Origin of the sequence: Acinetobacter sp. YH12069 (assembly GCF_013419675.1) — a bacterium.
Classification (GTDB): domain Bacteria; phylum Pseudomonadota; class Gammaproteobacteria; order Pseudomonadales; family Moraxellaceae; genus Acinetobacter; species Acinetobacter amyesii.
Genome location: NZ_VOZS01000006.1, coordinates 173,015 through 226,356, shown reverse-complemented (window position 1 = coordinate 226,356; position 53,342 = coordinate 173,015). Strand labels below are relative to the sequence as shown.

64 protein-coding genes, 4 tRNA genes and 1 rRNA gene (1 of these 69 cut by a window edge) are annotated in these 53,342 nt (G+C 41.8%); 20 read left to right on the top strand and 49 right to left on the bottom strand.

What is annotated here, in order from left to right:
- The 4 genes from FTU16_RS06185 to FTU16_RS06170 all read right to left on the bottom strand — a co-directional run.
- A 16S ribosomal RNA gene (locus tag FTU16_RS06185) occupies positions 1-125 on the bottom strand; the annotation flags it as partial.
- A gap of 441 nt (positions 126-566) precedes the next feature.
- Complete coding sequence (locus tag FTU16_RS06180; protein WP_180162903.1) at positions 567-1,643, bottom strand: DUF6670 family protein; 1,077 nt, start codon at positions 1,641-1,643, stop codon at positions 567-569.
- Positions 1,644-1,685: 42 nt separating this feature from the next.
- Positions 1,686-2,510: a CDP-diacylglycerol--serine O-phosphatidyltransferase gene (gene pssA / locus FTU16_RS06175; protein ID WP_078192422.1), complete on the bottom strand. Its 825-nt coding sequence runs from the start codon at positions 2,508-2,510 to the stop codon at positions 1,686-1,688.
- Positions 2,511-2,551: 41 nt separating this feature from the next.
- Positions 2,552-3,409: a 23S rRNA (adenine(2030)-N(6))-methyltransferase RlmJ gene (locus FTU16_RS06170; RefSeq protein ID WP_111885953.1), complete on the bottom strand. Its 858-nt coding sequence runs from the start codon at positions 3,407-3,409 to the stop codon at positions 2,552-2,554.
- 114 nt (positions 3,410-3,523) lie between these two features.
- On the opposite strand from FTU16_RS06170, the gene FTU16_RS06165 reads away from it, so the two are divergent.
- Complete coding sequence (locus FTU16_RS06165) at positions 3,524-4,126, top strand: 2OG-Fe(II) oxygenase (protein ID WP_180008392.1); 603 nt, start codon at positions 3,524-3,526, stop codon at positions 4,124-4,126.
- Positions 4,127-4,197: 71 nt separating this feature from the next.
- Positions 4,198-4,725, top strand: coding sequence for a hypothetical protein (locus tag FTU16_RS06160; protein WP_180162902.1), 528 nt, complete (start codon positions 4,198-4,200; stop codon positions 4,723-4,725).
- 49 nt (positions 4,726-4,774) lie between these two features.
- On the opposite strand, the gene FTU16_RS06155 is transcribed toward FTU16_RS06160, so the two are convergent.
- The 5 genes from FTU16_RS06155 to FTU16_RS06135 all read right to left on the bottom strand — a co-directional run bounded on the left by FTU16_RS06155 (position 4,775) and on the right by FTU16_RS06135 (position 9,428).
- A complete protein-coding gene (locus FTU16_RS06155) occupies positions 4,775-5,032 on the bottom strand; it encodes a DUF2789 family protein (protein ID WP_078189234.1) in 258 nt (85 codons plus the stop codon).
- A 105-nt stretch (positions 5,033-5,137) separates the two neighbouring features.
- Positions 5,138-5,398, bottom strand: coding sequence for a DUF2789 family protein (locus FTU16_RS06150; protein ID WP_180103030.1), 261 nt, complete (start codon positions 5,396-5,398; stop codon positions 5,138-5,140).
- A gap of 188 nt (positions 5,399-5,586) precedes the next feature.
- The gene (locus tag FTU16_RS06145) at positions 5,587-6,573 is read right to left on the bottom strand and encodes a malate dehydrogenase (RefSeq protein ID WP_180026038.1); all 987 of its coding nucleotides are present in this window, start codon (positions 6,571-6,573) and stop codon (positions 5,587-5,589) included.
- Between the two features lie 170 nt (positions 6,574-6,743).
- Positions 6,744-7,325, bottom strand: a complete 582-nt coding sequence (locus FTU16_RS06140; RefSeq protein ID WP_257220819.1) for a ribonuclease I — start codon at positions 7,323-7,325, stop codon at positions 6,744-6,746.
- Positions 7,326-7,451: 126 nt separating this feature from the next.
- Positions 7,452-9,428, bottom strand: a complete 1,977-nt coding sequence (locus FTU16_RS06135) for a lytic transglycosylase domain-containing protein (protein WP_180059185.1) — start codon at positions 9,426-9,428, stop codon at positions 7,452-7,454.
- Positions 9,429-9,735: 307 nt separating this feature from the next.
- Here FTU16_RS06135 and miaB point away from each other — a divergent pair, with 307 nt between their 5' ends.
- From miaB to FTU16_RS06115, 4 genes are all read left to right on the top strand, one after another.
- Positions 9,736-11,193 carry a tRNA (N6-isopentenyl adenosine(37)-C2)-methylthiotransferase MiaB gene (gene miaB, locus FTU16_RS06130; protein ID WP_180162901.1) on the top strand — a complete coding sequence of 486 codons (1,458 nt, stop codon included), beginning with the start codon at positions 9,736-9,738 and terminating at the stop codon, positions 11,191-11,193.
- Positions 11,194-11,231: 38 nt separating this feature from the next.
- Positions 11,232-12,323, top strand: coding sequence for a PhoH family protein (locus FTU16_RS06125; RefSeq protein ID WP_111885944.1), 1,092 nt, complete (start codon positions 11,232-11,234; stop codon positions 12,321-12,323).
- A gap of 9 nt (positions 12,324-12,332) precedes the next feature.
- Positions 12,333-12,815 carry an rRNA maturation RNase YbeY gene (ybeY, locus tag FTU16_RS06120; RefSeq protein ID WP_078192431.1) on the top strand — a complete coding sequence of 161 codons (483 nt, stop codon included), beginning with the start codon at positions 12,333-12,335 and terminating at the stop codon, positions 12,813-12,815.
- A gap of 62 nt (positions 12,816-12,877) precedes the next feature.
- Entirely contained in the window at positions 12,878-13,168 is a 291-nt protein-coding gene (locus tag FTU16_RS06115; RefSeq protein WP_078189242.1) for an antibiotic biosynthesis monooxygenase, read from the top strand.
- Here FTU16_RS06115 and FTU16_RS06110 read toward each other — a convergent pair whose 3' ends face one another.
- Entirely contained in the window at positions 13,169-14,026 is an 858-nt protein-coding gene (locus tag FTU16_RS06110) for an energy transducer TonB (RefSeq protein ID WP_218949928.1), read from the bottom strand. It lies immediately after the preceding gene.
- A 258-nt stretch (positions 14,027-14,284) separates the two neighbouring features.
- Between FTU16_RS06110 and FTU16_RS06105 the strand changes: the two genes are divergently transcribed.
- From FTU16_RS06105 to FTU16_RS06090, 4 genes are all read left to right on the top strand, one after another.
- Positions 14,285-14,968, top strand: coding sequence for a hypothetical protein (locus FTU16_RS06105; protein ID WP_111885941.1), 684 nt, complete (start codon positions 14,285-14,287; stop codon positions 14,966-14,968).
- A 158-nt stretch (positions 14,969-15,126) separates the two neighbouring features.
- Positions 15,127-15,840, top strand: coding sequence for a DUF3108 domain-containing protein (locus FTU16_RS06100; protein ID WP_180010540.1), 714 nt, complete (start codon positions 15,127-15,129; stop codon positions 15,838-15,840).
- Between the two features lie 90 nt (positions 15,841-15,930).
- On the top strand, positions 15,931-16,506 hold the full coding sequence (locus tag FTU16_RS06095; RefSeq protein WP_078189246.1) for a xanthine phosphoribosyltransferase: 576 nt from the start codon (positions 15,931-15,933) through the stop codon (positions 16,504-16,506).
- A gap of 268 nt (positions 16,507-16,774) precedes the next feature.
- The gene (locus FTU16_RS06090) at positions 16,775-17,173 is read left to right on the top strand and encodes a hypothetical protein (protein WP_180021684.1); all 399 of its coding nucleotides are present in this window, start codon (positions 16,775-16,777) and stop codon (positions 17,171-17,173) included.
- Between the two features lie 624 nt (positions 17,174-17,797).
- Here the strand turns inward: FTU16_RS06090 and wrbA are convergent.
- Positions 17,798-18,391, bottom strand: a complete 594-nt coding sequence (gene wrbA, locus FTU16_RS06085) for an NAD(P)H:quinone oxidoreductase (RefSeq protein ID WP_180010538.1) — start codon at positions 18,389-18,391, stop codon at positions 17,798-17,800.
- A 112-nt stretch (positions 18,392-18,503) separates the two neighbouring features.
- Between wrbA and FTU16_RS06080 the strand changes: the two genes are divergently transcribed.
- Positions 18,504-19,751 (top strand): YihY family inner membrane protein, encoded by a 1,248-nt coding sequence (locus tag FTU16_RS06080; RefSeq protein ID WP_180162900.1) that lies wholly within the window; start codon positions 18,504-18,506, stop codon positions 19,749-19,751.
- A 56-nt stretch (positions 19,752-19,807) separates the two neighbouring features.
- Here FTU16_RS06080 and FTU16_RS06075 read toward each other — a convergent pair whose 3' ends face one another.
- Positions 19,808-20,737 carry a DMT family transporter gene (locus FTU16_RS06075; protein ID WP_180162899.1) on the bottom strand — a complete coding sequence of 310 codons (930 nt, stop codon included), beginning with the start codon at positions 20,735-20,737 and terminating at the stop codon, positions 19,808-19,810.
- A gap of 103 nt (positions 20,738-20,840) precedes the next feature.
- Here FTU16_RS06075 and FTU16_RS06070 point away from each other — a divergent pair, with 103 nt between their 5' ends.
- Positions 20,841-21,656: a helix-turn-helix domain-containing protein gene (locus FTU16_RS06070; protein ID WP_180162898.1), complete on the top strand. Its 816-nt coding sequence runs from the start codon at positions 20,841-20,843 to the stop codon at positions 21,654-21,656.
- A 96-nt stretch (positions 21,657-21,752) separates the two neighbouring features.
- Positions 21,753-22,526: a tetratricopeptide repeat protein gene (locus tag FTU16_RS06065; protein ID WP_180110375.1), complete on the top strand. Its 774-nt coding sequence runs from the start codon at positions 21,753-21,755 to the stop codon at positions 22,524-22,526.
- 52 nt (positions 22,527-22,578) lie between these two features.
- Here the strand turns inward: FTU16_RS06065 and FTU16_RS06060 are convergent, their stop codons facing one another.
- Positions 22,579-23,220 carry a fumarylacetoacetate hydrolase family protein gene (locus tag FTU16_RS06060; RefSeq protein WP_180110376.1) on the bottom strand — a complete coding sequence of 214 codons (642 nt, stop codon included), beginning with the start codon at positions 23,218-23,220 and terminating at the stop codon, positions 22,579-22,581.
- Between the two features lie 32 nt (positions 23,221-23,252).
- The gene (locus tag FTU16_RS06055) at positions 23,253-23,750 is read right to left on the bottom strand and encodes a YcxB family protein (RefSeq protein ID WP_180008423.1); all 498 of its coding nucleotides are present in this window, start codon (positions 23,748-23,750) and stop codon (positions 23,253-23,255) included.
- 256 nt (positions 23,751-24,006) lie between these two features.
- Between FTU16_RS06055 and FTU16_RS06050 the strand changes: the two genes are divergently transcribed.
- Positions 24,007-25,218, top strand: a complete 1,212-nt coding sequence (locus FTU16_RS06050; protein ID WP_373683892.1) for an SRPBCC family protein — start codon at positions 24,007-24,009, stop codon at positions 25,216-25,218.
- Positions 25,219-25,311: 93 nt separating this feature from the next.
- Here the strand turns inward: FTU16_RS06050 and FTU16_RS06045 are convergent.
- The 4 genes from FTU16_RS06045 to FTU16_RS06030 all read right to left on the bottom strand — a co-directional run bounded on the left by FTU16_RS06045 (position 25,312) and on the right by FTU16_RS06030 (position 26,148).
- Positions 25,312-25,388 (bottom strand) — tRNA-Arg (locus FTU16_RS06045).
- A gap of 456 nt (positions 25,389-25,844) precedes the next feature.
- Positions 25,845-25,921, bottom strand: a tRNA-Arg gene (locus FTU16_RS06040).
- A gap of 45 nt (positions 25,922-25,966) precedes the next feature.
- Positions 25,967-26,043 (bottom strand) — tRNA-Arg (locus FTU16_RS06035).
- A gap of 15 nt (positions 26,044-26,058) precedes the next feature.
- Positions 26,059-26,148, bottom strand: a tRNA-Ser gene (locus FTU16_RS06030).
- Positions 26,149-26,416: 268 nt separating this feature from the next.
- Between FTU16_RS06030 and rnr the strand changes: the two genes are divergently transcribed.
- The 5 genes from rnr (at position 26,417) to FTU16_RS06005 (ending at position 32,684) form a co-directional block, all read left to right on the top strand.
- Entirely contained in the window at positions 26,417-28,834 is a 2,418-nt protein-coding gene (gene rnr, locus FTU16_RS06025) for a ribonuclease R (protein WP_180162897.1), read from the top strand.
- Positions 28,835-28,995: 161 nt separating this feature from the next.
- The gene (locus tag FTU16_RS06020) at positions 28,996-31,035 is read left to right on the top strand and encodes a M3 family metallopeptidase (protein WP_180162896.1); all 2,040 of its coding nucleotides are present in this window, start codon (positions 28,996-28,998) and stop codon (positions 31,033-31,035) included.
- A 40-nt stretch (positions 31,036-31,075) separates the two neighbouring features.
- Complete coding sequence (locus FTU16_RS06015) at positions 31,076-31,285, top strand: YheV family putative zinc ribbon protein (RefSeq protein ID WP_180162911.1); 210 nt, start codon at positions 31,076-31,078, stop codon at positions 31,283-31,285.
- 16 nt (positions 31,286-31,301) lie between these two features.
- Positions 31,302-31,739 carry a hypothetical protein gene (locus FTU16_RS06010; protein WP_180162895.1) on the top strand — a complete coding sequence of 146 codons (438 nt, stop codon included), beginning with the start codon at positions 31,302-31,304 and terminating at the stop codon, positions 31,737-31,739.
- Between the two features lie 66 nt (positions 31,740-31,805).
- Entirely contained in the window at positions 31,806-32,684 is an 879-nt protein-coding gene (locus FTU16_RS06005; protein ID WP_180055989.1) for a DMT family transporter, read from the top strand.
- An 88-nt stretch (positions 32,685-32,772) separates the two neighbouring features.
- Here FTU16_RS06005 and FTU16_RS06000 read toward each other — a convergent pair whose 3' ends face one another.
- The 5 genes from FTU16_RS06000 to FTU16_RS05980 form a co-directional block, all read right to left on the bottom strand.
- Complete coding sequence (locus tag FTU16_RS06000; protein WP_180162894.1) at positions 32,773-34,974, bottom strand: TRAP transporter large permease subunit; 2,202 nt, start codon at positions 34,972-34,974, stop codon at positions 32,773-32,775.
- 190 nt (positions 34,975-35,164) lie between these two features.
- On the bottom strand, positions 35,165-35,737 hold the full coding sequence (gene rrtA / locus FTU16_RS05995) for a rhombosortase (RefSeq protein WP_168379122.1): 573 nt from the start codon (positions 35,735-35,737) through the stop codon (positions 35,165-35,167).
- A gap of 43 nt (positions 35,738-35,780) precedes the next feature.
- Positions 35,781-36,845, bottom strand: a complete 1,065-nt coding sequence (locus FTU16_RS05990; protein ID WP_180162893.1) for a hypothetical protein — start codon at positions 36,843-36,845, stop codon at positions 35,781-35,783.
- Positions 36,846-37,365: 520 nt separating this feature from the next.
- Complete coding sequence (locus FTU16_RS05985; protein ID WP_078189263.1) at positions 37,366-37,752, bottom strand: hypothetical protein; 387 nt, start codon at positions 37,750-37,752, stop codon at positions 37,366-37,368.
- Complete coding sequence (locus FTU16_RS05980; RefSeq protein WP_078189264.1) at positions 37,745-38,002, bottom strand: succinate dehydrogenase assembly factor 2; 258 nt, start codon at positions 38,000-38,002, stop codon at positions 37,745-37,747. Before FTU16_RS05980 ends, FTU16_RS05985 begins: the two co-directional genes overlap by 8 nt.
- A 181-nt stretch (positions 38,003-38,183) precedes the next feature.
- Here FTU16_RS05980 and FTU16_RS05975 point away from each other — a divergent pair, with 181 nt between their 5' ends.
- Positions 38,184-39,356, top strand: a complete 1,173-nt coding sequence (locus FTU16_RS05975; RefSeq protein ID WP_180092978.1) for an acyl-CoA dehydrogenase family protein — start codon at positions 38,184-38,186, stop codon at positions 39,354-39,356.
- Between the two features lie 44 nt (positions 39,357-39,400).
- Here FTU16_RS05975 and FTU16_RS05970 read toward each other — a convergent pair whose 3' ends face one another.
- From FTU16_RS05970 to rplB, 26 genes are all read right to left on the bottom strand, one after another.
- The gene (locus FTU16_RS05970; protein ID WP_373683890.1) at positions 39,401-40,198 is read right to left on the bottom strand and encodes an alpha/beta fold hydrolase; all 798 of its coding nucleotides are present in this window, start codon (positions 40,196-40,198) and stop codon (positions 39,401-39,403) included.
- A 133-nt stretch (positions 40,199-40,331) separates the two neighbouring features.
- On the bottom strand, positions 40,332-41,822 hold the full coding sequence (locus FTU16_RS05965; RefSeq protein WP_180162892.1) for an NAD(P)/FAD-dependent oxidoreductase: 1,491 nt from the start codon (positions 41,820-41,822) through the stop codon (positions 40,332-40,334).
- A gap of 216 nt (positions 41,823-42,038) precedes the next feature.
- Complete coding sequence (gene rplQ / locus FTU16_RS05960) at positions 42,039-42,404, bottom strand: 50S ribosomal protein L17 (protein WP_005012953.1); 366 nt, start codon at positions 42,402-42,404, stop codon at positions 42,039-42,041.
- Positions 42,405-42,422: 18 nt separating this feature from the next.
- Positions 42,423-43,430, bottom strand: coding sequence for a DNA-directed RNA polymerase subunit alpha (locus tag FTU16_RS05955; RefSeq protein WP_004650465.1), 1,008 nt, complete (start codon positions 43,428-43,430; stop codon positions 42,423-42,425).
- A 17-nt stretch (positions 43,431-43,447) separates the two neighbouring features.
- Entirely contained in the window at positions 43,448-44,074 is a 627-nt protein-coding gene (rpsD, locus tag FTU16_RS05950) for a 30S ribosomal protein S4 (RefSeq protein WP_078189268.1), read from the bottom strand.
- 12 nt (positions 44,075-44,086) lie between these two features.
- Complete coding sequence (gene rpsK, locus FTU16_RS05945; RefSeq protein ID WP_001040166.1) at positions 44,087-44,473, bottom strand: 30S ribosomal protein S11; 387 nt, start codon at positions 44,471-44,473, stop codon at positions 44,087-44,089.
- A 19-nt stretch (positions 44,474-44,492) separates the two neighbouring features.
- The gene (gene rpsM / locus FTU16_RS05940; protein ID WP_078189269.1) at positions 44,493-44,849 is read right to left on the bottom strand and encodes a 30S ribosomal protein S13; all 357 of its coding nucleotides are present in this window, start codon (positions 44,847-44,849) and stop codon (positions 44,493-44,495) included.
- Positions 44,850-44,956: 107 nt separating this feature from the next.
- Entirely contained in the window at positions 44,957-45,073 is a 117-nt protein-coding gene (rpmJ, locus tag FTU16_RS05935; protein WP_000867907.1) for a 50S ribosomal protein L36, read from the bottom strand.
- A 20-nt stretch (positions 45,074-45,093) separates the two neighbouring features.
- Positions 45,094-46,413: a preprotein translocase subunit SecY gene (gene secY / locus FTU16_RS05930; protein WP_171263746.1), complete on the bottom strand. Its 1,320-nt coding sequence runs from the start codon at positions 46,411-46,413 to the stop codon at positions 45,094-45,096.
- 45 nt (positions 46,414-46,458) lie between these two features.
- A complete protein-coding gene (gene rplO / locus FTU16_RS05925) occupies positions 46,459-46,899 on the bottom strand; it encodes a 50S ribosomal protein L15 (RefSeq protein ID WP_078189271.1) in 441 nt (146 codons plus the stop codon).
- A gap of 3 nt (positions 46,900-46,902) precedes the next feature.
- Positions 46,903-47,079: a 50S ribosomal protein L30 gene (gene rpmD, locus FTU16_RS05920; RefSeq protein WP_005012961.1), complete on the bottom strand. Its 177-nt coding sequence runs from the start codon at positions 47,077-47,079 to the stop codon at positions 46,903-46,905.
- Between the two features lie 6 nt (positions 47,080-47,085).
- Positions 47,086-47,583: a 30S ribosomal protein S5 gene (gene rpsE / locus FTU16_RS05915; protein WP_067762902.1), complete on the bottom strand. Its 498-nt coding sequence runs from the start codon at positions 47,581-47,583 to the stop codon at positions 47,086-47,088.
- Positions 47,584-47,585: 2 nt separating this feature from the next.
- On the bottom strand, positions 47,586-47,936 hold the full coding sequence (rplR, locus tag FTU16_RS05910; RefSeq protein WP_067762903.1) for a 50S ribosomal protein L18: 351 nt from the start codon (positions 47,934-47,936) through the stop codon (positions 47,586-47,588).
- A gap of 14 nt (positions 47,937-47,950) precedes the next feature.
- Positions 47,951-48,484 (bottom strand): 50S ribosomal protein L6, encoded by a 534-nt coding sequence (gene rplF / locus FTU16_RS05905; protein ID WP_078189272.1) that lies wholly within the window; start codon positions 48,482-48,484, stop codon positions 47,951-47,953.
- Positions 48,485-48,497: 13 nt separating this feature from the next.
- Positions 48,498-48,893, bottom strand: a complete 396-nt coding sequence (gene rpsH / locus FTU16_RS05900) for a 30S ribosomal protein S8 (RefSeq protein ID WP_078189273.1) — start codon at positions 48,891-48,893, stop codon at positions 48,498-48,500.
- 12 nt (positions 48,894-48,905) lie between these two features.
- Positions 48,906-49,211 carry a 30S ribosomal protein S14 gene (rpsN, locus tag FTU16_RS05895; protein WP_067762906.1) on the bottom strand — a complete coding sequence of 102 codons (306 nt, stop codon included), beginning with the start codon at positions 49,209-49,211 and terminating at the stop codon, positions 48,906-48,908.
- 9 nt (positions 49,212-49,220) lie between these two features.
- A complete protein-coding gene (gene rplE / locus FTU16_RS05890; protein ID WP_067762907.1) occupies positions 49,221-49,757 on the bottom strand; it encodes a 50S ribosomal protein L5 in 537 nt (178 codons plus the stop codon).
- 15 nt (positions 49,758-49,772) lie between these two features.
- On the bottom strand, positions 49,773-50,090 hold the full coding sequence (gene rplX / locus FTU16_RS05885; RefSeq protein ID WP_078189274.1) for a 50S ribosomal protein L24: 318 nt from the start codon (positions 50,088-50,090) through the stop codon (positions 49,773-49,775).
- 9 nt (positions 50,091-50,099) lie between these two features.
- Positions 50,100-50,468 (bottom strand): 50S ribosomal protein L14, encoded by a 369-nt coding sequence (gene rplN / locus FTU16_RS05880; RefSeq protein WP_005012978.1) that lies wholly within the window; start codon positions 50,466-50,468, stop codon positions 50,100-50,102.
- Between the two features lie 89 nt (positions 50,469-50,557).
- Positions 50,558-50,815: a 30S ribosomal protein S17 gene (rpsQ, locus tag FTU16_RS05875; protein WP_078189275.1), complete on the bottom strand. Its 258-nt coding sequence runs from the start codon at positions 50,813-50,815 to the stop codon at positions 50,558-50,560.
- On the bottom strand, positions 50,812-51,009 hold the full coding sequence (rpmC, locus tag FTU16_RS05870; protein ID WP_005012982.1) for a 50S ribosomal protein L29: 198 nt from the start codon (positions 51,007-51,009) through the stop codon (positions 50,812-50,814). The genes rpsQ and rpmC overlap by 4 nt, the downstream gene beginning before the upstream one ends.
- A complete protein-coding gene (rplP, locus tag FTU16_RS05865) occupies positions 51,009-51,422 on the bottom strand; it encodes a 50S ribosomal protein L16 (RefSeq protein ID WP_068909575.1) in 414 nt (137 codons plus the stop codon). Before rplP ends, rpmC begins: the two co-directional genes overlap by 1 nt.
- A 3-nt stretch (positions 51,423-51,425) precedes the next feature.
- Positions 51,426-52,178 carry a 30S ribosomal protein S3 gene (rpsC, locus tag FTU16_RS05860; protein ID WP_078189277.1) on the bottom strand — a complete coding sequence of 251 codons (753 nt, stop codon included), beginning with the start codon at positions 52,176-52,178 and terminating at the stop codon, positions 51,426-51,428.
- 1 nt (position 52,179) lies between these two features.
- On the bottom strand, positions 52,180-52,509 hold the full coding sequence (gene rplV, locus FTU16_RS05855) for a 50S ribosomal protein L22 (RefSeq protein WP_035265103.1): 330 nt from the start codon (positions 52,507-52,509) through the stop codon (positions 52,180-52,182).
- A gap of 11 nt (positions 52,510-52,520) precedes the next feature.
- Complete coding sequence (gene rpsS, locus FTU16_RS05850; protein ID WP_004281508.1) at positions 52,521-52,796, bottom strand: 30S ribosomal protein S19; 276 nt, start codon at positions 52,794-52,796, stop codon at positions 52,521-52,523.
- 19 nt (positions 52,797-52,815) lie between these two features.
- Positions 52,816-53,342 carry the 3' portion of a 50S ribosomal protein L2 gene (rplB, locus tag FTU16_RS05845; protein ID WP_078189278.1) on the bottom strand. It continues 298 nt past the right edge of the window, so 527 of the gene's 825 nt are visible here — the last part of the coding sequence; its start codon lies beyond the right edge, outside the window — the gene reads right to left on this strand; its stop codon occupies positions 52,816-52,818.

The window sequence follows — 53,342 nt, the reverse complement described above, 5'->3', positions numbered from 1 at the left end:
TTCCTAAGCATTACTCACCCGTCCGCCGCTAGAAATCGGTAGCAAGCTACCTATTCCCGCTCGACTTGCATGTGTTAAGCCTGCCGCCAGCGTTCAATCTGAGCCATGATCAAACTCTTCAGTTTAATACTTTGTAGCACCTTAAAGGGTGCCAATCTTGGCTCATCAATTACTGACAAAAATTTGCTCAAATAAACTTCGAGTAATTTCTACCATCAATCAATGAAAATAATTTCGATCGATCAACCAGTAAAAATCCACACAAGTTGTTCTTCATAATCTCTTAATGATCTTCTTGTTGGTTCGTCACCAGCAAGCTAGGTCGGCTATATTACGCTTTATTTCTAAAGAGTCAACCGGTAATTCAAATTATTTTTAAACTTATCAAATAAAACCCAACTTAATTAATTCAACCAAGTCATTGTTTTATCAGAAGTTTTAATCTTCATCACCGCCGATGGATGTGCATTCTACAGTATTTCTAATCCAACGCAACACCCTTTTCCATTTATTTTTAGTTTTTTCATTACGTTTGTTTATTTATTCTACTAAATTGAGTTTTTTTACTATTTTTTGAGCATAATAGGGACAATATTTCCATATTTATCCGTTAATTTATCTTTTTCATTCTTTTCTTGCCATTTTAAAGCTCGACAATCTACATATTCACAGTAGCCACCCTCCCCACACTCGATTTCGTCGTTAATTTTAATTTGATAGTTAAAGCTTCCTGCATAGCCAGCGCCGAGTCCAAATTTAAAATCCCCACGGCTCTGCGCTTGTATATGTATTTTTAGTTTGTCATTTTGGTAAATCCATTCAAATTCACGTGGCAAATACATTTTTTGCAAATTGGGGGTTTTAACCACAGGATAAACGCGCATGACTTTAAAGAACACGCCTTGGTCTGCCATGAACACTTGCTTCTGATTTAAATCTCTTAGATATAAACGTGAGCTCAAAATATTGTTATAACGGTCTCGCGTTTGCATAAAGATAATTTGACGTTGTCGACTAAGGTTAATCACCTGATGGGTATAAAACGCTAAAGGTAAATATGGGAACTTGCGTATTTGTGCATAAGACAAAACCGCCAGCTGATTTACATCATACATCTGGCCCTGAAATTTGATTTGACCTTCACATTGGCACATCACCGACCAATATTCAGCTAGACCTAATCTTAATTTTATTAAACAAGAAGAAATACCGGTAGTTTGCACGGACAAATCTAAACTGAGTTCAGTATCTTCTCGATGGATTTGAAATACCGCTCCATCCCAACCAATCTGCTCTTTATCTCTAAATTTAAAGACGGTATCACTCAGACTACAGTCGTCTTTGATGGAATATGATTGTAATTGCCCAACCATATGACCGCTCACACTGGTCAATACTGTGGCTGTATTGAGTTCGTCTTGTTGAATGGACGCAGGATTTTGAAAAGCGGGAATCTGAGGCTGCCCAAGCCAACTCATAAAGTTAAGATAATGTAAGGGCGCAGGAAGATTCGGTAGACAAAGTCCATAATGGACTGAAGGATAAGACGTATTCGGCGCATGTAGATTTATTTTTTTATGTTGTAAATCTGGAGCTTGATTCAATCGTCTTGATTGATCCAAGAAATCTTGAAATATCTGCATATCAAGCTCCTTTTCATTTTTATTTTTATTTCATGTTTTAACTCATGCTTCAGCCTTTTTTGCCATTAGGGTTGTGACAAATCCAGACAATGCATAAATTACTGAAATAATTAAAATACCCATTGGAATATTATACGTTACAGCAGCTAAAATGAAGACTATGATTGGCAACACCGCAAATGGAACACGGCGACGATCCACAGTTTTAAATGAATAGTATTTTACATTTGAGATCATCAATAGACCCACTGCAATAATCACTACCGCATTAAAAATCTGAATACCTGTTTCGCGTAAGTCGAAGACCGCAGGGATATCCATACCTACCCATACCAATGAAATAATCATAACGGCTGCGAGTGGACTTGCAACACCAATAAAATAACGTTTATCGACAACCCCAATTTGTACGTTAAAACGTGCCAAACGGAAGGCTGCACATGCGGTGTAAACAAAACATGCTGCCAGACCAATACGGCCTAAGTCATTTAGACTCCAGCTATACATTAAAATGGCAGGTGCAACACCAAATGCTAGCAAGTCCGACAACGAGTCAAACTGTTCACCAAAAGGACTTTGTGCGCCGATAGCACGTGCGACACGTCCATCCAAACCATCAAATAATGCTGCAAGGAAAATGGCATAAATGGCTTGTTGAAACTCACCATTCATACTGGCAATTATTGAATAAAAGCCGGATAACAACGCTGCAGTTGTAATCAAGTTTGGCCACAGATAGATCCCACGACGTTTCACTTTATGCCCTTCATGGGTATGCTCCTCTTCTTCAACTTCAAATGTAATGCCATCAAATGCATTTTCATCCTTTGAAGAAATTTCCCGCTCAGGTTTATTTGTATTTGTCATTGTTCGATCCTAACTGTGACCTTTCTTTTTCAAGTTTAAAATTATTCGCCAACCAACCAACGTACGGCTGCATGACCACCATTTTCATTCATACGAAGATGTGGGAACAACCATTGTAATGCTTCATCCGCATCTTCAGAGAATTTCCAAGGTGGGTTAATCACCAATAAACCACAACCATTTAGACCCACTGGAGTGTCATCTGGCCATACACAAATTTCGCAAACCAACTGACGACGAATACCGGTTTTGTACATTTTCTTTTCAAAACGTTCAATCATCGCGCGGTCTTTAATTGGATACCATACCGCAAAAACGCCTGTCGGCCATTTTTTATAAGCAGCCACCAACAATTCTACAAGCTGTGGAAAATCTTTACGTTCTAATTCGTAAGGCGGGTCAATCATGACCAAACCACGTTTTTCTTTTGGTGGAATTACACCCAGTAAACCTTCGTAAGCATCACGCTCATGCAAGCCTGCACGTTTATCAAAAATATTGTGGCGCAATTGTTGGAATACATCGCGCTGCATTTCAAAAATCGTTGCCTTATCAGTTTCACGCATGCCTTCAAGTGCGAACCACGGAGAGCCTGGATAAGCGCCTTTACCAAAGTTTTCACGCATTTTTTCAACAACTTTTAAATATTGTTGAATACCTTCAGGCGCATTGCGTTTAATTGAATCATCGAGCTTAACTAAACGATGAATACCATTTAAAAACTCACCTGATTTCTGTGCTTCAGAGGTCGAAAGATCATATTTACCTGCACCACCATGTGTATCTACATAGCGATAAGGTTTATCTTTTGCATTCAGTCGACTTAATAACTGAAGCAGCAAAACGTGCTTCATCACGTCGGCAAAGTTGCCTGCATGGAAATGGTGACGGTAATTCATGTTTCTTTAATTCCTGATATCAACGGACATTTTAGCATGAAAAATAGTTTCATTCCGATGCTATTCTTGCTCTAGAATACGTCACCTTTTTTTCCACAACTTTATGGTTCGTATATGGAAACAGCCTTTCTCCCAAAGTCTTGGCCGGTTGATCAAATCCTCGATGATTTAGATCAACACGGGTTTAGCATTATTGATGACGCTTATCCTGCTGAATATATACATGCACTTGTTGAAGAATGTATGTCAAATTTAAATAAATTTAGGGATGCAGCCGTACAAAATGGGGTCATCAGTAAAATTAGAAGTGATCATATTTTATGGATTAACGACACATTAGATGTCGCACAAGAACACGTTCAAGCGTTACAACATTTATCAGAACAATTTAATCGCGCATTTTTTTCTGGCATTCACGAAGTCGAAGCACATTTTGCCTGTTATAACGCAGGTGAATTTTATGCCCTGCATAAAGATAATCCTCAAGGCAAAAATGGACGTGTCATTTCAGCGGTTTATTATTTACATGAACATTGGCAAGCCGACTGGGGCGGTGAATTGCGCTTACAAGATAAGAATGATGTTTGGCATATTTTAGAACCTAAACCGAATCGCATTGCTTTATTCCAAAGTGACCTGTTACACGAGGTACTCGAAGCCAAACATCAACGTTTATCGATTACGGCTTGGCTGCGTAATGACAACACGATGTGGTAATTCAAGATTCATCCTTTAAATCCCTTAAATTATCCTCATATATGAGTCATTCATAGATGAGGATGTACCCGATGCGTCAAAACAGTCATAAAATTATTCAGCGTATTGGCGAAACCGATCAATTATTTCTACAAGGCAACAGCCCTGAACTTGCCCTTGAGCGTGCAGACTTACGCCTGCAATTGGTTGGCTTAAGCAAGAACCATCAAGAACAAGTGTATTTTCTGCAAGAAGCCATTGTTCTACTTGAGCAAAGCCGGATTGAATTTGAAGAAATGCCGATTGAGCTATACATCAATTTGTCTGTGCATTTAGCCAAAGCCTATATGGTATTTTTTGAAATCACCAAAGAGCAGCGCTATGCCCTGATTACCCAGCAGATTATGAAACCGATGTCCAAAGCTGAACATGGCGACATCTACTTCTATTTGGCCTATGCCTCTGCAGTAAAACAAGAACCTGCGTTAACCCGCCACTGGTTATATAAATACAGCAAATCTCAAGAATTCAAACTCACCACATTACTTGAGCATCCTGCATTTAATCCTTATCGCCAAGAAACTTGGTTTTTAGAATTACGCCAAAGTAAACTGCACTAAATAAAAAACACCTCCGAAGAGGTGTTTTTTATTTATGGAGAAGTGAAATCTATGCTGGTTGTAGCTTATATGCATCCATATGCAACTGTTGATTCAGCTCATCAATCCAAATGGCCCAATCATCATCTTGTACTAAATGACTGATTAGAAAGTCGCGCTGTGCTTTATTCCAAAACGGCGCATCATGTAAATTTTCACTTGCGGCAAGCTGATGCGTACGTACGTATAACTCGATCGCAGCTGGACTGCTGGCTAACCCCAATTGAGAAAACAATAAAGCTAAGGATGGTTTATTTTGATTGAGCATCTCGCCCTCCTTATCAACTAATCTGTCATTTATTATTTAATTAACTTATATGATGCTGATAAAAAAACCTAGCGATAAAACTAGGTTTGTTGTTTCAAATTGTATTTAGATTTTGCATGATCCTGAAAGCTTATGTTCTGTATGCAATTGTTCATTTAAAATATCGACCACCATGGCCCAGTCATCATCTTTTTTCCAATGACTAATAATAAAGTCGCGCTGTGACTTCGTCCAAAATGGCGCTTCATGCAATGGAACATCCATGGTGATTTGATGCGTTTCGATAAATTGATCGATGCCTTCCGGAGTTGCATCCAACCCCAATTGTTCAAAAAATAGTTCCAACGTCGGTTGTTGATCAAACATTGCCGTTCTCCTCAAGCCAATAACATTTTTCCCATCTTTATAGTTATCTGTTTATTTGACTTTGTCAGTTGCAACAGCATCTCAACGTGTTATTTTTTGTTCAAAAATTAAGCGTGGTATTTTTCGCAGGCCATAAAAAAAGCACCCCAAATGGAGTGCCTTTTTATAATTTAATTTAAAAAATTAAATTATTTAACCATGTCAGCAACTGCTGCACGTTCTTCTTCAAGCTCGTTTAGAGTGAAGTTGATACGTTCACGGCTGAATTCGTCGATTTCAAGACCTTGAACGATTTTGTATTCGCCGTTTTCAGTTGTTACAGGGAAACCGAACATTACGCCTTCAGGAATACCATAAGAACCGTCAGAAGGAATACCCATAGTTACCCATTTGCCGTTTGTGCCAAGAGCCCAATCGCGCATATGGTCGATTGCAGCGTTTGCAGCAGAAGCAGCAGAAGAAAGACCACGCGCTTCGATGATCGCAGCACCACGTTTACCAACAGTTGGAAGGAATACGTCTTTGTTCCAAACAGCATCGTTGATTTTGTCTTTTAAGCTTTCGCCGTTTACATTTGCAAAACGGTAGTCCGCATACATTGTTGGAGAGTGGTTACCCCAAACTGTCATGTTTTCGATGTCAGAAACTGCAACACCAGCTTTTTGAGCAAGTTGAGTTAACGCACGGTTGTGGTCAAGACGTAACATTGCTGTGAAGTTTTTCGCTGGAAGATCTGGAGCAGATTTCATTGCGATGTAAGCGTTAGTGTTTGCAGGGTTACCTACAACAAGAACTTTAACGTCACGGCTAGCAACTTCGTTAAGTGCTTGGCCTTGACCGATGAAGATTTCACCGTTTACTTTAAGAAGGTCAGCACGTTCCATACCAGGACCACGTGGACGTGAACCTACAAGAAGAGCGTAGTCAGCATCTTTGAATGCAACTTTAGGATCATCAGTACCGATCATACCTTCTAAAAGAGGGAATGCGCAGTCATCAAGTTCCATCATTACGCCTTTAAGCGCTTGTTGAGCTTTCTCAACTGGAATTTCTAATAATTGAAGGATAACTGGTTGGTCTTTACCCAACATTTCACCGCTTGCGATACGGAATAATAAGCTATAACCGATTTGACCAGCTGCGCCAGTAACGGCAACACGAACTGCTTGCTTCATGTAATTATCTCCAATTGAGGAAGGTCATAATGATTAAATAGCTGTTCTATCTAATCTTAATAATCATAAACGGCAAAGATTGTACTCCAATCTTTTGACGCTTGCATGTAAAAGAGAATGCTTTTCAACAAAAGTATGATAGGAAATATAAATAAAATGCCGAAAAAAGCTTAGAAAGAACCTTTAATTATGAAAGTTGCAGGACAATTTCCGACGATAGTCGCAGGGCAACTTTTGTACTGACCATTGTTTTTATAGCAAATTTTAATCTCAGTCAGCAGACTACCACCACGGGTTTGCATACAGTTAAATTCAATACTTTGTGATACCAATCCGCTGTTCATACGCAACATTTTATTACGCAAGACATTGGCTTGAATGGATTGGGTTTCTTGACTGGTCAATTCATCTGGAATTTTTAGCTTATCTGCATGATTAATAATGGTTCTGAAATACTGGCTAGCATTCATTGGGACACAGCCGCCGGTAGTGTGCCAAAGCGCCACGCGAGCATTTTCATCAGGCATAATCCGTGCAACCACTTTGGCTTGCAACGGAGAAAGTTTAGCTGAACTATTGGTCGTGCAATCACGTGTAGAGGTTTCTGGATATAGACCCGTGATATTGAGTGAATACCCTTCTAAACATTTACGTTTTTTACTTTTTAATGGGTCATAGGCGCAAACAGCAGGCACCATTTGCACATCCATCACATACCCTTTTACAACCGGTGCAGCCGAAAGCATAGACATACCAAAGCCTGCACCACTGCCGATGAGCAGTGATGTCAGTATTCGATAAGCAGGTCTAATGTCCATTTTCGGCATTCATCATTTACCCATATTGCGCCTAAAAACAGGCGCATCTTGCTTTAAAATTTATTGCGCATTCCGTAATGGAATCATTTGCATTCTTTTTTCAATCGATTGTGGCCCCTGACCTAATAAAAGGCCGTAATGGGTTGCATTGGTCATCACATGTTTTACATAGTCTCGAGTTTCCGTTAATGGAATCGATTCCGTATATTGATCCGCTGCAATTGCTTGATATTCAGGCTGCCAGCGTCGAGCACGATTTGGACCCGCATTGTAACCTGCGGTCGCTAAGACTGGACTATTACTCAATTGACGTTGAATCATCGATAAATAGAAAGTGCCATAACGAATATTGGTATTCATATCCGTTAATGCAGCGGGGTTATAACTCTCCCCCATCTGACGAGCCACCAATTTTGCGGTGTCTGGCATAATTTGCATTAAACCACCGGCACCGACATGTGAACGTGCGCTAGTGACAAACCGACTTTCTTGACGCATCAAACCATAAGCCCATGCAGGGTCAATGCCGGCATTACGACTATGACTCACCACATAATTTTGATGCGGCATAGCATAACGTAAAGCATAATTGTGCTGTTTAGTGGTTCGATCTGCCGCATAAATCGCCCGATCATACCACCCCATATCGGTTGCACGTTTAGCTGCGGCAAGAATCATGCCATCATCATGCTTTAAATAGGCTTGACGCACTGCCCAGTTCCATTCACGGTTAATATAGCTGTCAGATGCATTAATATTGCGCAATGCAAAGGCACGACGGAAGTGAATATCCTGACTGAGACGCTGCGCATCTTGTGACGAAGGCTGCACATTTGACGGAATATTGTTATAAGACTGACCAATTTTGTCACGTGCTAACAAATTATGGTAATCATCGCCAACGGCAAGCTTGCGATAAATGTCTTGAGCCGCACGTTTAGATGAGGCATCTCCACGTTGTTCAGATGCTCGTGCTAACCAATATTGCCAACGGTCTTCCTGCTTTTGCGAAACGCTCATCGCATCAATTGCACGAATGACACTTTCCCATGCGCCAAAACGAATGGCTTGTCGCGCATAAATCTCGGCTTCTTCTGCACTAAAAGGCAGTCCATAACTCAAATCAAGATAATTTAGAACTTCACGGTTGAAATTATTTTTCATTACCGTTGTACCACCGATATACCCGACACTACGGTATAGGGCTTTTTGTACATCGGCTGGTGTGCCTTCTGCTGCACGTTTCACCGAAGAAATCGCGCCATTTAAGTCGCTATCGGCCAAGCGACCCATCGCATAAATCAGGTATGCATGATCTTCAGCTGTGGCTTTGGGTGCAGACCATAAATAATTCAGTGGATTGGCTTGAATGGTGTTGAGTTGTGACAAATTAATATTTACGCCAATGGTTTGCGCAGTCGCAATCGCTTGTCCTGACTGACCCGCTCTTAACTGTCCCCACATCCGTTGATGGCGGTCATCTTGAGTCATTAAAGGACTCGACAGCATCATACGGCCCAAGCCCGTACACGAGTCAGGTTGTGAGTTTGTGGTCAACCATACATCTTTAAATTCTGCGTAAACCAGAGGGTCGCCCGACTTTGCGCGGACTTGAGCCATGGCACATGTTTCAGCACGGTCAGCATTAGTCACATATTGCAAGACAGGCTGTGCTGTAGCGAAATCAGCTTGTTTGACTTTTTCTTCAACATAATCTGCGGCTAATTTTTCTGCCATTGCCGAGTTTGGATAGCGCTGTGCAAAATTAATAATGGCACTTGCAGGTTGTGAAGCCAAATTGTTATTCAGTAACCAATATTCTGGATAATAGCCCAAAACATCATTTTGCATGGATGATTGGTATTGTTGTAATAAACTAATATTGCCTGCATTCGCAGCACGTAAAGCATCGTTAAACTGCTCATCTGCGGCTTGGGCAAACGCAGAAATTCCGGAGAGCCCGACACTCAAAGCAAGTAATTTAGCGTAATTTTTCTGTTTAAAATTATGTTTTAACATCCACTTGCCTTCTTTCATGTCATTCTGCTCAGTTACAGCACATCGAACTTTGTTTAGGAATTAGTTTAATAATTCTAAACTCTGCATTGTGTTCTGTTATGTAACCTTATGATTAGCCAATATTAATTTTCAAACATTTTTGCTTCATAAATCAATATGGCAGAGTTGTCATTTTAGGCTGTAAGTTTCTAGTAAATTACTGCTAAAATATTGCCCATTCTTAAAATCCCCTTTTTGACCTCCGCAGCTGCACAATTCAATTGATTGAATTGTCTGTCAGCCACGTATGGTTATTGATTTTCATAAAATTCCTTTAGGAGCCTACATGACGGTTCAAACCTTCATCCCCAATAGTGCCCAAGCTGCCCCAGATAACACTGTTACCCAGCCACAGCACACCCCAGCTCAAGATGGAGCAGTGAAAAAACTGTACATCGAAACGCAAGGGTGTCAGATGAATGAGTATGACAGTCAACGTATGGGCGACCTTTTAGGTGATTCTCACGGCTATGTGCTGACAAGCGATCCAAAAGAAGCGGATATTCTCCTGATGAATACCTGCTCTATCCGTGAAAAAGCACAAGAAAAAGTATTTTCTGAGTTAGGCCGCTGGCGCAAACTGAAAGAAAAGAATCCTGACTTGGTGATTGGTGTTGGTGGCTGTGTTGCCTCTCAGGAAGGTGACAACATTCAAAAACGCGCACCGTATGTAGATATGGTGTTTGGTCCACAAACCTTACACCGTTTACCGCAAATGCTTGATCAACATACTAAGCAAGTGGTCAAACCGAAAAAAGAAAAAATTCAGTTGGTGGATATTTCATTCCCTGATATTGAAAAATTCGACTTTTTACCTGAACCGCGTGTAGAAGGGTTTAAAGCCTTTGTTTCTATCATGGAAGGCTGTTCTAAATACTGTTCATTCTGCGTAGTTCCTTATACCCGTGGTGAAGAGGTTTCTCGCCCACTCGATGACGTATTGGCTGAAATTGCCACTTTAGCTGAAAAAGGCGTACGTGAAATTTCATTACTCGGCCAAAACGTGAATGGCTACCGTGGTGAAACTTTTGAAGGTAATATTTGCACCTTTGCAGAGTTACTGCGTTTAGTGGCCGAAATTCCGGGCATTGGACGTATTCGTTACACCACATCGCACCCGCTTGAATTTAATGATGACTTGATTCAATGCTACCGTGACTTACCGCAAATGGTTTCTCACTTGCATCTACCAGTTCAAAGTGGTTCGAATGACGTGCTACAAGCCATGAAACGTAACCACACGATTGATGTATATATCGATAAAATTGCTAAATTACGTCAAGTTCGCCCTGATATGCATTTATCTAGTGACTTTATTATTGGCTTCCCGGGTGAGACTGACGAAAACTTCGAAGAAACTTATCAATTTATCCAAGATATGGACTTCGATCATTCATACAGTTTCATCTACTCAAAACGTCCGGGTACTCCTGCCTCAGAACTTGAAGACACCACCCCTGAAGATGTGAAAAAAGAACGTCTTGCAAAAGTTCAACAATGGATTAAACAATCTAGTATTGATAAAACTGATGCAATGCTAGGGACCATTCAACGTGTCTTGATTGAGTCTGTTTCAGACAAAGATCCGAACTTGCTGATTGGTACTGCAGACAATACACGTTTGGTTAGCTTTATCGGTGATCCTGCATGGGTTGGGCGTTTTGCAGAGATTGAAGTGACCGATATTAAAACTTTGAAGTTTGTTTACGGTGAACTCTTGAATCTTGAGCCTGACGTGGCGTAATGTAAGCTTAATCGTCAGACCAATTTAAAGGAATTCTCTTGACTGCAGCGATTCGACGTACTGTAACTTTTGCTGGTATTCCACTTGACCGTTTACAAAGCATGCTCGGTGCCTATAACGGTCATCTCAAACAAATTGAACAACGTTTAGATGTCAAAATTTCTCATCGTGCAGATGCTTTTTTTGTCGATGGGGAAATCGATGCGGTAGAGAGAGCCGAAAGTCTCCTTCACCGTCTTTATGAAGAGTCCGAAACCAATCCACAGATTAGTGCGGACATTTTACACATGATGATTCAAGGCAGTCAGACTGACCGCGAAATTCAGGAAGATTTTTCTGAAAATGAGCATACCGGTTTAGACAATGTTTATCTACAAACCCGTAAAGGTCGGATCAATCCACGTGGTGCCAATCAAAAACGCTATGTACAGCGTATTTTACAAAGCGATATTTCATTTGGTATCGGCCCAGCGGGTACAGGTAAAACTTATCTCGCGGTCGCCGCTGCTGTAGATATGCTAGAACGTAATGAAATTCAGCGTATTTTATTGGTTCGCCCTGCGGTTGAAGCAGGTGAAAAACTGGGTTTTTTACCCGGTGATTTGAGCCAAAAAATTGACCCTTACTTACGTCCGCTATACGACGCTTTGTATGAAATGCTCGGTTTTGAAAAAGTCGCTAAACTAATTGAACGTCAAGTGATTGAAGTTGCACCACTGGCCTACATGCGTGGTCGTACCTTAAATCATTCTTTTGTGATTTTAGATGAAGCACAAAACACCACCCCTGAACAAATGAAAATGTTCCTCACCCGTTTAGGTTTTGGTTCTCGTGCAGTAATCACTGGCGACATTACACAGGTCGATTTACCTCGTGGTCAACAATCTGGTTTGGCACATGCCTTACGTGTGATTGAAAAAATCAAAGAAATTCATATTACTCGCTTCCACTCTCGTGACGTGGTACGTCATCAATTGGTTCAAAAAATTGTTGAAGCCTATGAGGGATGGGACAGCGAACAACATCGCCTCACGGCTGAACAACGTGCAGAACGTAAAGCACGTCAGGAAGCCTTGGTGGCGGACAATGATGCTAAAGCTGATGGGCAGCATCAAGACGAAAACATTTAAGGATTCATTTTGAAACTTAATCTCTCCTTGCAGCAAAATTTTCAGTCACCTGAATTGGTGGTGAAACGTGCGCATATCAAAAAAGTCGTGGAAACGGCTTTACGTCATATCGATACACAAAGTGATTGTGAGATCGGTATTGCATGTGTGGACAATGACGAAAGCCACAAATTGAACTTGGAATATCGTGGTAAAGACAAACCAACCAATGTACTGTCTTTTCCAAGCGACCTACCTGATGAAATGGCGGCGGTTTTAGACTCATTTCCGATTGGCGACTTGGTGATTTGTATTCCTGTGGTTCTTCGTGAAGCACAAGAACAAAGCAAAGCACCTCTGACCCACTTTACGCATATGCTGGTACACGGTACGTTGCACCTCATGGGCTATGACCATGAAACCTCTGATGAAGATGCTGAAGAAATGGAAGCTTTGGAGATCGAGATTTTAGCCAAATTGGGGTTTGATAACCCTTATCTGGAAAGAGATTAAGAACCCAAAAAGCGAGCTACGGCTCGCTTTTTTAACATTATAAAAACCAAGGAAGGAAAGATATGCAATATGTCGTGATTTTTAAAGCACGCATTCGTACGCTTGATGAGCTGTATTTTTCGACTGCACAGCAGCTTAGAGACAAAGCCTTGACACACTTTAACTGTCAACATTTTGAAGCGCTGACAGAGGGTGAGCATGAAATCGCCCTTTCCTACTGGAATACCTTAGAAGACATTCGAGCTTGGCAACAAGATGCACAACATCTGGTGGCGCAACAATTGGGGAAAAACCAATGGTATGCGAGTTTTAGCGTCGAAATCTGCGAAGTTTTGCGACGCTATCACAACTGATTAACGCACCTCAAACTCTGCTTCTGCAGGATCAAAGCGCCAAGTACGCACAATACGAAGTTCTGAGATGTCTTTCATTTTGGCATCAAACAAACCAAAAGGTGCCGCCTTACGCACAGAGGTTTTTGCAGCTTCATCCAATAAACTTGAACCTGAACTTTCGATCAAACGAATGGCACGAATCCCGCCATTACTGTTCAAAATAACCATTAAACGTACTTCACCGCGTAGCTGTTGCTGTTTTGCCGCTTCAGGATAATAACGGTTGCCATAAAACTCGACTTTTTCGCGGAATTTTTCCATATAGGCCGCAGAAACATCTTGCTTGGCTTGAATACCATCAATGGTTTTAATTTTTTGCTGACGGCTAAAGTTTTGCTGACGTTGTAAATATTGAGCTTCGATACTCGCCACCATCGCAGCCTTGGCCTGAAACTGACTATTCAACTCCTCAACGGCTTTTTTGCGACTGTTTTCTTCCGCTTGCTTTTGCCAACTCAAAGTTGTCATCAACACTTTATCTTCAAAGCTGAGCTCTTTCTTTTGTTGCAGTTGTTCTAAAGCTTCACTTTTTTGCTCACCGGCTTTTTGTTCGATCATCGGTGCAGGCATGTCACTCGACATCCGATGCGACTCACGGAATGTCCCCGAGCCCTGCTGATCGGCTTGCGCTAAAAAGTCTGCATGTTCAATTTTTTCCGTCGTAGGACGTAAAGAAACTGCAATTTCTTTGGTGTTATAGTCAGCCTCTTGGGGCATGGTAAATTGCATGGTTAAAAATGCCAAATGCAACACAGCAGCAAACACCAACGCAGTTGCAAATATGGGATCTTTCCACCACTCTTTCATCAAGGGCATGAACGTTATTTTTTTCAGCATCACATTAAACCGACTATTTGCCGCATTCCCCAAACTGCTTAAAACAGTATAAAATAAAACTCGTATTCATTTTTTGATGAAAACGAGAAATCCATCAACACATAGATAATGCACAATTAAAATCATGAAAATGGTGCAATTTATTTTGCTAAACTGCAAGATCAAAACCTTGTGTTTTTATAGAAATCGACAAGATAAACATCGTCAAAAAACATAATTTGTCAGGATGCACTTCTTATGCAAACGCTAGTTTCCAATATCGCTAAACGTATACGCCAAGTGTACCAAAAAGCTGAAGGATTTATTGAAGATGAGCGTGAATTCCCAATGTCTCAAGTGTTTTTAAATGCGACATTTCAGCGCTTTGTCACCGATAATGTGAAAATGCTCAAAGACTTGCATGCTGACCTGCATGATGACTGGCTTCGACTGTATGCCACATTGGATTATAACGGGCTGATCATAACACTCTCTGTTGATTTAAAACTGGTACAGATGGAACTCAACAAACAAACCCAATTGATCGTATTTGAACAAATTAGTGATACACAAGTGATTGAAGCAAAGTATCCAAATGTTCTGTATAAGATGGGCGTGCGCATGGCGTTATGGTTCTATCAAAAAGTACTCAACCAAGATCCATTGGGTATGATTTTGGAAAAGCTCAATGTGATCAAAGTTAAAGATGATTTACTGTATTTAGACCTGAATCGCTGGCTCGGTAAAAGTCGATCGATTATCGACACACTGGGCAAAGTCCATGTCAACCATGCTGTTTTACGTGAGGCCGAATTGGTGGTGATTGGTAATGTTAATTTAACCGCATTGTTCACCAAAATGTCGCAAGAACGGATGGAAGACTGGGATGATTCAAATTTAAAAGACGATGAAGTCACGCCTATAAAGCAAAAGGAAAGCTAGACTTATCCTGTACTTAGGCATCTTGAACCTATAAAAACGCTACACAATATATACATTAGGCACGGATTTGTGACGTGATTCTCCACAATCCAGCCGCATAATAAATATATCAGGTGGTTTAGCCCACCGCACTTCTATTGAATAGGAAAACCATACTTATGGCACATTCAGTTTTGAAAAATTTAGGTCTTGTTGCTGGGGTATCGACTACACTGCTTTTGACTGGTTTCTCAAGTCAGTCATTTGCCATGAGTCCATTCCAAGCAAGCTACCAGTTTAATTACAACGGCAAAAACTTGGGTTCTGCAACACGTACCCTAAAACAATCTGGGAATAACTGGACGTATGTTTTTGCAGCAAAAGCTGGTGCGATGGCCTCTGCAACTGAAACCAGTCGTTTTAGTTTAAATGGCAGCCAAATTCACTCGAACAGCTTTAGCCGCAGCAGCAAAATTTTGGTGCACAACAACACCATGAACATCAATTTCAATGCTGGCGCAAAAACCATTAATACCAAAAAAGATGATAAAGCGCGTTCATTTGCGTGGAAATCAGGTGTGTTAGATGAACTCAATGCTGAATTGCAAATTCGTGAAGATTTAAAAAATGGTGGTTTGAAATCGAATTACTACATTGCCGATGCCAAAGAGGTTGAAGCTCGTAAGTTCGTGAAACAAGGCACTGAAAAAGTGAAAACCACTTATGGAACTTTTGACACCGTTAAAGTCGTGATGCGTCATGACAAACCAGGCCGTCAAACGACTTTCTGGTTAGCACCAAAACTAGATTACCTACCTGTCAAAGTTTCCCACCAAGACAATAAAACCTCTTACGGTTTATTGTTAACGGGCTATAAAGGTGCAACAAACTAATTGATTTGATCAATTTCGCTTGCATTTTTCACGGTGCTTTTTAAAATACGCTTTTGCTTTAAAAAGCACCTGCCCCTCGAGGATTCTCCCGTGCACGCTCTGGAACAGAAAATCTTAGCTGAAGGTATCGTTCTCTCTGAAGAAGTTCTGAAAGTCGATTCTTTCTTGAACCACCAAATTGACCCTGTAATGATGCAGCAAATTGGTCAAGAATTTGCCCGTCTATTTAAAGATGCTGGCATTACCAAAATCATCACCATTGAAGCTTCAGGTATTGCACCTGCAGTTATGGCGGGTCTTGAACTTGGTGTTCCTGTGATTTTTGCACGTAAATATCAATCTTTGACCTTAAAAGATGATTTGTATCGCTCAAAAGTGTTTTCTTTCACCAAACAAACTGAAAGCACGATCGCGATTTCTAAAAAGCACATCAATGCTGAAGATAAAGTTTTAGTGATTGATGACTTTTTGGCCAATGGTCAAGCGGCTTTAGGTCTTGCAGATCTTATTCATCAAGCAAGTGCTGAAGTATTGGGTATCGGTATCGTGATTGAAAAATCATTCCAACCTGGTCGTGATATTTTGCTTGAAAAAGGCTATCGCGTTGAATCATTGGCACGTGTGAAATCACTGGCGAATGGTACAGTTGAATTTGTTCGTGACTAAGTTTGCGTTCAAAAGAAAAAAGAACACATCGGGTGTTCTTTTTTTTGCTAAAAATTTGCCATTAAGGTGACATAAAGCGCACTTTTTAACGCCTTAGTTACAAGCAGACAAAACATCGGTGTGCAAAACTCGATAAAATTCAGGAAAATCGTTGCATTTGATCGAATGGGTCAACTACTCATCTGTCAAATTACATTATGCTGCACCATAAATTCGGCCACTTTATTTTTTAAGGCTATGGAAAGTTATGAATACAGAAGAGCAAAACATGGAAACGACAGTTAAATGTCCAAAATGTGGATCAACCCATATTGAAAAGCGTAACCATGAACAAAACTTACAAAAAATTGGTGGTGTCTTACTCAGTGGTGCAGGAACTGCTGCAGGGACTGTCGGTGGTGCGGCATCTGGCGCATCTATTGGTGCTGCGATTGGTGGCGTGACTGCTGGCCCACTTGGCGTGATTATGGGCGGAACCATTGGGACTTTTGTCGGGGCGATTAGCGTTGGCATCACAGGCGGCTTTTTAGGCCATCGCTTTGGTAAAAAAGCAGGTGTGATTGTAGATCAAAATATATTTTTAGATTACCAATGCAAGGCCTGCAAACAACGCTTTGAAGTTGAATCTCAACCTGAAGATGCAGCAAAAACTGAAGATCAAGACTAATTTTGATTGCTGCTAAATTAAATAAGAGCGTTTCTACGCTCTTTTTTAATAGGTTATTGTTTTTCTAATATGTATTTCTAGTCTATTGAAATGCTATTCGAAACCATGGCGAATCAATTATTTTGAAACATCAGTTAAAGATTTTGAGTCCACATTAACTTGATCTTGTTTCGCTAAAAATTCTTTTTCTTCGTCTTTTTCTCTTGCGGGAAATCCATACTGTATAAACTGGCATTGCCGTACACAAGGAAGATGCAGCCAATACGGAACATAGGAAAGTCATTAGAAAATTAATAATAGACATCACACACCCCAAAGAAGAAGAAATTTAAATACAAATCATGTAATCAAAAAATAAAAAAAACGCGCCCAAAGAGAGAGCAATATTCGACTCGAAACCATCACTGAGCAGGCTATATTTAAAAACTTTCAATATATTGTTGATATCATTTATTTTTAATATTTCAGGAATGGTTCGACAGATTTATTTTTATATTTTGGGCAGTATACAACGTCATAAATAAAAAGACGTCACACGTAAATAAAGCAAGAAAAGTACAATATTTAAGCCTTTTCTTGCCCGTTCGCTACAAAGTTAGCGCAACTTCCTAGAGCAAGTAAGTATCAAATCAACTTTTTGACGACTTCGCCTAGGCGTTTACCCAGCTCTTCACACAAGTTACGCTCATCTTGACTCAATGACTGATCATGGCGTGGACCACTGACATGGCTTGCACCATAAGGTGTACCACCCGTTTTGGTATTTGATAATGCCGGATGAGCATTACTTAAACCCATGACCATCATTCCGTGATGAAACAAAGGCGGCAGCATGGTCAGCAAAGTACTTTCCTGTCCCCCATGCATTGAACCTGAACTGGTAAACACACAGGCAGGTTTGCCATGTAATGCGCCATTGAGCCAAAGTGCTGTGGTTTGATCCCAGAAATATTTCATTTCCGACGCCATATTACCAAAACGGGTCGGTGAGCCTAGAGCTAGACCTGAACAATGCGCTAAGTCATCTAAGCTACAGTAAATATCGCCTTCGGCAGGAATACTGGGCTGCACGTCAGTTACCACGGTAGATAAATTTGGAACGGTACGTATTTTTACCGCCATCCCAGAAGCTTCAATCCCATTGGCAATCAAATGTGCCATCTCACGTGTTGAACCATATTTGCTGTAATACAACACCAGTACATAAGCTTGCGTCATTTTTATAAATTCAATGAAAAAAGAAAACTATACGGTATTTTTCCTATTTTTTGGTTAAGCTAAGTGATGAAAATTGCATAAACATGACTAAAATAACTCGAGACTTGAACGAATGATCGAAGCATTTTTAAAAAAACTTCCCTTTTACGACAAGAAATGGTTTCAGTTTGTTTTATTTGTCATTCGACGTTTTGAAGCCGATCGCTGCCGTGAACAAGCTGGATCATTAACCTATACTACCTTGTTTGCAGTGGTACCCATGTTGACCGTATTCTTGGTCATCATCTCCTCAATTAAAGCTTTAGAACCTGCTCGTCAACAGCTTCAACAATTGATTTATAGTAATTTCCTACCGAAAACGACGATTGCTTTCGATAAAGCACTGAATGCCTTCACCGATAAATCCAGTAACTTGACCGTGATAGGTGTGCTGTTTTTATTCATTACCACAGTCATGATGCTGACCAGCATTGAGACAGTATTTAACCGAATTTGGCGGGTGCGTGAGACACGTGGCGGCATTATTGGCTTTATGCGCTATTGGACTATTATCTCATTAGGCCCAATCTTACTGGGTAGCGCATTTGTTGTGTCATCTACCTTGGCCTCTATGAATGTCCTCAGCAATAATTTTGCCGGCTATGAACTGGATGGGGCTTTTCTGCTGTGGATCTTGTCTTTTTCATTGACCATTTTAGGTTTTTTCATTCTGTATTGGACGATTCCCAACCGCAGTGTGCCGATTAAGGCGGCGCTGATCGCGGGTGTCTTTAGTGCCGTGGTATTTGAATTACTCAAAAACCTCTTTGGTTTTGTAATGTCAAATTTCACCAGTTATCAAATCGTTTACGGTGCTTTTGCTGCAGTGCCAATTTTCCTGCTCTGGATATTCCTTTCATGGAATATCGTACTGATTGGGGTAGAAATTAGTTATGCACTGACAGCTTTCAATTCGGGCAACGACCAAAAACGTCATCCTGTGATTATGTTGATGGATTTGCTTGAATTATTTTATAAAAAGCAAAAACTCGGTCAGAGCGTGACAGAAAAAGAAGCGCTTGAGGTCTTAGGGCGTGATGAAATCGGCCGCCTGCCAAGCTATATTTTATTGTTTGAAGAGCAACACCTGATTAAACGCACAGATGATGATCATTATGTTTTAGTTCGCAATTTAACCCAAGTGGACTTTTGGAGTTTTTACAGTAAGCTTCCTTACCCACTCCCTAAACGCCAAGATTTAGGTCGCGTCGATCCAGATGATATTTGGATGGAAAAAATTGGGCCGCAACTGGTCGAATCGGATGATTATCTTGCGGCCAAACTCTCGATTCCGCTTGCGACTATTTTTGAAGAAAAATAAGCGTAAATAAAAAAAGGAGAGCCGTAGAGCTCTCCTTTTTTTATTTATACATGATATTAGATCGCTGTGCGCTGACGTCCCATCAATTTAGCTAACCATCGATGCAAGGTTACCGTCATCACCCCGACCATTACTAAGGCCGTCCCCAAGATAAAGTTCAGTTCAATCGTTTCATTTAAGATCAATACGCCAAAGACCAGACCAAAGATTGGGGTAAGGAATGAAAATACGCCCAGACCATTGGCCAGATATTTACTTAACAGCCAAAACCACAACATGAGGCTGAAAAATGAAATAATGAGCACATGAAAAATCATGCTGCTGATGGACAATACGGTCCAATGTATAGTCATTTGTCCTGTCAGCCACGCCACAGGTAATAAAAACACACAACCACCAACTAACTGATAAAACAAGGTCTGAGTCGGAGGTGCATTAGAGAGTTTGGTGAGTCTTAATGAAATGGTGGTCAAGGCCCACATCACCCCTGCAAGTAATGCCATCGCATCACCCAACAGGGCTTGAGTGTTGACTGTAGTGCTACTTTCACGTCCCATAAACGACAGGACAATACCTGAAAAGGCAATAAAAATACCGACCCACTGGATCGCTGTAAGCTTTTCTTCAGGCAACTTCCAATGTAAACCTAATGCCACGAATATCGGTGCGGTATAGAGCAAGACAACAGTATGTGATGCAGAGGTATAGCGCAGGGATTCTGCCACTAAAATAAATTCGGCTGAAAATAAAAACGCCAACCAAATACCCGGCAGCAAGTATTCGCGTGTATATAAATGTGTTCCCGGCTTGAGACGAATCAGTGGAAAGACCAACAGCGCAGCCAAACCCGATCGAATGGCAATTTGCATGATCGGCGCAATATCAACCGCGGCCAATTTCAAAATGACCTGCTGAATCCCTAAAATCATGCACAAAATAATCATCAGGCCAGAAGCTTTTGCATCTAGCGCCTTACGCTGTTCCACACTATTTACTCGACAATACGATAAGCAACACTATAGAACTGTCAGAAATAAAATATATACTTCAAAATAGACAAGTGATCTTCTTATTCAGGCAAAATTTCTCATGCGTCATAAAGCTCGTGCAGATCATACGCAGTTGCAACAACTTCCCACCAACGATGAAATTCAAGCAGCACTGTGGATCAGTTTTCGTGACGATCCTGCACTGTCTGTTTATCCCGTTCATGGACATGCTTGGGGCGAGTTTGTCTATGCCTTTAATGGCGTAATGGAAGTGAACATCAATCAGATAGACTATATTACCCCACCGCCTTATGGCATTTGGCTTCCCCCACACTTAGAACACAGTGGTTTAAATCGTACCGCGGTTTCACATGGCACCTTATATGTACATGAATCGCTATGTACTCACTTACCGAAACAACCTGGGATTTTACTCAGCTCGCCCTTAGTCACCGCGATCTTCAGCCATTTGCGTCTCTTACACCAACAAGCCGACCTCATGGAAAATACGGCCGAATATCAACGCTTGCTTCATGTGATCTTAGATCAACTGCATCAAGCTAAACTGGTCAGTAGCTATTTACCGCATTCGGAACACCCTGCCCTCAAACAACTGCTTGATTATTTACATCAACATCCTGCGGATCAGAGCGCGCTTGAGCAATTGGCAAAGCGGATAAATATGACGGAACGTACTCTGGCGCGTTATTGTCAAAAAGAACTTGGGATGTCCCTGCATGAATGGCGACAACGTCTCAAAGTCATGAAAGCCATGTCGATGCTCAACGCAGGTCAAACCGTCGAAAATATTGCTTTAGAACTTGGTTATGCCAATGCCTCGGCGTTTATAAATATGTTTAAAAAATGGATGCTTTGCACCCCAGATCAGTTTAGAAAATCTGCCTTAAAGCCCTAAATTTGTTTAAATTTAGCTATAAGGGTCTCTATAAAGTGATTCAACAATCCGCTAAGATCAAAAAATCCACAAAGAATGATAATGACTCCCTTTCGAATGAATAAAAAAACCATTTTAGCGCTGTGTTTATCTGCCGTATTTTTAACGGCTTGTAGTTCCAAAGAACAGCGTGAATTTAATTCTGCACTCAAAACCGCTCAAACGGGCGATGCGACTGCACAAATGAAAGTGGGTGATTTATACCTCAGTGGAACGGGCACAGAACAAAATATCGAACAAAGTGTACATTGGTACAAAGCTGCTGCGGATCAAGGCACTACGGACGCATTCGCATGGTTGATGACTCAAGCCTACCAAGGAAACCCGCATGCAGATCAAGTGATTCGAAAGATGCAGCAAGATGGCAATATTTTCCTTGCACACTGGGTGCTAGACCTTGCAAAAAAGACTCATGATCCTGCTGCTGAATATACCGTTGGGTGGATGTACGACACTGGAAAAGGCTTAATTCAAGATAAGCACCAAGCGCAAATTTGGTATGAAAAAGCTGCCAAACAAAAGAATGTCGAAGCGATCAAAGTCTTGGGAAATCAACACTATTTTTCTGAACATCCTTCGTCTACACCCGACAAAGCAGCTGAATATTTAAGCTATGCCGCAGAACAAGGGCAAGATGCTGACGCGGCGATGAAAATGGCACATTATTATCATTATGATATTCGAGATGGTGAAAAAGCGCGACAATGGTATGCCAAAGCAGGTGCATTGGGAGACACCGGCTCACAGCATATGGCCGACACCTATGAAACATGGAAAGACACTGGTCCTTTACAACCAAATGAGCCACCGCCATCAAGTAGCACTGAATAGATCAATCAAAAAAGGCTGCATTAAGCAGCCTTTTTTGTATTTCTTTCACAGATTATTTGACAAAGGTTGTCCAGACATAGTCCTGATTTTTGCCTTTTAGGGTCATTTTCAACTGCTCACCTGACTGTAGTGCCGCGACACCTGCAGGCGTACCCGTCATGACCACATCACCCGCCTCAAGACTAAACACTTGGCTAATATCGGCCAACAAAGTACCCACATCAAAAATCAGCAAAGCAGTATCACCGTTCTGACGCAATTCATCATTGACATGCAAGGTATAATGCACATCTTTCCAATCTTGAACCACCTCTTGGACATCGACCCAATCCGCAAGGATGCAAGAACCATCATAAGCTTTGGCACGCTCCCAAGGCTGACCTTTTTTCTTTAAATCATCTTGTAGATCACGTAAGGTCAGATCTAGGCCCAAAGTCACAGCTCCAACTGCTTCTAAGGCTTTGAGAGGATCAGTTTCAGCCGATAAAGGACGATCAATACGTAAACTTAATTCGCATTCATAGTGGCAACTGCCCCATACTGGATTCCATGAGATGCCTTGCTCTAATGCGGTTAATGCACTTGGCGGCTTCATAAAAAGCACAGGACGGTCAGGAATTGCATTGCCTAATTCTTTGGCATGATCTGCATAACTACGACCGACGCAAACAATTTTAGATGGACGTGACTGCATACTACTCCCTCTTTTGTTATGAATAGATTGTCTTAGTGCTGAAAAGTATTGCTAAAAATCGCTTGGTCCGCAGTATCTTTAAATGCACTTTTCGGCACAATAATCACGGTTTTATTTTTCAGCTCAAGCATATAGGTCAATTTGCCTTCAGCAAAATTGGCCACTTCAGCATAATGGAAGATATTCTTACGACCATTGGCATGAATTTCTGCATAGTCTTGAAATAAATCAATACCTTGTTCACTTTTTCCTAATTGGTATTTTACAAACTGGCGTTTAAACATCATCGGTAAAAACCAATAACGCATGATACCTTGAAGAAGTAAAAAGAAAGCACCCAGCCCAACATAGTAGGCACCGACACCATTTACACCTAAGTAAAAACCCCAGATGATAATCCCAAGGCTAATGGCTGGCGTTAAAAAACGCGTAAATTGCTTTTTGCCAAAAGTAGCTAGTGCAAAACCATCCTGTGATTCTTCTAGATTTAAAAAATAGCGCAGCGATAATGCAGGTAGATTTTCAGACATAAGCGTATGAATATTTAAAAATGAATTGCGCTAAATACTACACCACAATTCAAATTTGCTTCATGGTTTTTAATGGTCGGTTGTAACACTTCACTACTTCCCTTCCCTCTAGAAATACGTTAAAAACAGCAACAAATAAAAGATTGCATACGCAGGATGTGACATGCAGATAACAAAAATAATCATGGTACTGGTGTTTCTGAGTGGACTGAGCATATCGACCAGTTGGGCCAAATTCGTTCAATGGCAACCCTAGATTCCTAGTAGTTTGGACTTGTTTAATGGCAATGCCAAAGCCTTGGCAAATCTTGCCGGTGATCACATCGTGATTTTTGCACATCCCTCACAGCAGATTAGTCTGCCCACGATGAAAGCAGGCCAAAAAGTCGTTGGTAAATTTCAAAGTGCCGCCGTGGTTGTCCCAACCAACAGCAAAAATGTCGCCAGATTACTCAGTAATTATCCAAACTATGCCGGCTTATTTCCCACACTAAAATCTGCTGAGGTTTTGCAACAGCAAGGTTCAGCCAGCCAAGTTGAATATCGCATACACATCCCGACGCCGATTCCAGTTTTAAACTTTAAAGAAACCGTGGTGATGCAGCACCAAATTGATCACAACAGTATTAATAGTTTGGTTCTGCAAGCACCGGTGCCCTTTGGTGCAGGGAAAATTGAATGGTTTGAGATTGACGCACAACACACCTTGATTAGTGTGACCCAATGGGGCGATTTAAATCAGCCCAAAGGTTTTTTGTTTAGCAAAATATTAAATGCCTTACCCGATGCCAAATTAGGGATTCCTGCGGGAACCAATGGTTTTTTACTCGAATCATTACAGCGCCGATTTAAAGCCTTTAGCAGTGAAACTCTCGCTGCAAATCAATTGCCTGAACTCAAATTAAATGCCTCTCAACTCGACAAAATCACCCAATTAAGTCAAAGCTCAAAAGAACCTGTGTCCTTTATTTTGACAGCGCAGCGCGTTCCCTTTGGGCAAAATTATGAATTGATGCGCTTTAGCACCAGTTTTCAATATTATGCACAAGAGCCTTCGAGCTTACAGCGCTGGATTAATGTGTCTTCGTTCAAGCACTTATTTCCAAGACAAGTCAAACACATGCAAGTGCAGAAAATTAATCCGCACCTGATGGATGCCGACTATAAAATTTCGGTGGGTTTAGGTGTGATCAATATTCCCTTTGATTTTAAGATGCGTTTTAACTATCCCGACTTACTGCAAAATCAATACACCGCAACAGGTGGGGACTTAAAGTTTGTCCGAGGTGCAATGCATATTCGCCCCTTACAACAAGGGTCGTTATTACAATTGACCAGTGCGGTGAAGATTGATGACAAAGCACCGTTTTTACTTCGTGCTATGCGCAGTATGCCGTATCACGACATGTTACCGGCTTTAGGCGGAAATACGGTCTTTGCACTCAAAGTTAAACAGAAGTTAAGTTAGAACCTTGAGTGATGAGCTGAATTTATTGTTTTTAGCTATATTTCAGACACAAAAAAACCGCAACATGTGCGGTTTTTTCAATCTTGATCAAGTTGGTGCGCTCAGAGAGATTCGAACTCCCGACCCCTTAGTTCGTAGCCAAGTGCTCTATCCAGCTGAGCTATGAGCGCGACGTCTTGATGAGGCTCATTATACGTGATTTTTATTTTTTGTTAAGAGCTTTTTCATATAAATTCAACCAAACGCACAGCAAATAAACAATTGCACTTTAAACACACCAAAAATCAGCCAGATTTACTTTTTTAAGGGCTTTTACATCACAAGTTTGGAATCTAAAGTTAGCTTTACTCACATATAAATGCTCAAGATAGATAACAAGTATATCGCCATCATTGAATCACGGCTTTAAATGAGTCAACTTTTCCTTGCCTTAGATTTAAAAAAATTGCATTACTATGAATATCTGAAAAAAGGGTTATCTATAGAAGATAAGCAAAATTGAAATTTACTGATGGGTAGTTTTATGAAATAGAACGCTTAATAGAATCCAAACAAAAGACAGCTATATCAAAGCGATAAATCACAAGCACAAAAAAACCGCAACATGTGCGGTAATTTGTTCAAGTTGGTGCGCTCAGAGAGATTCGAACTCCCGACCCCTTAGTTCGTAGCCAAGTGCTCTATCCAGCTGAGCTATGAGCGCGTAACTTGTGTCGTCTTAAAAGACTACGTTTTCAGATTTACTTATTGGTGCGCTCAGAGAGATTCGAACTCCCGACCCCTTAGTTCGTAGCCAAGTGCTCTATCCAGCTGAGCTATGAGCGCGACATAAGTAAATCGTGGCGGTGAGAGAGGGATTCGAACCCTCGATACAGTTGCCCGTATGCATCCTTAGCAGGGATGTGGTTTCAGCCACTCACCCATCTCACCGTAACGTGCCGCCATAATACAAAGATCATGATACGACTGCAAGCACAGTCGTTATATTTTTTTCATTTTTTTACTCAATTAGATATTTTTTAAACGATTTTCAAAAAATTAGTGCAAAATTAGTTCAGCACGCACTGCTGTCCCCTACTTTTCAGCTTTAAACATTATAAAATATCGGCATAAAACACTTTATTGCAATCAATTGCGTGCAGTATCTGCTTGCATGACTTATGCTAATCCTAATCTTCTGATTTGAAGCCAAATACATATGAAAAACTGGGTCGACCCTGAAGCAAAAGCTGAAGCCGAACGTTATGACAATCCAATTCCAAGCCGTACTCTGATTCAAGAGACGATTGAACAACTGAAAACTGCAATGTCGCATGCCGATCTTGTAGAACATTTTGAAATTGCCGATCAAAAAAGTATTGATGCACTGAGTCATCGTCTGATTGCGATGGTTCGAGATGGTCAGTTGATGAAAGATGGATTTAAGTTCCAGCTTGCAGCTGAGCAACCGACTCATGAAGCAACGGTTTATATCAACTCAAAAGGTTTAGGCACAGCCAATATTAGCGGTGAAGATGACCTTTTACTTCCTGAACGTGAGTTACGTCAGGTGTTTAATGGTGACCGTGTTAAAGTCCGCCAAACATCGGTAGACCGTAAAGGCAAGGCATGGGGCTTTATTACTGAAGTTCTACAGCATCGTGTCAAAGAAATTATTGGTAAAGTGTCTGAATATGAAGGTGAATATTTTATTCAGCCGGCAAATCCTAATGCACACCAACCGATTACTTTAGAAAAAGAATTAATCGAGCATGCCAAAGTCAAACTCGGCGACTCTGTGCGTATTGCGATTGACAGCTACCCAACCAAAGAAGAATTTGCGACAGGTCATATTGTTCAGTCGATGGCAGATAAAGCAGACACTGAAATTATTATTCCACAAACCATTTTAGAATTTGGTTTACCTTACGAATTCCCTGAAGCGGTACAACAAGAAGCCAACAGCTTTAAAGAGCCATCAGAACAAGATCGTGAAGATCGTGTCGACTTACGTGATTTAGCGCTTGTCACCATTGATGGTGAAGATGCCCGCGACTTCGATGATGCCGTGTATGCGGAAAAACGTCCGGGTGGTGGTTATCGTGTTGTGGTGGCAATTGCCGATGTCAGCCATTATGTACGTCCGGGTAAACCGCTCGATGACGAAGCTCAAGAGCGCGGTACATCGGTGTACTTCCCTCATTTTGTATTGCCGATGTTGCCTGAGGCGCTGTCGAATGGTTTATGTTCTTTGAACCCACACCTAGACCGTTTATGTATGGTCTGTGATTTAAACTTATCTCGCGCGGGTCGTGTTACTAAGTTTGAATTCTATCCGGGTGTGATGCATTCCAAAGCTCGTTTGACCTATACTCAAGTGGCCGAATATTTTGAGGGTAATAGTCAAGCCATTCCTGAAGACCGTGATGTACGTAAATCGGTCAATACCTTATTCCAATTGTATCAAGTGTTGAAAGGCTTACGTGCTGAACGCCACGCGATGGAATTTGAAACCGTTGAAACTTATATGACCTTTGATGAGCTAGGCGGTATTAACGAAATCCTACCGCGTAGCCGTAATGATGCACACAAACTGATTGAAGAATGTATGTTGCTGGCAAACGTCGCAGCGGCAGAATATGCATTAAAAAATGAAATTCCTATGCTGTACCGTGTGCATGAACCACCTGAATTCTCACGTATTCAAAAGGTTCGTGATTTTGTGAAGTTATTGGGCCTGCCATTCCCTGAACAGCCGACTCAAGCTGACTATCAAGCCGTGATTGATGCCACCAAAGACCGTATTGATGCTCCAAGCATTCATGCCGTTTTACTCCGTTCAATGATGCAAGCTTATTATGGCGCGAACAATGCAGGTCACTTTGGCTTGGCTTATGAAGCGTATACGCATTTCACATCTCCAATCCGTCGTTATCCAGACTTGTTACTTCACCGTGCCATCAAAGCACAATTAAAGAAAAAACCTTACCCAATTTCTGGCGCTTCGCTGGATGATGCTGGTGAACACTTCTCTGCGACTGAGCGCCGTGCAGATGAAGCATCACGTTCTGTTACTACATGGTTGAAGTGCCATTACATGCAGCAACATTTGGGTGAAGAGTTTGTCGGTACCATCAGTGCAACTGCTGAATTTGGCCTGTTTGTAACGCTCAAAGACTTATATGTTGATGGCATGATCCACGTCAGCCAATTGGGTGATGACTTCTTCGTCTATGACCAACCGAGTCAGAGCTTAATTGGTCAATCTCGCGGTCAAGTTTTCAGTCTCGGCGATGAAGTAAAAATTAAAGTCGCTGGTGTAAATCTAGAAGAGCGCAAAATCGACTTTGAATTGATTCAACAATTGAGCCATGCAGGTCGCGCTATTCGCGCACGTGCCCCTCGTGTTGCAAAACCTACAGCCAAAGAAGAAGTCTTTTCAGAACGTAAAACCAACGCTGCTGAAGATGGAGAACAGCCCATACGACGCAAAAAGTCGAAATCTAAGCCCAGTTCATTCGGTAAAAAGCCTGCTAAAAAATCTGCAAGCAAATCTGAAGCGAAGGCTAAAGATAAAGTGAAGAAAAAATCTAAACCGAAAAAGAAAAAATCCAATGCAAAATCATCTGCGGATTAAGGTTTAAATCAAGAGCGCTTCGGCGCTCTTTTTTGATTCTTAAGATCAGTGAAGACTTCGCGCCCTCTGCAGAAGATGAATAATTCCTGATTTAGTCTTGATTTAACCCGCAACAAACCCTACATCTATAAATAACTCAGGATTTATATGAAGTAGAAAATATGACTTTAGAAAAGGCAACTTTGCCCGTTCCTCAATTTGATCAAATTACCTTAGATCAACTCAAAGAAAAAATTCAAAATGCGATTCAACACGGTCAACAATTTCTAAATGAACTGACGGTTGTTCCAGATTCGGTACAAAAACAACTAAATACGTTAGAACAGGTTGATGACCTTGAAAATAATATGAGTGAAGCTTGGGGCGTGCTGTCGCATCTGAACGCCGTGATGAATAATGCTGAAACTCGAGAGCTCTACCAATCTTTACTACCCAGCCTGAGTGAGTACTATACACAGCTAGGTCAACATACAGTGTTGTATCAAACGTATCAGCATGTACATGACAACAGTGTATTTGACACGCTTCCTGCAGCACAGCAAAGCGCGATTAAACTTGCGTTACGAGATTTTAAACTTTCAGGCGTTGCCTTAGAAGGTGAAGCGAAAAAACGCTATGCAGAAATCTCTGCACGACTTTCACAGTTATCATCAGACTTTTCCAATCACGTATTGGATGCCACCCAAGCCTACTTCAAACCTTTAACTGAAGCGCAGCTCAAAGGACTACCTCAAGGCAGTATTGAACTTCTGAAACAATATGGTCAGCAACGCGAACTCGAACAGGCTGTAGCCACACTCGACTTCCCGTCTTATATTGCCATTATGACCTATGCAGAAGACCGCGAAGTGCGTGAAGCGCTCTATAAAGCCTATACCACACGTGCTTCTGATCAGGCAGACTCTGCTGAATTTGATAATACAGCGGTCATGGAAGAAATCTTGAAGCTACGTCAGGAAATGGCAAGCCTGCTTGGTTTTAACAACTACGCCGAATTGTCCTTGGCAAGCAAAATGGCACCCGATGTAGCAACTGTAGATCAGTTCCTGATTGAATTGGCAGAACATGCGCGTGACCCAGCAGAGAAAGAAATCGCTGAACTGAAAGCCATTGCAGCGCAAGACGGTATCACTGAGTTACAACCGTGGGATGCCACTTTCTATTCAGAAAAACTCAAAGTTCAACAGTTTAATTTGTCACAAGAAGACCTGAAGCCCTATTTCCCTGCACCTAAAATTATTCAAGGCTTGTTCAGCATTGTAAATCGTCTCTATGGCATCAATGTAATCGAGCGTGAAGCGCCTGTTTGGCATCCTGATGCACGTTATTTTGAACTTGAAGATCAAGGCAGCGTGATTGGCGGTTTTTACTTTGACCTGTATGCACGAAGCGGTAAACGTGGCGGCGCATGGATGAGCGGCTTCCGTTCACGCATGCAAACTGAAAATGGTCTGCAAAAACCAATTTGCTACATGGTCTGCAATTTTACCCCACCTGTCGGTGAGCAAGCTGCTTTACTTACCCATGATGAAGTAACGACGTTGTTCCACGAATTTGGTCATGGCTTACATCACATGCTCACTGAAGTCGATAATATTGCTGTGGCTGGTACACATGGCGTGGCGTGGGATGCAGTAGAGCTACCAAGTCAATTCATGGAATTTTGGACTTGGGATCAAGAAAGTTTAGATTTACTCAGTGAACATATCGAATCAAAACAAACTTTACCAGCCGATCTGCTAAAAGCACTGCAAGATGCACGTTTCTTCCAGTCTGGGATGCAAACTTTACGTCAAATTGAATTTGCCATGTTTGACTTAAATATCCATAAAGCCAACCCTGCTTTGGACGCTGCAGGCATCCAACAAACCTTAGATGATATTCGTCAAAAATATGCAGTTGCACCCACTACTTCGTACAACCGTTTCCAACATGGTTTCAGTCATATCTTTGCAGGTGGTTACGCTGCTGGTTATTATTCATACAAATGGGCAGAGGTTTTGGCAAGTGATGCCTTCGACCGATTCGAAAATGAAGGAATTTTTAATACTTCGACTGGCAAGTCGTTTAGACAATTTATTCTAGCAGTTGGCGGAAAAGATACGGCACTTGACGCATTTATCAATTTCCGCGGACGCGAGCCAAAAATAGATGCTTTGCTGCGTCATCAAGGTTGGACGAACGCATCTAAAAACGCTTAAACTAGGGACCTTAGTTAGATTCAAGGTAAGTATGATGACCATTAAACGACGCTTCATTGCAGGTGCAAAATGTCCAAAATGCCAAGCGATGGACCGGGTTGTCATGCTGACCTCTGGCGAAGACGAATGGATCGAATGCATTGATTGTGGTTACAGTGAAAATCGACCGACTCATGTCGATCAACCTAAACAACCTGCCGTGCCAGACGATATCGGTGTGATCCAATTTAAGCCACGTCAGCCTAAATAAAAATTAAGGTCAAGCAATGACAGAAGATCAAAGACATAATCCAAAATTGTTAGTTGGAATCATTGGAGGCTTAACGTTATTGATTGCTATCTTTTTTGCATATCAATGGTTAAGCAGCGGTACAGCAGATAAATCTGCACTTCAAGAAGAACTGGTCGCTGCACCGGCTAAACCGCCTGTTGCAACCCCTGTCCAATCTGAGACTGAAGCATCAGTCCCTACCGCAGAGACTGAAACCATTAAATTGGTCGAAGAAGACATTTTAGATGCAGCTGTGCCTGAAAATGCCTCTTTAGCCAAAGAGGAAATTGCCAAATTAGATGACATTCAACAACAATTGAATGATCAGGAGCAAAGTTTAAAACAGCAGCATTCAGATGCAGATGAGCTGATTAAACTAAAAGAAGAACAAATTAAATTACTCGAAGCACAGTTAGCACAACAAGCAAAATAACCGACTTCTGCTACACCATGCGTACTTATAGGCTAGAATATCATCAGATATTCTAGCTTTTTTGTTATGTCCACTACTACACCACCACAAAATATCCCCAAAGCAATTGGCTTTCTCATGCTGTCAGCGCTGCTTTTTTCCATCATGGGGGTTTGTATACGCTACGCCTCCCATACAGTAGATAATGCCACCATCGTATTTTTTCGCAATGCGGTTGGCTTATTCATCTTTCTCCCTTTGATCCTACAAAAAGGCAGCACGTTTTTTCGAACTGAAAAACTGTGGATGCATACCTGGCGTTCAATCGTAGGCTTGGTGGCAATGTATGGCTTTTTTTATGCCATCGCACACTTAAAACTCTCCAATGCCATGGTCTTCACCTATTCCTCGCCGATCTTCATCCCATTAATTGCATGGTTATTTTTAAAAGAAAAAATAACCCTGAGTATGCTCATTGCCGCCGTCATTGGTTTAATCGGCGTGCTCTTCGTCGCAAAGCCCGATGCAGGAATGTTCAATCAGTTATCACTCATCGGACTAACCGCAAGCTTCTTGGCAGCCATGGCATTTGTCACTGTCCGTGCCCTTACTGCAACTGAACCACCTGAACGCATCGTGTTTTATTTCTGCTTTATTGGCACGCTCATATCGATGATCCCGATGCTCTGGCTCTGGCGTCCTTATAGTTTAAAGGAGTTAGCTTTTCTGATTACAGCGGGACTTTTGGCCAATATCAGTCAAATTTTTATGTCCAATGCTTATAAGCTTGCACCCGCAGGTCAAATTGGTCCCGTAAACTATATAGCGATTATTTTTGCCGGTATTTGGGGCTTTACACTGTGGCAAGAATTGCCAGATATTTACAGCCTATTCGGCTTTGCTTTTATATTTTTAGCGATTTTGCTATGTAGTCCGTTCCTACAAAATAAGTTTAAAAAGTCATAAAGATCTCATTCATTTACCATCAAATGCGAAGTATCTTACTCAATAAAAAAAGCACCCGAAGGTGCTTTTTTAATGGCTTACCACTAACTTATTGGTACCAACCAAACAGTTTCAGAATATAAGGAGCATAAGTCACGATCACCAAAGCTGGGAACAATACAAGGATCGGTAAAATCCAACGTTCATAGCGATAATAGAAATTGGTGTATTGGGCTTTTGCTTCTGCATCCGCTGCCCGCACCTCTTCATCCCCGACGGAGAGTCGTGTCAATAAGTGATTCAGCGCTACAGGTGGCGAAACATAACCGAGCTCAAAGGCAACCAAAACGATCATCCAGAAGTGAATCGGATGGATACCATTTTCGTAGGCTACTGGTGCAATCGTTGCTGCAACCAAAATCACTGCCCCGAATGGATCTGTCGTCATACCAATAATCGCCAATAACAATGCGATAAAGGCTAACGAAATATAGATATTGCCCAAATGCGTTGGTAATAATTCAATGATTTCTGTCCGTTCAATCAAACCGCCGACACTTGCCGACAAGGCCATTAAGATAATCAAAGCCCCAATGTGTCCAACCGTTTCTGAAGAGGCAAACCAAATTGAACTACCAAAACCACGACGGTTAGCCCCATGTCCACCATGTTCACGCATGAACTCAGAACTTTGCTCATGTTGTAAGCTGAGTTGTTCATGTGCATCTACAGTTTGCGAAGTAAAACGATCTGCAAACCAACGGTCAAACATAATGTAAACAATCAGAATAATCGGTAGAACCACAGGTGCGGTGAATTCATCCATTTGTGTATCTAAACCGTACTTGTAGAAAGCAATCACAAGCAAGGTCAGTACGATATACGGAATCACAGGAATGAACGCTTTGAGCATGCCCGGAATAGCCACTTTCGGCGATGCCACACGGAAACGTGTTTCTGCCAAGAATAGTGAAATACCCAAGAACAAGAATGCCGTGAGCCAGAACACATAGATACCGTGATCAAATAGTTCATCTGACGTGACATGGCGGCTATCAAGCATCGAGATCAGGATAATCAATAGACATGGACGGATGACCACACCTAAGGAACCTGACATTGCAGATACAGCGAGTGCGAACTGACGACGAGAGCCAGAGTTCCACACTTCTTTATAAATAATTGCACCGGCTGCTACAACGAAGATCCCGGAAGCGCCGGTATAAGCAGTTGGAATAGCCGCGGCAATCAGAATTAACCACGTCAAAGTCTCAGGTGCTAAGTTCCATGGACGTAAAATCCCCAAGAACAAATCCATCACGCGCGTTTGGGTCAATAACATCCCGGCCCAAATAAACAGTGCAAGGTTCAGGAAAATCCCAGAGAATTCGACCAATTGTCCGAGGTAAATCCCCTGACCCATTGGGTAGTCCATAAAGAAGGTAAACGCCACACCCGTAATAATCGCCATAAAGGCATACAACGGTACACTTAATAGCGCAAAACCAATATTCCCCGGACCCGGCTCTTTCGCAGCAGGTGGTTTAAAGAACTGATAAATACTGATGAGGGTGACAATACCAAACAGGGCTAGCCACAACCAATATACAGCCAATGTCTCCGTGGTCGATTTCACCCCAGAATTTAGGACTGAATTAAACTGACTATATACCGAGAAGGTTAATAGGCCATTACCAATCGCCATGAATAAAGCATAGACTTTATAATCCAAGCGTGTTGTTGGCGCACGTAGACCAATATGATGGAACTTCACTGAAGCAGTAATGGCAGACACCAAGACCATCAGTAAAAGAATCAATACGCGGTTTTCAGAACCAAATTTAAAGATGCCAAAGAATGTCGTTTCAATCGCACGATAAGTACGAATACTTGGATGCTCATCTAAATAAGCTTTTGCTTTGTCATAAAATTGGAATTTTTCTTCACATTGCTGTACACCTGCCATGACCGATGCACGTACATCGGATTCAGATGCTGTACCAAAAATGTCAGCAAATTCGTCGGCCGCATTGGCTTTCATTTGCGTTTGCACCATTTTTTCTACATCTGGGTGGCGGTCACAATCTGGCTTGGTCGGTTCTGCACGTAAAAATGAATACTGCATCCCAATGCTTTCATTACCATACAAACGCTCACCAGTACGCAGAAGCTGACCATGAATCATCTCCCCTGTACCGATAATTAGTGTAAGCAGAAGCAAGATCAATACGACTAGAGACGAAATCCATTCTGTCCAGACATAACGTAACAGACCAACGATGCTGGATCTGTTTTGTGCATCATTTTGCATGAGTCTTCCTATTTTTATTTTGGAGCCTAGCTGGACTAAGCATCCTCTTCCTTATCGGTTCGAGAAGTTCCTTTCCCTGACCTAACTGTTTTATTATTACGTTTAAATTTGCATCAATATTCAAAACATTAAAATGACAATATGTATTTTCTTTTCGGTTTTTTTTGTCAACCCAATCACCTAAAGTGAGCTAACGATCCCAGAAATAATTGCCAACAAGATAGAACAAGGCGATGATAATGCCCCAAATCACCCCCAATAAATGTGCTTCGACTAAAATGGGGCTTCCAATTAATTCAGCCGTTCCCGTATTGCCCACGGTATTTTCCCACACCAATTTTGCCAAAATCAGCAACAATACAAAGGCTGCAAAATTTCGCTCCCGTCGATACATCAAATGCACACAAGCGACCGCGACATAGGCACCATGTAAGACACCAGATAATCCGGCATAGGCTTCAATATCGGGTAAGAAAAAATAGAAACTTAGACTGATTAAAGGAGATAAAATCAATAAAATGGCAACAAAATGCCATGTCGAAACTCGTGGGAAAATAAACGGTAAGCAAATAAAGGCCAATATATTTAAAACAAAATGAATCCAACCGACGTGAACCCAATGTGCGGTCCATAAGCGCCAAAAATCATGAAATAAGTCATCTTGCCAATAGATAAAATAATCTTTAAATACCTGTAGCGAGGCACAGATCGAAACGAATACGGCAAGAAAGACAATTTTCGGTATTAAAAATTGTAGTTTCATTTTCGCTCCTCCTGTACCTCACTTTTAAACGCTATTGCAAAGATTAATTTGCAGTTGTGCCACTGGTTTCAATATCACCACTAAACAAATCATCGAGTTCAGAACTATTGGCACTTTCATCCCAGAAATGTTCCATACCATCATCAGCCGTACGAACGCCTGTATGTTCAGTCCAATAACGATCTGAAATCCCTTTCACCATGCTTTCAGCCATACTATCGATGAGTTTAAATTGTGGGTTAACAGGTTTTTCATCACTACGCGCTTGTGCAAAGGTACGTAAGGCATCACGGATTTTCGCATCATCGCCACTGGCCTGTGCAGCAACGGCATATAACGCATGAGATAGTCTCACGCCTTTTTGCTCACCAATTTGCGTAGATTGTTTCAATGTTTGGTATGGATCAGGTTTTCCATCACCTGCACCCGGCAATAACGTCCAGATCACAGCGCGGGTTGCATTTGGTGCGCCCCAGAATTTTTCATTATTCAGACATACCATACCGCGTTCAACAATCGCAGCAATGTCTTTTGGAACGTTTACCGCCCCACCTGAGTTAATATCATTGGTCATGGCCTGTAAGCCACTTAACATTCCCAACATATACACTGTTTGGTCAATGTCGCTGTTCATTTTTGGACAGCCTTCACCTAGACTTTTCTTATACTTCTTTTCAAAACGATCTTGAAATAATTGATAGCCGGTATATTGACGCTGTGCAGCAAGTGCCGCCCAACGCTTTTGCTCAACACGAGCATCCTGTGCTTCGGATACTTGGTTGGCTTTAGATGCACGTAAATAGCGTAACTCTGCATCCAAGGCTTTTTGTTCTGCACAAATCCCTGCTGCTGAATACATCAACACAGCCACACGTGTTGGGTCTGCGCCCATATCTTTGGTGGCCATAATGGCTGGAGTTAATGAATTACCTGAATTACACACCATTTCAGCATCTTCCATGGCTAAAATTGGTGGCACAATATGTTTTTCTGTAAATCCGAGTGCAACATTAGCACCGGTTTTTACAACCTGCGAACAACCCGCGAATAATGTACTTGTTATTGCTACAACTGCCACACCCTGGCATATTTTTTGGACGCTCGACATTTTCCTGTCCTCTATAATTGTGTTTATGTCCATCACGACAAACATATCAGAAGCAAAAAATGAATAAAAGAGTATTTGCTCTAATTTGAACGACACACTGTGCCATGAATCACGCTGAATGCAATTGACTGATTTTTTACAAAGACTAAATTTTAGGCAAAAAAAAAGTAGCATAGCGACGGTTCGGCACATGCTACTTATTAACTGTGAAAGCGTTTGACTGCTTATTTTTGAGTTAACTGTTCCTTCAGCACTGTTCCTAGTCGTCCTATAACAATTGCTAACACAATCGCTATTACCAGAAACATCCAAGTTGGCATCATTATGATGATTTCCTTTAACGGCTGTTGGTAAGGCTAATATATAGGCAGAGAATCACCGCACAGCTTAAAATTGTCAGACAATTTAAATATTTTGCCAATAAAATCCAATCCTGTCAGACAAGATTATTTTACCTGCAATATAAGATAATGAAATATTTTCATTTTATAGAATTTTAAAAATACAGGCTGTCTAACAATTAGATCATTTTGGCCAATACTTTGAGTGATTTCCACTGTTTCAATGACAATTGATCGCGCCAAATAATCACCGGTTTTGCACGCGCATGCATAAAATACACCACGATATACATTTGATGATCCAAAATATGGCTAATTTGAACGCGTTGCACCGGGCGGTTCAGTCGTTGCAAAGACCAATCAGTTCCATCCAAATAATCTAGACTGGTGACGTGTAAATGCTTACGGAAAAACAGAACATAAACCACTAGCCCGATGAGGAAAAATATCCCCCAAAGCATGGGTGTTAGTAACTGATAAAGCAGCGTCATCAATACCGCAAAAATAAAAAACTGAAACGCATGCGATAAAAAACTGCGTTTCAGTTTGAATTGCCGATTATCCATGAACGTAATGTTTTAATTTTTGAATAAACGTTTTTAATTCAGGACGTGGCGGTTCACTAACTTCCATAAACCAATCCAACAAATCTGGATCTTCTGCAGCAACGAGTTCTGCAAACATGTCTTTTTCAGCTGCATCGGCTTGTAAATAGTAATTTTTGACGTAGGGATCAAAATAAACATCAATCTCTTTTAAACCACGACGTGCACGGTAGATCACTTTACGCTCTTCTAAGCTGATTTCATCAGTCATTGTCTTCCCCAATCGTTGAACCCGTCTAGTGTAACTCATCCACCCCATTGAAGTGGAGTGTTTTCACAGATTGACCGAATGCTTCATCGCATTTCCTGCTTTTGAATGTTCTGCACATTGAAGTCACACGCTGCATCTTATAAGTTGAGACAAAGCCATAAAAATGAATAGGATATTCAAAATGCAATCTGGAGCGATTCGCCCACTCAATAACATGCTGCCACGTCAATTATTTAATGCAGAACATGATGCATTTCGTGAAACAGTACGAAAATTTTATGAAAAAGAAGTTGTGCCCAATATCGAAAAATATGAAAAACAACAACATGTTGACCGTGACTTATGGAATAAAGCCGGTGCCATGGGCTTGCTTTGCCCGACCATGCCCGAAGCTTATGGCGGCTATGGTGTAGACCGACTCTATAGCATGATTCTGATTGAAGAGCAGGCCTATGCTATGGACTCCTCTACCGGCTTTTCACTGCACTCCGACATTGTGGCCAATTACATTCATAACTTTGGCAATGAAGAACAAAAGTTGCATTGGCTGCCGAAAATGGCATCTGGCGAAACCGTGACTGCCATTGCAATGACCGAACCGGGCACAGGTTCAGACCTACAAGCCGTACGCACAACCGCTACAGAAGATGGTGATGACTATATTATTAATGGGTCAAAAATCTTTATCACCAATGGCTATTTATGTGACATGGCAATTGTGGTCTGCAAGACAGGTAATAGTGAAAAAGGTTCAGCCAATTTATCGCTAATTATCGTCGAAGCAGATCGCGTCGGTTTTAGTAAAGGCAAACCTTTAAACAAAATTGGCATGAAAGGTCAGGATACCTGTGAACTGTTTTTTGATAATGTCCGCGTCCCTAAAAGCAACTTACTCGGCATGCAAGGTATGGGCTTTATGATGCTGATGAAGGAATTGGCTTGGGAGCGCATGTTGGTTGCGATTATTTGCCAAGCAGGTGCAGAAGCAGTCTTTGCGCACACTGTTCAATACACCAAAGAACGTAAGGCATTTGGCAAGACCGTATCAAGTTTCCAAAACACCCGTTTTAAATTGGCAGAACTACGTACTGAAATCGATTTTTGTCGAGCTTATCTAGATCGCTGTATGGAACTACAACTTGAGGAACAGCTCGGTATTGACGCTGCAGCCGCTGCTAAATACAAAATTTCAGAAATGTTTTCCAAAGTCGTGGATGAATGTCTGCAGTTGTATGGTGGCTATGGCTATATGCTTGAATATCCAATTGCTCGCGCTTATATCGACAATCGTGCCAACCGTATCTATGCCGGAACCAATGAAATTATGAAAGAGCTCATTTCCCGATCTTTATAACAACAAAGCCCATCATCAGATGGGCTTTTTACATTCTTTCGATATCAACTTAAATCATTCACAAAATCACAGATCAGTGCAGTGACCAAAGCAGGTTGCTCTTTGTGCGGCATGTGATGAAGCCCTTCCAAAATCTCTAGCTCGGTATCGCCTTGTATACCCGAAAAAAGTTTCTGAGCTTGTGCTGTCGTCCCATATTCATCCAGTTCTCCATGTATGACCAAGCTTGGACACTGTACTTTTCCAACATAATGCTCGAGGTTCCATTGACGAAAACTCGGTGAGAGCCAAGTTTCAGTCCAAGCATTTAAAACCCATTGGGCTTTATCCCCATGATATTTAGCCAAGCGTTCAAGCTGTCCCTGCTGCGCAAACCCTGTTTTAGCTTCACGTATACCCGATAATGTGAGTTCTTCTACTTCATACTGTGCTGATATGGTAATCAGACCTCGACATTGTTCAGTATATTCACTGGCAATGACCACAGACATTCCTCCGCCAACACTATGCCCCATCACGATAAACTGTTGAATAGAATAATGTTGAAGTAACGCCTTAAAGCCCTGCTGTGCTTCGGTATAGACAAAATCAGTACTTAATGCATCAGGATTTGCTGATGATTTCCCGAAGCCCAAGCGATCATACGCTATTACCGTTCTGCTAGACTCAGCAGCCAATTGCGCAGGAAAATCACGCCACAAATCCACACTGCCTAGAGAATCATGCATCAATATAATCGGAGCCAAAGTTGCATCATTATCTGCTGTTTCAGGCTGCCAAGCTTTAATATATAGCTCATAATCATTTAATTTTATAAATTCTGAATGTTGTTGAATATTCACATTAACCCTGTGTACATTTCCTTGTTTTCAACATCATATATTTTTCAACAAATAAAGCGCATCAAATAAAACCCTAAAGTCACATATCTAAAGCAAAAAAAGGAGCATGATGCTCCTTTTTTATGTAACTGACTTAAGAAACTAATCTGGGTTTAGCCGCCACTTGATCAGACTTTTTTTCAAATTTCAGCACTCCATCTTCAAATGAAGCATGCTTTAATTCTTTACGATCTGCCAAATAGTTATTGCTGACTTTCCACGGTGCATGTTTACCCTGTTTTGGCATCACATCTGCTGCACGTGCAATATAGCCTGAGGTCAAACTGCCCATTACGGTATCTTCTAACAACTCGGTCGCATCGCCTTGTGGAATCACTTGGTTATAACCATTTTGATCCATATAGTTAATCAATTTACAGATGTATTCAGAAGCAATATCGACTTTTAAAGTCCATGAAGCATTAATATAGCCAATAATCATCGCCATATTGGGTACATCACTGACCATAACACCACGATATAACATATGTTTTGAGGTATTCAGTGGCTGTCCATCGAGTGTGGCACTAATGCCGCCTAAAATTTGAATGTTGAGACCTGTAGCAGAAATTACTACATCTGCATCAAGATGTTTACCTGATTTCAATTGAATGCCATTTTCAGTAAAACTTTCAATTTGATCGGTTTCAACAGATGCACGGCCATCGCGTAAAATTTTAAACAAATCACCATCTGGCACCACACAAAGGCGCTGATCCCAAGGATTGTAATCTGGGGTAAAGTGCTTCATATCCACTTTACCTTTCAACTGCAACTCAATTGATTTTAATAAAAATTTACGGAGTAATTTAGGTTGCTTTTGTGCAACAGCATAAACAGCCCGTTGGACACCGATATTTCGTGCACGGGTCAGTTTATAAGCAACATCTTCAGGCAATACTTTACGCATCTTGTCATAAATGATGTCAATAGAAGGTACTGAGGCAATATAGGTTGGAGAACGCTGTAGCATGGTCACATGCCCTGCACCGCCTTTTGCCATAGCTGGTACCAATGTAATCGCTGTTGCTCCACTGCCAATAATCACCACTTTTTTGCCTGCATAATTAAAATTTTCAGGCCAATGTTGTGGATGAATGAAGGTACCTTTAAAGTTTTCCTGCCCTTTAAACTCAGGTTGGAACCCTTGGTCATAATTATAATAACCCGTACAGCCAAAGACGAAATTTGCAACCCAGGTTTGTTGTTTCTTCTTCGCATCTTCAATAACAACAGACCATTTACGAGTTTGTGAATCGTAGTTCGCACTCACAACACGGTGCAGAAAATGAATTTTTTCTTTAATCTTATATTCGTCAATTACTTCAGAAAGATAGCCTTTGATCGAAGGCCCGTCTGCAAGCACACTAGATTTTTTCCACGGCTTAAAATTAAAGCCAAAAGTTGACATGTCCGAATCAGACCGAATACCCGGATATTTAAAAAGGTCCCATGTACCACCAAAACTTTCACGACGTTCAATAATTTCAAATGAACGATTAGGACAATTTTTTGAAAGATGAGCAGCCAAACCTACACCGGAGATCCCTGCACCTATAATGAGAATATCAACTTGTTTTTCCATGTTGTTCTTTTAACCTATCTTAGATTTATATTTATTAAATCACATTTTTGACAATGCACAATGTCAAGTTTAAGCAAAAGGCGATTTATTTTTATCTTTTAAGGACAAATTGAATTATTGTCTAACAATATACAGCCAACACAAAATTGCAGGCATTAAAAAAGGTCGGTTAAAAACCGACCTTTTTTAGAACAACGTACGCTGCTCTTCACGAAATTAGTTAACTTCGCGATCTACTAGCTCAACGTAAGCCATCGGTGCAGCATCACCTGCACGGAAGCCCGCTTTAAGAACACGTAGATAACCGCCGTTACGTTCTTTGTAACGAGGGCCAAGAACGGTAAATAATTTACCAACAGTTGCAGCTGAACGAGTACGAGCAAACGCTAAACGGCGGTTTGCTACAGAATCGACTTTAGCTAAAGTGATTAAAGGCTCAGCAACACGACGCAATTCTTTTGCTTTAGGAACAGTAGTTTTAATTAACTCGTGTTCGAACAAAGAATTAGCCATGTTTTGGAACATCGCTTTACGATGACTGCTTGTACGGCCTAATTTCACACCACTATTACGATGACGCATGGTGATAGTCCTACTTAATTAACGGCTACGATAAGCAAAGCGATCGTCCATGCGGAGGCTAGCCGGTGGCCAGTTCTCTAAACGCATGCCCAATTGCAAGCCTTTCGATGCCAGAACATCTTTAATCTCAGTCAACGATTTTTTACCTAGGTTAGGAGTTTTAAGCAACTCAACTTCAGTACGTTGAACAAGATCGCCAATGTAGTAAATATTTTCTGCTTTCAAACAGTTAGCAGAACGAACAGTAAGCTCTAGATCATCTACTGGACGAAGCAAAATCGGATCAACTTCTTCACGAGGCTCTTGAGCAACTGGTGCTTGATCTTTCTGAAGATCAACAAAAATTGCAATTTGTTGTTGCAAGATTGTTGCCGCTTTGCGGATAGCTTCTTCAGGATCAACAGTACCGTTGGTTTCAAGATCAATGATCAATTTATCAAGGTCAGTACGTTGTTCTACACGAGCGTTTTCCACTGTGTAAGACACACGTTTGATTGGGCTGTAAGAAGCATCTAATTGTAAACGACCCACTGGGCGAGTTTCGCCTTCAGGGAAGCGTGAATCAGAAGTCTCATAACCACGACCTTGAGAAACTTTCAGGCGCATTTTTAATGAGCCAGAAGCACTTAAAGTACCGATCAAGTGTTCAGGGTTAACCACTTCAACATTGTGTGGTAAACGAAGGTCAGCGGCTGTAACGTCGCCAGGACCTTGTTTTTCCAATGTCAGATAAGCTTCATTTTGATCGAACAGCTTAATAGACAATCCTTTTAGGTTCAGCAAGAGCTCGACGATGTCCTGCTGCAAGCCTTCCAAAGTACTGTACTCGTGCTCGACACCTTCAATCTCTACTTCAACCACGGCTGCGCCAGGTAAAGAAGACAAAAGGATACGACGTAAAGCATTACCAAGAGTATGACCAAAGCCACGCTCTAATGGTTCTAGAATAACTTTTGCCGAGGTCCCGCTTGCCGCTTCGACCTTGATCGCTTGCGGAGTTAGAAACTCATTTGCAGTACGCGTCATTATTGCTACCTCAAGGATTATTTAGAATACAATTCTACAATCAAGCTTTCGTTGATTTCAGCAGGTAAATCAGAACGATCTGGTGCAGCTTTGAACGTACCTTCCAATTTAGAATGATCAATTTCAATCCAAGCTGGAATGCCACGTTGAGTCGCTAACTCAACTGCGTTTTTGATACGCAATTGTTGTTTAGCACCTTCGTGAACTGCAACAACGTCACCAGCTTTAACTTGGATAGACGCGATGTTAACACGACGACCATTTAAAGTGATTGAACGGTGAGATACAAGCTGACGAGCTTCTGCACGTGTAGAACCAAAACCCATGCGATAAACAACGTTATCTAGACGGCTTTCAAGAAGTTTCAACAAGTTTTCACCTGTTGCGCCTTTAACACGAGCAGCTTCTTTGTAGTAGTTACTAAATTGACGCTCTAAAACACCGTACATACGACGTACTTTTTGTTTTTCACGTAATTGTAGTGAGTACTCAGATTGTTTGCCGCCACGAGCGCCACCATGTTGGCCAGGTGCTTTAGCAGCTTTTTTTGTTTTGACGTCAAATGGTTTAACGCCAGATTTTAATTGCAGGTCTGTCCCTTCGCGGCGAGAGAGTTTGCATTTTGGACCAATATAACGAGCCATGAATGTTTCTCCTTACACGCGACGTTTTTTAGGTGGACGGCAACCGTTGTGCGGGATTGGCGTCACATCGGTAATGCTGTTAATTTTATAACCCACTGCACCTAAAGCACGAACCGCAGATTCACGACCTGGACCAGGACCTTTTACAAGGACGTCCAAGTTTTTCAAACCGTAATCTAAAGCAGCTTTACCAGCAACTTCAGCAGCTACCTGAGCAGCAAACGGAGTTGATTTACGTGATCCACGGAAGCCTTGTCCACCAGAGGTAGCCCAAGCCAGTGCATTACCTTGACGATCGGTAATAGTCACAATGGTGTTATTAAAAGAAGCGTGAATGTGTGCAACACCTTCAGAGACGGTACGAGTGACCTTCTTGCGTGTGCGAGTATCTTTAGCCATCTTTTAGCTTCCAGAAATCTTATTTCTTAATAGGTTTGCGCGGACCTTTACGGGTACGTGCGTTAGTTTTGGTGCGTTGACCACGGACAGGCAAGCTGCGACGATGACGAAGACCGCGGTAGCAGCCTAAATCCATTAAACGTTTAATGTTCATGGAAATTTCGCGACGTAAATCACCTTCGGTAGGAACCTTAGTAACTTCTGCACGAATCGCATCAAGCTGAGCGTCATCTAATTCACGAATTTTAGTTGTTGGTGCAATACCAGCAGCAGCTAAGATAGCTTTTGCAGTGTGGCGACCAATACCAAAAATGTACGTTAGAGAGATAACAGCATGCTTGTTATCCGGAATGTTTACACCGGCAATACGAGCCATTCAATTTTCTCCAAAAAGGCAGTTAAGATAATCAACCGCCCGACAAAATCTTTGAGGGGCGGATAATAACCTAATTAGCCTACTGAAATCAACAGGTCTTGATCAGATTAACCTTGACGCTGCTTATGACGAGGTTCTGCGCTGCAAATTACGCGAATAACCCCATTACGACGGATAACTTTACAGCTACCACAAATTTTCTTTACAGAAGCTTGAACTTTCATAATGAAACCTCTAAGTGCGCTTATCCTTTCGGATGAGCAGTCGTTTTACGCATTAACGATTGATTGTCATATTGATGCGATGTGAGATGAGCTTGGAGCTGAGCCATAAAGTCCATCACCACCACCACTACGATCAGTAAAGACGTACCACCTAAGCTAAATGGAATACCAAATGAGCTTTGTAGAATCATCGGCATTAAACAGATGATTGTGATATAAACCGCGCCAATAAAAGTCAAACGATTCAAAATATGATCTAAATAGCGTGCAGTTTGCTCACCAGGACGAATACCCGGCACATAAGCACCACTACGTTTTAAATTCTCTGACACTTCTTTCGGACTAAATACTAGCGCAGTATAGAAGTAACAGAAGAAGATAATTAATGCACCAAATAGCACCAAATACATCGGTTGACCCGGCGACAATACGAGTGCCAAATCTTGTAGGCCACGTTTAATCACGCCAGCATTTGGGTCTGCACTGCCAACCCATTGCCCTAAGCTCGCTGGGAACAATAGCAATGAACTCGCAAAAATTGCAGGAATCACACCCGCCATATTAATTTTTAATGGCAAATGTGTTTGCTGAGCAGTAAATACACGACGACCTTGCTGTTTTTGAGCATAGTTTACTGGAATGCGACGCTGCGCCTTCTCAATAAACACAATTGCTGCTAACACTGCAACAGATAGCAATGCAAAGATTGCAAGACCAATTAAACTTGATTGGCCATTATCTACTGAGGTTAAAGATTGCAGAACCAAGTTCGGCAAACCAGCAACGATACCAGCGAAGATGATCATGGAAATACCATTCCCTACTCCACGCTCAGTAATTTGCTCACCTAACCACATCAGGAACATTGTACCTGCAACCAAAGAAGTTACAGCAGGAACGTAAAAAGCAAGTCCACTAGTCAAAGTAATATTTTGACTAATCAGACCTGCACACATCCCAACGGCTTGCACAAGTGCAAGAAACAATGTGCCTTGTCGCGTATATTGATTGATCTTACGCTTACCTTGTTCGCCTTCTTTCTTTAAAGCTTCCAGCGAAGGAACAACCGTAGACATTAACTGCACGATAATCGATGCAGAGATATACGGCATAATCCCAAGAGCAAGAATTGACATACGCTCTAATGCACCACCTGAGAACATGTTAAACAAACCAAGGATCGTACCTTGGTTTGCATTAAACAGATTCTCTAGTGCGGCATTGTTAATGCCCGGTACTGGAATATGTGCTCCCAGTCGAAAAACCAACAACGCCCCGATGAGGAACATCATACGGCGAATAATTTCACGATATTTCACATGAAAAGGTTGGCCTTTCATCATGTTAACATGACCTGTCGAACTAGGAGTCATAGACACTGGGGATTACTCCTCGACTTTACCGCCAGCAGCTTCAACAGCAGCTTTAGCGCCTTTAGTCAATGCAACACCTTGAACAGTGAATGCACGAGTAATTTCACCAGAAAGTACGATGCGTGCACGCAACATATCTTTACGTACAACGTTAGCAGCTTTTAAAGTTTCAAGAGACACGATGTCGCCTTCAACTTTAGCAAGTTCTGATAAACGTACTTCAGCAGTTTTCAAAGCCATTTGGCTAGTGAAACCGAATTTAGGTAAACGACGGTATAACGCAGTTTGACCACCTTCGAAACCAGGACGTGTACCACCGCTCTTACGTGAGTTTTGACCTTTGACACCACGGCCACCAGTCTTACCAACGCCAGAACCGATACCACGGCCTAAACGAAGGTTGTCACGCTTAGCACCTTCTGCAGGTGCAATTGTATTTAAACGCAGAGTCATGGCTTATTCCTCTACACTAACCATATAGTAAACTTGGTTGATCATACCACGATTAGAAGGCGTATCTTGCACTTCAACTGTATGACCAATACGACGCAGACCTAAACCTTTAAGGCTAAGCTTGTGATTTTTCAAGCGGTGCGATGAAGATTTAGTCTGGGTAACTTTAATCGTTTTCATGATTGATTACCCTTGAATTTGTGCTACTGATAAACCACGTTTCGCAGCAACTTTCTCAGGAGAAGTCATATCACGCAAACCGTTAAAAGTTGCGTTTACTACGTTAGCAGCGTTAGTAGAACCATAACACTTAGTTAATACGTTACGTACACCTACAGCTTCTAAAACTGCACGCATAGCGCCACCAGCAATTACACCAGTACCTTCAGAAGCAGGTTGCATGTAAACGCGGCTTGCACCGTGACGAGCATTGATAGGGTGCTGAACAGTACCGTCAACAAGGTCAACAGTAATCATGTTGCGACGAGCAGCTTCAAGTGCTTTAGAAATAGCAGCTGGAACTTCACGTGCTTTACCACGACCAAAACCTACGCGACCATTACCATCACCCACAACAGTTAATGCTGTGAAAGAGAAGATACGACCACCCTTAACAACTTTGGCTACACGATCAACGGCAACCAGCTTTTCAACAAGACCTTCGTTTTGTTCAACTTTAGCCATGATTAGAACTCCAAGCCGTTTTCACGAGCAGCATCAGCCAAGGCTTTGATACGACCATGATATTTGAAACCAGAACGGTCAAATGCAACTTTAGTTACACCAGCCGCTTTAGCACGTTCTGCAATTAAAGCACCAACTTTCTGAGCCGATTCAACGTTACCAGTAGTACCAGCACGTAGAGTAGCGTCTAAAGTAGAAGCTTGCGCTAATACTTTGCCACCATCTGCAGAGATAACTTGAGCATAGATGTGACGCGGAGTGCGGTTTACACACAAACGAGTCGCACCCAATGCACGGATGTGCAAGCGTGTGCTTTTCGCACGACGCAAACGGGATTGTTTCTTTTCGTTCATAAGAACCTCGCGCCTTATTTCTTCTTAGCTTCTTTACGAAGTACAACTTCGTCAGAATAACGAACACCTTTACCTTTATAAGGCTCTGGCGGACGGTAACCACGGATTTCTGCAGCAACTTGACCTAATTTAGCTTTATCAGCAGATTTAAGTACAATTTCAGTTGCAGTAGGAGTTTCTGCAGTTACACCTTCAGGAAGGTTGTAGTCGATCGGGTGAGAGAAACCAAGGTTAAGGTTAACAATGTTACCTTTAACCGCAGCTTTATAACCAACACCGATAAGCTGTAACTTACGTTCGAAACCTTCGTTAACACCTTTTACAAGGTTGTTAAGCACAGCGCGAGCAGTACCAGCTTGCATCCAAGCATCTTTAGATTCAGCTTTAGGAGCAATAACTAGAGTACCGTCTTCCTGTTTTAGCTCGACCAGCGCATGCAGGTTGAAAGACAATGTACCTTTGCTGCCTTTCACTTCGACCTGCCGGCCGTTCTGAGTAACTGTAACACCGTTAGGTACAGTTACTGGGGCTTTAGCCACACGAGACATGAGGAATCACCTATTAAGAAACAAAAGCAATAACTTCACCACCGATACCTGCAGCACGTGCAGCGCGATCAGTCATGATGCCTTTGCTTGTAGAAACAATTGCAATACCTAAACCTTGCTTAACGCTAGGAAGTGCATCTTTACCGCGATATTGACGTAGACCAGGACGGCTTACGCGTTTCACAGTATCGATAACTGGTTTGCCTTCGAAATATTTTAAAGTAATCGTTAAAGTCGCTTTGCCTTCATTGTCAGCAACAGCTACATCAGCGATATAACCTTCTTGTTGAAGTACGTTAGCAATCGCAACTTTCAACTTTGAGTTTGGCATAGAAACAGTTTGTTTCTTTGCCATTTGTGCGTTACGAACACGTGTTAGCATGTCGGCAACGGTATCTTGCATACTCATTTATAGTGCTCCTTACCAGCTTGCCTTAACAACGCCCGGTACATCACCTTGCATTACTGTTTCACGTAATTTGTTACGGCTTAAGCCGAACTTACGGAAGTAACCATGAGGACGACCAGTTAAACCACAACGGTTACGTAGACGTACTGGAGACGCATTACGTGGTAATGCTTGAAATTTCATCATCGCTTCGAAACGTTCTTCGTCTGATGCATTAACGTTTGCGATAATTGCTTTTAATTCAGCACGTTTCGCAGCGTATTTAGCAACAGTAGCTTCGCGTTTCAATTCGCGATTAATCATACCTTTCTTAGCCATATCGACCTCTTATTTGAACGGGAAGCCGAATGCACGCATAAGCGCACGGCCTTCGTCATCGGTGCGAGCAGTCGTAGTGATGGTAATGTCCATACCACGAATACGATCAATCTTATCAAAATCGATTTCAGGGAACATGATTTGTTCCTTAAGACCCATTGAGTAGTTACCACGACCATCGAATGATTTCGCAGAGAAACCACGGAAGTCACGGATACGAGGGATCGCGATAGAGATCAAACGGTCTAAGAATTCGTACATACGTTCGCCGCGTAAAGTAACTTTACAGCCGATCGGCCAACCATCACGGATTTTGAAACCAGCGATAGATTTACGAGCTAAAGTAAGTACTGGTTTTTGACCAGCAATTGCTTGCATATCAGAAAGAGCGCCATCTAACAATTTCTTGTCAGCTGATGCAGCACCAACACCCATGTTGATGGTGATTTTTGTAATGCGAGGAATATCCATCACATTCTTAACGCCCAATGTTTCTTTTAATTGAGCCTTAAGTTCGTCGTTGTAACGCGTTTTAAGTCTGGCCATTGCCTAGTCAACCTATTACTTCGCTACCGCCACTGATTCACCATTAGATTTGAATACGCGAGTTTTCACGCCTTCAATCACTTGGTAACCAACACGGTCAGCCTTTTGGGTTGTAGCATTAAAAATTGCCACGTTAGAGATATGAAGCTCAGCTTCTTGAGTTACGATGCCGCCTTCAGCGCCAGTAGCTCGGTTAGGCTTTTGATGCTTCGTTACCAAGTTAAGGCCTTCAACCTTAACACGGTCATTTGAAACAGACAAAACAGTACCTTGTTTGCCTTTTTCTTTACCTGCGATCACAATTACTTGATCGCCCTTTTTAATCTTAGCCATGAGTGCCTCTTATAGAACTTCAGGAGCCAATGAAATAATTTTCATGAACTGTTCAGTACGAAGTTCACGAGTCACTGGTCCGAAAATACGAGTTGCAATCGGCGCTTTGTTGTTGTTCAAAATAACAGCTGCGTTATCGTCGAAACGAATAACTGAACCATCTGCACGACGGATGCCGAATTTTGTACGTACAACTACAGCATTCATCACGTCACCTTTTTTAACACGTGCGCGTGGAATAGCTTCTTTTACAGTAACTTTAATAATGTCGCCAACAGAAGCATAACGACGATGTGAACCACCAAGTACTTTAATACATTGTACGCGGCGAGCACCACTGTTGTCTGCTACGTCTAGCATACTTTCGGTTTGAATCATTGCCCTACTCCAAAACCGAGCATCACCGGTCGCAATTTCGAAAGGCTCAAAGAGTACTCGAAATTGACCGATGATGCAAGAACGTTTAATTACTCAGCAGCTGCTTCAACAACTTCAACTAAAGTCCAAGACTTAGTTTTAGAAATTGGGCGGCTTTCTTTGATGCTTACTACGTCACCAACTTTAGCAACATTGTTTTCATCATGAGCGTGTAATTTAGTTGAACGGCGGATTGATTTGCCATACAACGGGTGTTGAACGCGGCGTTCGATAAGAACAACGATAGACTTGTCCATCTTGTCGCTAACTACTTTACCGGTTAACGTGCGAACTGTTTGTTCACTCATTGTCCGTTCCCCTGTTTTTCGGTAAGGAGGGTCTTAATACGAGCAATAGTTTTACGAGTAAGCGCAACTTCGTGCGATTTACCCAATTGACCAGTTGCTTTCGCCATACGAAGACGGAATTGGTTAAGCTGTTGCTCATCAAGCAAAGCTGTCAACTCTTCTACCGACTTTTCACGTAGATCATTAGTTTTCATTACATTACCGTCCGAGTCACGATAGTGGTTTTAAACGGAAGTTTTGCAGCAGCAAGCGTAAATGCTTCGCGAGCAAGTTCTTCGTTAACACCATCAATTTCGTACAAGACTTTACCTGGTTTGATTTGGCAAACCCAGTATTCCACAGAACCTTTACCTTTACCCATACGAACTTCTAATGGTTTTTCAGTAATTGGTTTGTCTGGGAAAACACGGATAAAGATCTTACCACCACGTTTAATACGACGGCTGATTGTACGACGCGCTGCTTCAATTTGACGTGCTGTCATTTGACCACGTTCAACTGATTTAAGTGCAATAGTACCAAAAGATACCGAGCTACCGCGATGTGCTAGACCAGTGTTACGGCCTTTTTGCACTTTACGGAATTTAGTACGTTTAGGTTGTAACATGGATTATTCTCCTTTTTCAGCAGAACGATCATTGCGACGACCACGACGCTCTTGACCTTCACCACGACCACGGCCACGTTTAGCTGGACGTTCTTCAGCTGGAGCTGGGTTCATGACTTGTTTCATGCCGCCCAAGATCTCACCACGGAAGATCCATACTTTAACGCCGATCGTACCGTAAGTAGTCTCAGCACGCATAGTAGCATAGTCGATGTCAGCACGAAGAGTATGAAGAGGTACACGACCTTCACGATACCATTCAGTACGAGCAATCTCAGCACCACCTAGACGGCCTGAAACTTCCACTTTGATACCTTTAGCACCAGCACGCATAGAGTTTTGAACCGCACGCTTCATAGCACGACGGAACATTACACGTTTTTCTAATTGAGAAGCGATTGCTTCAGCAACTAAACGAGCGTCTAAATCTGGGCGATCGATTTCGTTGATACTTACTTGCGCAGGAACACCCATAATGGCTGTTAATTCGCGTTGTAATTTCTCAATGTCTTCGCCTTTTTTACCGATCACGATACCAGGACGTGCAGTGCTAATAGTTACTTTAGCTGCGCCTGTAGGGCGTTCGATAAGAATATTGCTCACCATCGCATTCTTAAGTTTTTTAGTTAAAAACTCACGAACTTGAAGATCTTTTAGCAAATATTCAGCATATTGTTTCGGATTCGCATACCAGTTAGCGTTATGACGTTTCACAACACCTAGGCGGATACCGATTGGATGAACCTTCTGACCCATATCAAACCCCTACCTTAACGGTAATGTGACAAGTACGCTTAGTAATACGATCTGCACGGCCTTTAGCACGTGGCAAAATACGTTTCAGGCTCATGCCTTCATCAACGTAGATCGTAGAAACTTTAAGGTCGTCTACATCTAAACTGTTATTGTGTTCAGCGTTTGCAATCGCAGATTCCAATGCTTTTTTAACTAAAACTGCAGCTTTTTTGTTGCTGAAGTTTAAGATATTCAAAGCATGCGCAACAGATTTGCCGCGAATTAGGTCTGCAACCAAACGTGCTTTTTGTGCCGAGATAGCGGCACCGCGTAATTTAGCAGTTACTTCCATCATAGCACCTATTAACGTTTAGACTTCTTGTCAACACCGTGACCACGATAGGTACGAGTTGGCGCGAATTCACCTAATTTATGACCAACCATATGCTCAGATACAATCACTGGAACATGGTTACGGCCATTGTGTACAGAAATTGTTAGACCAACAAAATCCGGTAAGATCATCGAACGACGCGACCAAGTTTTGATCGGCTTACGGTTATTAGCCGCGATAGCCGCTTCAACCTTAGCGAACAAGTGCGCATCGACGAATGGGCCTTTTTTCAGAGAACGAGGCATTGTCAGATTCCTTTACTTGTTACTTAACGCGACGGTCGCGAATGATCATCTTAGTCGTACGCTTGTTGGTACGTGTTTTGTACCCTTTAGCTTTTTGACCCCATGGACTTACAGGTTGAATACCTTTGTTACGTCCTTCACCACCACCATGTGGATGGTCTACTGGGTTCATCGCCATACCACGTACGGTAGGACGAACGCCACGCCAGCGTGATGCACCTGCTTTACCAAGTGAACGAAGGTTGCTTTCTGAGTTAGAAACTTCACCTAACACAGCACGGCATTCAACGTGTACTTTACGCATTTCGCCTGAACGAAGACGAATGATAGCGTAAGAACCGTCACGACCCAACAATTGAGCAGATGTACCAGCAGAACGTACTAATTGTGCGCCTTTACCGATTTTAAGCTCGATGTTGTGAAGAGTAGAACCGATAGGCATGTTGCGAAGTGGCAAGCAGTTACCTGGACGGATTGGAGCATCGTTACCAGATTGAACTTGATCACCAGCGCGAAGGCCTTTAGGTGCAATAATATAGCGACGTT

Bases quoted from the DNA above. Each gene is read 5' to 3' on its own strand.
- FTU16_RS06180 (WP_180162903.1), bottom strand. From the start codon at position 1,643: ATGCAGATATTTCAAGATTTCTTGGATCAATCAAGACGATTGAATCAA.
- pssA (WP_078192422.1), bottom strand. From the start codon at position 2,510: ATGACAAATACAAATAAACCTGAGCGGGAAATTTCTTCAAAGGATGAA.
- FTU16_RS06170 (WP_111885953.1), bottom strand. From the start codon at position 3,409: ATGAATTACCGTCACCATTTCCATGCAGGCAACTTTGCCGACGTGATG.
- FTU16_RS06165 (WP_180008392.1), top strand. From the start codon at position 3,524: ATGGAAACAGCCTTTCTCCCAAAGTCTTGGCCGGTTGATCAAATCCTC.
- FTU16_RS06160 (WP_180162902.1), top strand. From the start codon at position 4,198: ATGCGTCAAAACAGTCATAAAATTATTCAGCGTATTGGCGAAACCGAT.
- FTU16_RS06155 (WP_078189234.1), bottom strand. From the start codon at position 5,032: ATGCTCAATCAAAATAAACCATCCTTAGCTTTATTGTTTTCTCAATTG.
- FTU16_RS06150 (WP_180103030.1), bottom strand. From the start codon at position 5,398: ATGTTTGATCAACAACCGACGTTGGAACTATTTTTTGAACAATTGGGG.
- FTU16_RS06145 (WP_180026038.1), bottom strand. From the start codon at position 6,573: ATGAAGCAAGCAGTTCGTGTTGCCGTTACTGGCGCAGCTGGTCAAATC.
- FTU16_RS06140 (WP_257220819.1), bottom strand. From the start codon at position 7,325: ATGTCTATGCTTTCGGCTGCACCGGTTGTAAAAGGGTATGTGATGGAT.
- FTU16_RS06135 (WP_180059185.1), bottom strand. From the start codon at position 9,428: ATGAAAGAAGGCAAGTGGATGTTAAAACATAATTTTAAACAGAAAAAT.
- miaB (WP_180162901.1), top strand. From the start codon at position 9,736: ATGACGGTTCAAACCTTCATCCCCAATAGTGCCCAAGCTGCCCCAGAT.
- FTU16_RS06115 (WP_078189242.1), top strand. From the start codon at position 12,878: ATGCAATATGTCGTGATTTTTAAAGCACGCATTCGTACGCTTGATGAG.
- FTU16_RS06110 (WP_218949928.1), bottom strand. From the start codon at position 14,026: ATGCCCTTGATGAAAGAGTGGTGGAAAGATCCCATATTTGCAACTGCG.
- FTU16_RS06105 (WP_111885941.1), top strand. From the start codon at position 14,285: ATGCAAACGCTAGTTTCCAATATCGCTAAACGTATACGCCAAGTGTAC.
- FTU16_RS06100 (WP_180010540.1), top strand. From the start codon at position 15,127: ATGGCACATTCAGTTTTGAAAAATTTAGGTCTTGTTGCTGGGGTATCG.
- FTU16_RS06090 (WP_180021684.1), top strand. From the start codon at position 16,775: ATGGAAACGACAGTTAAATGTCCAAAATGTGGATCAACCCATATTGAA.
- wrbA (WP_180010538.1), bottom strand. From the start codon at position 18,391: ATGACGCAAGCTTATGTACTGGTGTTGTATTACAGCAAATATGGTTCA.
- FTU16_RS06080 (WP_180162900.1), top strand. From the start codon at position 18,504: ATGATCGAAGCATTTTTAAAAAAACTTCCCTTTTACGACAAGAAATGG.
- FTU16_RS06070 (WP_180162898.1), top strand. From the start codon at position 20,841: ATGCGTCATAAAGCTCGTGCAGATCATACGCAGTTGCAACAACTTCCC.
- FTU16_RS06065 (WP_180110375.1), top strand. From the start codon at position 21,753: ATGAATAAAAAAACCATTTTAGCGCTGTGTTTATCTGCCGTATTTTTA.
- FTU16_RS06060 (WP_180110376.1), bottom strand. From the start codon at position 23,220: ATGCAGTCACGTCCATCTAAAATTGTTTGCGTCGGTCGTAGTTATGCA.
- FTU16_RS06055 (WP_180008423.1), bottom strand. From the start codon at position 23,750: ATGTCTGAAAATCTACCTGCATTATCGCTGCGCTATTTTTTAAATCTA.
- rnr (WP_180162897.1), top strand. From the start codon at position 26,417: ATGAAAAACTGGGTCGACCCTGAAGCAAAAGCTGAAGCCGAACGTTAT.
- FTU16_RS06020 (WP_180162896.1), top strand. From the start codon at position 28,996: ATGACTTTAGAAAAGGCAACTTTGCCCGTTCCTCAATTTGATCAAATT.
- FTU16_RS06010 (WP_180162895.1), top strand. From the start codon at position 31,302: ATGACAGAAGATCAAAGACATAATCCAAAATTGTTAGTTGGAATCATT.
- FTU16_RS06005 (WP_180055989.1), top strand. From the start codon at position 31,806: ATGTCCACTACTACACCACCACAAAATATCCCCAAAGCAATTGGCTTT.
- FTU16_RS06000 (WP_180162894.1), bottom strand. From the start codon at position 34,974: ATGCAAAATGATGCACAAAACAGATCCAGCATCGTTGGTCTGTTACGT.
- rrtA (WP_168379122.1), bottom strand. From the start codon at position 35,737: ATGAAACTACAATTTTTAATACCGAAAATTGTCTTTCTTGCCGTATTC.
- FTU16_RS05990 (WP_180162893.1), bottom strand. From the start codon at position 36,845: ATGTCGAGCGTCCAAAAAATATGCCAGGGTGTGGCAGTTGTAGCAATA.
- FTU16_RS05985 (WP_078189263.1), bottom strand. From the start codon at position 37,752: ATGGATAATCGGCAATTCAAACTGAAACGCAGTTTTTTATCGCATGCG.
- FTU16_RS05980 (WP_078189264.1), bottom strand. From the start codon at position 38,002: ATGACTGATGAAATCAGCTTAGAAGAGCGTAAAGTGATCTACCGTGCA.
- FTU16_RS05975 (WP_180092978.1), top strand. From the start codon at position 38,184: ATGCAATCTGGAGCGATTCGCCCACTCAATAACATGCTGCCACGTCAA.
- FTU16_RS05965 (WP_180162892.1), bottom strand. From the start codon at position 41,822: ATGGAAAAACAAGTTGATATTCTCATTATAGGTGCAGGGATCTCCGGT.
- rplQ (WP_005012953.1), bottom strand. From the start codon at position 42,404: ATGCGTCATCGTAATAGTGGTGTGAAATTAGGCCGTACAAGCAGTCAT.
- FTU16_RS05955 (WP_004650465.1), bottom strand. From the start codon at position 43,430: ATGACGCGTACTGCAAATGAGTTTCTAACTCCGCAAGCGATCAAGGTC.
- rpsD (WP_078189268.1), bottom strand. From the start codon at position 44,074: ATGGCTCGTTATATTGGTCCAAAATGCAAACTCTCTCGCCGCGAAGGG.
- rpsK (WP_001040166.1), bottom strand. From the start codon at position 44,473: ATGGCTAAAGATACTCGCACACGCAAGAAGGTCACTCGTACCGTCTCT.
- rpsM (WP_078189269.1), bottom strand. From the start codon at position 44,849: ATGGCTCGTATTGCCGGTGTAAACATTCCGGATAACAAGCATGCTGTT.
- rpmJ (WP_000867907.1), bottom strand. From the start codon at position 45,073: ATGAAAGTTCAAGCTTCTGTAAAGAAAATTTGTGGTAGCTGTAAAGTT.
- secY (WP_171263746.1), bottom strand. From the start codon at position 46,413: ATGAAAGGCCAACCTTTTCATGTGAAATATCGTGAAATTATTCGCCGT.
- rplO (WP_078189271.1), bottom strand. From the start codon at position 46,899: ATGACTCTGCGTTTAAATACAATTGCACCTGCAGAAGGTGCTAAGCGT.
- rpmD (WP_005012961.1), bottom strand. From the start codon at position 47,079: ATGAAAACGATTAAAGTTACCCAGACTAAATCTTCATCGCACCGCTTG.
- rpsE (WP_067762902.1), bottom strand. From the start codon at position 47,583: ATGGCTAAAGTTGAACAAAACGAAGGTCTTGTTGAAAAGCTGGTTGCC.
- rplR (WP_067762903.1), bottom strand. From the start codon at position 47,936: ATGAACGAAAAGAAACAATCCCGTTTGCGTCGTGCGAAAAGCACACGC.
- rplF (WP_078189272.1), bottom strand. From the start codon at position 48,484: ATGTCTCGTGTGGCTAAAGCCCCAGTAACTGTACCTAACGGTGTTACA.
- rpsH (WP_078189273.1), bottom strand. From the start codon at position 48,893: ATGAGTATGCAAGATACCGTTGCCGACATGCTAACACGTGTTCGTAAC.
- rpsN (WP_067762906.1), bottom strand. From the start codon at position 49,211: ATGGCTAAGAAAGGTATGATTAATCGCGAATTGAAACGCGAAGCTACT.
- rplE (WP_067762907.1), bottom strand. From the start codon at position 49,757: ATGGCCAGACTTAAAACGCGTTACAACGACGAACTTAAGGCTCAATTA.
- rplX (WP_078189274.1), bottom strand. From the start codon at position 50,090: ATGGCTAAGATTAAAAAGGGCGATCAAGTAATTGTGATCGCAGGTAAA.
- rplN (WP_005012978.1), bottom strand. From the start codon at position 50,468: ATGATTCAAACCGAAAGTATGCTAGACGTAGCAGACAACAGTGGTGCT.
- rpsQ (WP_078189275.1), bottom strand. From the start codon at position 50,815: ATGAGTGAACAAACAGTTCGCACGTTAACCGGTAAAGTAGTTAGCGAC.
- rpmC (WP_005012982.1), bottom strand. From the start codon at position 51,009: ATGAAAACTAATGATCTACGTGAAAAGTCGGTAGAAGAGTTGACAGCT.
- rplP (WP_068909575.1), bottom strand. From the start codon at position 51,422: ATGTTACAACCTAAACGTACTAAATTCCGTAAAGTGCAAAAAGGCCGT.
- rpsC (WP_078189277.1), bottom strand. From the start codon at position 52,178: ATGGGTCAGAAGGTTCATCCAATCGGTATCCGCCTAGGTGTTGTGAAA.
- rplV (WP_035265103.1), bottom strand. From the start codon at position 52,509: ATGGAAGTAACTGCTAAATTACGCGGTGCCGCTATCTCGGCACAAAAA.
- rpsS (WP_004281508.1), bottom strand. From the start codon at position 52,796: ATGCCTCGTTCTCTGAAAAAAGGCCCATTCGTCGATGCGCACTTGTTC.